Raw genomic sequence first — 57307 nt, forward strand, 5'->3', positions numbered from 1 at the left:
ACAGCGGCGAGATCACCGCCCATTCCGCATCGCTCACATCGTGTCTGCCCGTCATGCTCACCTCCGTTTCCGAAAGTGAATCATCACACCGCCAAAAACGGAATCCCGTTTATGAGTTCACGACCTAATTCGCCCCTCGCCGCGCAACGGCAGACATTCGGAAAAAGCCGCTCCCTCGGGAGCGGCTTTTTTCTGTTTGCGCTCCCATCCCGCGCCTGCCCGGCGGCGCTCACCCAGCTGGACCGTCCGCCCCTCCCGGCGCGGGGGCACTCGCGACGGCCAGGCGAGGCCGGCGCCCAACCCACCCCATGCCACCCCATGCCGCCCGATCAGGCCAACTGCCCGGATTGGCACATGAAAAGACCCGGAAATGGCGCGAAACTTCCTGAAAAGACCGCGACCCTGCCCAATTTGCGCCCCAGACAGCCGCCATAACGATTTCATACCGAGACGGACAGCGGATCACAGAGGCCGATCCGAGGCAAAGTCCAAATCGGTGAGAAATGAGCGAACCTAAATTCTGATCCTTGGAGTGACTAAAATGATCATCAAGCTTTTCAACAAATTCGCCAAAGACGAATCCGGCGCCGTGACCGTTGACTGGGTTGTGCTGACCGCCGCCCTGGTTGGCCTGGCCATCGCCGTTCTGTCCACCGTCGCCACCGGCGTCGACAACGTGAACGACGACCTGACCGCGTCCTTCACCTCCGGCCAGACCTTCTCCACGCAAGGCGACGGCGTGACCGGCGCGACGATCGGCGACTGATACGCCCCTCGCCGCACAACGGCATGATCCAGGAAAAGCCGCCCAAGGGGCGGCTTTTTCGCTTTTGCCAATGACCAAGGGTCAAGAGGATATCTTGTTGATTTGCCAAATATTGGCCGCATTCCTGTGATCAACAGATATTGTGACGGGAGGCCAAAATGGCCACCCGCTGTTTTGGTACCTGGTGGCATGTTGAGGAGAGAGAAATGCTGCGACACCGAATCCTGAAGACGTTCAAGAAGGACGAAGACGGCGCCGTGACGGTGGACTGGGTCGTTCTGACGGCAGCCCTCGTGGCTCTGACCATCGCCATCCTCCCGGCACTGTGGCTCGGCGTCGATGGCGCCGTGGACGACATGTCCGCCTCCTTCACGAGCAGCGACAGCTTCTCGTCCCAGGGCAACAACGTAACCGCGACGACAGTCGATTGACACGGGATGGTCGGCGCTTCGAAACGATTGTTCTCACATTCGAGCTAAAAATGCCCGCAAGCGCTATTTGATCATCTTTTTGCCCAATTCGGGAATTAACCTCTCGGCAAAGGGCATTCGTGCGCGCCTGAATCGCCGCGGCTGCCGATGAAACCGGAAGGACTTAGTCATGCGTTTGGTATTTGTGTTGGTGTTGATGCTGGGTGTCGGCCTGGCCGGATTCGCCGTTTACATGGCCAAGGATTACGTCGGTGCCTACGAACGCGCGCTCCAGGCCGAAAGGGCGCTGACCGCGCAGATGGTGCCGACGGTGGAAGTCATCACCCTGAAACACCCGATGAAATACGGCGAACGGATCCGCCCGGATGACATCCAGAAGGTCCGCTGGCCGGAAAACGCAATTCCCGAGGGCGCCTTCCTGAGCGAGGAAGCGCTGTTTCCGAAAGGCCCGGAAGAGCTGCGCACGGTCCTGCGCGCAATGGAGAAGGACGAGGCCATCCTCGCCGTCAAGGTCACCGAGCCGGGTGAAGACGCCGGGCTGACCTCGCGCCTCGGCAAGGGCATGCGCGCCTTCGCGATCAAGGTGGACGTGGCTTCCGGCGTGTCCGGCTTCCTGCGCCCCGGCGACCGCGTGGACATCTACTGGACGGGCACCAGCCGCGACAAGGAAGTCACCAAGCTGATCGAGGCCGGCGTCGAGCTCATTGCGATCGACCAGATCGCCGATGGCGACCGCAACGAAGCCCGCATCGCCCGCACTGTGACGGTGGAAGTTACCCCGCAGCAGGTCGCCGCGCTGGCGCAGGCGCAATCCACCGGCAACCTTTCGCTGTCCCTCGTGGGCGCCGAGGACGACACCGTCGCCGAGGCCATCGAAGTGGACCAGCGCCAGCTGCTGGGCATCGAAGATGAGAAAGTCGTTGAAAAGGAAAGGGAAAAGGTCTGCACCATCCGGACCCGCCGCGGCAACGACGTGGTGGAAATCCCGATCCCCTGCACCAACTGATCCGGTGACACTGGTCCGGTGAACGAGGGCTGCGGCGATCCGCGGCCCTTTTCGCATTTTTACATGTGTTGCCACTTCTCCACATCAGGTCAGGGCCGCAACACATTGATTCTTGCAAAAAAACAACACGGCAGGCATGGTTGACAGGTAATGGGCGACAGACCCGTAAAACACGTGATCAAAGAGGCAGGGTCACTCGATGCTTAAGAAATGGATCTCGGCGGCCCTATGTGGAGCCGCTCTCTTCGTAGCAAGTGCACCAACCGGCGCGTATGCCGAAACCCTTCGCGTGCTGCGGGGCTCCGTCACCAGCGCGCTGGCCGTTCCGATGAACCGGGCCGTCGTCGTTGAGAGCGAAGTCCCCTTCGCGGAACTCTCGATCGCGAACCCCAACATCGCCGATCTATCCACGCTTTCGGATCGCACGATCTACGTGCTCGGCAAGATCCCGGGCCGCACCACCCTCACGCTTCTGGGCGTGGACGGCGGGCTGATCGCCAACGTGGAAGTGCAGGTCACCCCGGACGTGGCCGAGTTCAAGGAACGCCTGCGGCAGATCCTGCCGGGCGAGAACATCGAAGTGCGCACCGCAAACGACGGCATCGTGCTGTCGGGCACGGTGTCCAGCGCCGCGCGGCTCGATCGCGCCCTTGATCTCGCCGAACGCTACGCGCCCGAGCGCGTGTCCAACCTTCTCGTGGTCGGCGGCACCCAGCAGGTGATGCTGAAGGTGCGCTTCGCGGAAATGCAGCGCTCCGTCGCCAAGAGCCTGAACCTCAGCGCGGCCGCCAGCGGCACGCTCTTCTCCGGCGATGCCACCATCGACGCCGGCAACAACGCCTTCAGCGACGGTGGCCCCTTCAACGGCAACACCGTCACCTCCCCCAACGAGGCGGCCGGCCGGATGCTGCTGGGCTTCAACGCCGGCAGCGTCGAATTTGCCGTTCTTCTGGAAGCCCTTGAATCCAAAGGGGTTGTTCGCACCCTGGCCGAGCCCAACCTCACCGCCCTCTCCGGGCAGGAGGCCAAGTTCCTCGCCGGCGGCGAATACCCTGTCCCCGTCGCCCAGGACAACGGCACCACCTCGGTGGAGTTCAAACCCTTCGGCGTGGAGCTCAACTTCACCCCGCGCGTCGTGGACGGCGACCTGATCAACCTCTCCATGGTGGCCGCCGTCAGCTCGCTCGACCCCACCAGCGGCATCGTCGCCGACGGCTTCCAGATCAACGCCTTCAAGCGCCGCGAAACCTCCACCACCGTGGAAATGCGCGACGGCGAGAGCTTCGCGATCGCCGGGCTGCTTCTGGACGACTTCCAGGACAACGTGTCCCAGATCCCGTGGATCGGTGACATCCCGGTGCTCGGCACCCTGTTCCGCTCCACCGACTTCCAGCGTGACCAGAGCGAACTGGTGATCATCATCACCCCGCATCTCGTCACCCCCACCCGCGGCGAGGCCCTCGCCCTGCCGACGGATCGCATCAAGCCGCCCTCGGAGGCCGATCTCTTCCTGAACGGCAGCCTCGTGGGCAACGCCAATGTGTCCGGCGCCGCCGGAGAAGTGGCCCGGCAGGATTTCTCCGGTTCCTACGGCTACGTGATGGAGTAAGCAGATGACCAAGCACCTCATTGCCCTCCTCGCCCTGGCCGGGCTTGCCGCCCTGCCCGCCTGCAGCAACAGCGATTTCTACGGCGAAGCCGGCCAGTCCATCGATGAAGGGGGCTTCGGCAACCCGACGATGAACAACGTCCAGCTCCAGACCGGCCAGAAGAGCTACACCGAAAGCCTCGCGCGCCGGTTCGCCGAAGAGGTGCCCTCCACGGTGAACTTCGCCTTCGACAGCGCGGTTCTGGACCAGAGCGCGAAGCTGACCCTGCGCAAACAGGCCGACTGGATCCGCCAGTTCCCGGAAGTGCGCTTCCGCGTCTACGGCCATACCGACGCCGTGGGCTCCGCCGGATACAACAAGAGCCTCGGCAAGCGCCGCGCCGACGCGGTGGTGCGCTACCTGTCGAGCCTCGGGATTTCGACCTCCCGCCTGGAGGCCGTCGTTTCCTTCGGCGAAACCCAGCCGCTGATCGTGTCGGAAGGCCGCGAGCGCCGCAACCGCCGCACGGTGACGGAGGTTTCGGGCTTCGTGGACAGCCACCCGGCGGTCCTGAACGGCAAATATGCCGAGGTGATCTGGCGCGAATACGTCCAGAGCGCGACCGAAGTCTCCACGGTGACGGAAGCCACCGAATAGGCGAAACAAGCTGACGGGCCGCGAGGCCCGGCCTTTGGGGCCGCTCCCGGAAACGGTGGCGGCCCTTTTCTTTGATCGTCGCAAGATACCGAATAATTACGGTCTTTTGGCCGCAATCTTGCCCAGATTGTTCACCATCTTCCTTGACTGACGAGTAAAGCGACGCATTGCGAGTCGCGAGTCGGACGGGCCGTACATGCCGTATGGCCTCGGTGACAGACGGAAGGACGTGAGGAAATGAGTAGTGGCGCGACAATGCTGAAGCCTGAGCCGGCCCCGCTCCTGGCGTGCACGATTTCCCGTGATGTGCAGAATTTCGATCTTCTGATCGAGGACATGGAAGCGGAACTCGGTGAAAGCTGGGGCGACCTCGGCTTCGAGGATGCGCTGATCTTCCTGAAGCAGGATGACGCCCTGACCCTCGAATTCGTGGCGATCGCGGTGGACGAGGAAGACGAGTCCGACATCGATCTCGTCGGCCGCCTCGTGAGCACCGCCAAGGAGCGCGGGATCAACGTGATCCTGATCGCCGACAACGTGAGCCCCAACACGCTGCACCGCCTGATGCGGATGGGGGCGCAGGATTTCATCCCCTACCCGCTGCCCGAGAACGAGCTGCACGATGCCATCGAGCGGATCCGCCGGAAGGGCATCGAGGCGGCGGTGAGCCCGCCCGAAGACGACGGCCCCACCGCCAGGGGCAAGGCCCGCGGCGACCGCAGCGCCGTGATCCTGCCCGTGCACGGGCTGGCCGGCGGCACCGGCGCCTCCACCCTTGCGGTGAACCTCGCCTGGGAGCTGGCCACGATCGACAAGAAGGATCCGCCGCGCGTCTGCCTGATCGATTTCGACCTGCAGTTCGGCAGCCTCTCCACCTATCTCGATCTGCCCCGGCGCGAGATCGTCTATGAGCTGCTCTCCGATACCGAACACATGGACGGCGACAGCTTCATGCAGGCGCTGCTGACCTACAACGACAAGCTGCACGTTCTGACGGCCCTCCCCCGAGATGCTGCCGCTCGATATCGTCGGTCCCGAGGACGTGGACGCCATCATCGAGATCGCGCGCACCAATTTCGACTACGTCGTCATCGACATGCCGTCCACCCTGATAAGCTGGACGGAGGCCGTGCTGGCCCAGGCGCATATCTACTTCGCCACCATGGAGCTGGACATGCGCTCGGCGCAGAACGCGCTGCGCATGATCAAGGCGCTCAAGGCCGAACAGCTGCCGGTGGAGAAGCTGCGCTACGTGCTGAACCGTGCGCCGAAATTCACCGATCTCTCCGGCAAGAGCCGCGTGAAGCGGCTTGCCGAAAGCCTCGACATCAAGATCGAACTGCTGCTTCCCGACGGCAGCAAGCAGGTCAGCCAGTCGGCGGATCATGGGCTGCCGCTGGCCGAAAACGCCGCGAAGAACCCGCTGCGCAAGGAAATCGCCAAGCTCGCGAAATCCATCCACGAACGCAACCTTTCCTCTGCCGAAACGGCCTGACCATAGGAGGCGACCGTGTTTTCCCGATACAGCAAGACATCCAAGACCGCCGCCAAGAAATCCAAACCGGCTGAACCCGCGCCCGAACTGGCCCCGGTGCCCAGCGCCGAGAAACCGGCCCCGCGCCTGCGCAAGGAGCTGAAGGCCCCGGCGCGCGCCACGCCGGACGACAAGGAGAAGAAGCGCAAGGAACGGCTCGGGGAAATCAAGGTCGAGCTGCACAAGCGCCTGCTCGACAACCTCAACCTGTCCGCGCTCGAAACCGCCTCCGAGGCGGATCTGCGTGCCGAGATCATCGACATCGCGTCGGAATCCCTCAACGAGATGAGCGTCGTGCTCAACCGCGAGGAACGCGCGCAGCTCAACCAGGAGCTTTTCGACGAGGTGACCGGCCTCGGCCCGCTGGAGCCGCTGCTGAAGGACGAAAACGTCAGCGATATCCTGGTGAACGGCCCGCACCAGATCTTCGTGGAGAAGAACGGCAAGCTCCAGCTGAGCGACGTCACCTTCAAGGACGAACGCCACCTGATGCGCATCATCGACAAGATCGTCTCCGCCGTCGGGCGACGCGTCGATGAATCCAACCCCTACGTGGACGCCCGCCTCGCCGATGGCTCCCGCTTCAACGCCATGGTCCCGCCGATCGCGGTGGATGGCTCGCTGGTTTCCATCCGGAAGTTCAAAAAAGACAAGCTCAGCATCGACGATCTGGTGAAATTCGGCGCCTTCACAGAGGAAATGGCTGCATATCTGCAAGCCGCCGTCGCCACGCGCCTCAACATCATCGTGTCAGGCGGCACCGGCTCGGGCAAGACGACGACCCTCAACGCCCTGTCGAGCTTCATCGACGACAGCGAGCGCATCCTCACCATCGAGGACACGGCCGAACTCCAGCTGCAGCAGACGCACGTGGGCCGGATGGAGAGCCGCCCGCCCAACGTGGAAGGCAAGGGCGCCGTCACCCCGCGCGACTGTCTGAAGAACGCCCTGCGGATGCGCCCGGACCGCATCATCGTGGGCGAGACCCGCGGCGAGGAGGTGATCGACATGCTCCAGGCCATGAACACCGGCCACGACGGCTCGATGACCACGATCCACGCCAACTCCGCCCGCGACGGCGTGAGCCGGCTTGAGAACATGATCGCCATGGCCGGCATCGAGATGCCGATCAAGGCGGTGCGCAGCCAGATCGCTTCGGCCGTGAACCTCATCGTGCAGGCCAGCCGCCTTCAGGACGGCTCCCGCCGCATGACCTCGATCACCGAAATCACCGGCATGGAGGGAGACGTGATCTCCATGCAGGAGGTCTTCCGCTACCAGCGCGTCGGCCTCACCCCCGACAACAAGATCATCGGGCATTTCACCGCCACCGGCGTGCGTTCGCACTATTCCGAACGCTTCCGCATGTGGGGCTACGATCTGCCGCCCTCGATCTTCGAGCCCATGGCCGCGGAGTAAAGCCCATGCCGATCAATATGGAACTCATCATCTACGGCGTGATCTTCGTCGCCGTTCTGCTGCTGGTCGAAGGGATCTACCTGACCGTCTTCGGCAAGTCGATCAGCCTCAACAGCCGGGTGAACCGCCGGCTGGAGATGTTGGAAAAGGGCATCGGCCGCGAACAGGTGCTGGAGCAGCTGCGCAAGGAGATGGGGCAGCACATGCGCTCCCGCTCCTTCCCGCTCTATTCCATCCTCGCCGAGAAAGCGCAGAAGGCCAACATCGCCTTCTCGCCGAGCCAGATCATCATGGTGATGATGCTTCTTTCGGTGGTGGCCTTCTTCGGGCTCACCATCGGCACCAGCGCGGCCCTGCCCGTCCGCCTGCTCGTCTCGCTCTGCATGGGCGTGGGCGGCGTGTATTTCTGGATCAACGGCAAGGCCAAGAAGCGCCTCGCCCTGATCGAGGAGCAGCTTCCGGATGCGGTGGACCTGATGGTGCGCTCGCTGCGCGTGGGGCACCCGTTCTCCTCCGCCATCCAGATCGTGGCCCGCGAAGTGCCCGATCCTCTGGGCTCGGAAATGGGCGTGATCTCAGACGAAGCCGCCTACGGGCGCGACGTGGGCGAAGCGCTCAAGAGCATGGCCGAACGGCTGGACATGCAGGACATGCGCTTCCTCGCCGTGGCGGTGACGATCCAGCAGCAATCCGGCGGCAACCTCGCCGAGATCCTGGCCGGCCTGTCCGCCGTGATCCGCGCCCGCTTCCGCCTGTTCCGCCGCGTCAAGGCCATCACCGCGGAGGCGAAATGGTCGGGCATGTTCCTTTCGGGCTTCCCCTTCGCCGCCCTGGCGATGATCAACATCATCCAGCCCAACTACTACGACGACGTTAAGGAAACCGCCGTGTTCATCCCGGCCTGCCTGGTGGTGGCCGGCTTCCTCTTCGCCAACGTCATCGTCATGCGCCGCCTCGTGGACATCAAGGTATAGGAGGGCGAGATGGAATTTCTGAATACATTCAACGCGATGCTGAAGGAAAACTTCGGCGAACTGGGGCCCTTCGTCGTGGTCGGCGTGCTGGGCATCCTTCTGATCGCGCTCACCCTGCCCTTCCTGCTCAACCGCAAGGAAGATCCGCTGGACAAGCTGAAGAAGGCGCAGCGGCAGGGCGGCACCTCCGTCGAGAAGACGGCCCTGCGCTTCGACACCAAGGACGACAAGCTCGAGAAATACGCAAACTTCCTCGAACCCCAGGATGAGGAAGAGTATTCGGCGGCGCGGCTTCAACTGCTGCGGGCGGGCTATCGCTCCAAGAACGCGGTGCGCATGTTCCACTTCGCGCAGTTCGCGCTCGGCCTCGGCCTCCTCGGTGCCGGCGCCATTTTCGCCGTGATCACCAGCCAGACGAACCCCGACACCTCGATGCAGAAGACGCTGATGATGGTGCTCCTTCCGGGCGTGCTGGGCTACTACCTGCCCCGCTACTGGGTGAACAAACGCGTGGCCCAGCGGCAGGAAGAGATGGTCAACGGCTTCCCCGACGCGCTGGACATGATGCTCGTCTGCGTCGAGGCCGGCCAATCCATGGACCAGGCGATCATCCGCGTCAGCCGCGAGTTGCAGGCCGGCTTCCCGGCGCTGGCCGAGGAATTCGCCACCGTCGCCTACGAGCTGAAGGCCGGCAAGGATCGCCCCTCCGTTCTGAAGGACATGTCCGAACGCGCCGGCGCGCCGGACATCGCGAGTTTCGTGACCGTGCTGATCCAGTCGGCGACCTTCGGCACTTCGATCGCGGATGCGCTGCGGGTCTTCGCCGGCGAAATGCGCGACAAGCGGGTGATGCGGGCCGAGGAAAAGGCCAACACCCTGCCCACCAAGATGACGCTGGCCACAATGATGTTGACCGTGCCGCCGCTGCTGATCATCCTGATCGGGCCGTCGGTCTACGGGATTGCAACCCTGCTCGGCGGAGGCGCGGCAACGAGCATCGGGAACTAGTCCAAGGTGACATCAAGACATCTGCTGATCTCCATCCTGCTGGGATCTCTCGCCGCCTGTGCACCCACGGGCGGCGAAAACGATTCCGCGCCCGGCCCCTACGCGCCCCCGGTGGACCGCGCGGCCGACTCCGTGGACGGGCTGATCGTGGGGCACCGGCTGATGGAAGCCGGCGAATACGAGCTTGCGCTGAAATCCTACTACCGCGCGGCGGCCGAAACCGGCGTCACCCCCGATCTGCTGTCCGCGCTCGGCTCGGCCAACCTGCGCCTGGGGCGCCTCGGGCAGGCGGAGCGCCTGCTGCGGCAGGCCGTGGAGCGCGATCCCTCCTTCGTGCCGGCGTGGAACAACCTGGGCGTCACGCTGATGGAAATGGGCCAGTTCGGCGAAGCGAAGGAGATGTTCCGCCGCGCCTATGCGCTGGATAGTGGCGAAAGTGACGCCATCCGGGAGAATTTTCGGATTTCTGCTGAAAAAGTGAAAAAACCCGGCTATGGTGCCGAGAACAATAATGAATTCGCGTTGATGAGGCGGGGTAGCAACGAATACCTGATCCTCCACGCACCTTGAGGAAACGAGCAGTAAGGGACGCAGGAAAATGCGCCACAGGTTTCTTGTATCGATCTGCCTTGTGAGCAGTGTTGCTCTGGCGGCATGCGAAAAGAACGTCAACGCGGACGCCGAAGTCGAGCGGGCCGTGAAGGATCTGAACGTCATCGACGAGACGAACCTCAACGACATCATGCTGACGGTGGCTGACCCCGACGAAGCCGTCGCCTACTTCAAGAAGGCCGCGCTTGCCAATCCCGACCGGCTCGACATGAAGCGCGGCCTGGCCGTGTCCTACATCCGGGCGAAGAGGCCGCGCGAGGCGGTCACCGCCTGGCAGGCCGTGGTGGATCATCCGGACTCCACCCACGACGACAAGGTCGAACTGGCCGGCGCGCAGATCCGCAACGGCGACTGGTCCGCCGCCGAGGCCACGCTGAACTCGGTGCCGCCCACCGTGGAGACCTACAAGCGCTACCGGCTGGAAGCGATGGTGGCGGACTCCAAGAAACAGTGGAAGAAGGCCGACAGCTTCTACGAAACCGCGCTCGGCCTCACCACCAAGCCCGCCGGCGTGCTCAACAACTGGGGCTATTCCAAGCTCACGCGCGGCGATTTCAGCGGCGCCGAGAAGCTCTTCGCCGATGCGATCAGCTATGATCCCAAGCTGTTCACCGCCAAGAACAACCTCGTTCTGGCACGCGGGGCGCAGCGCAAATACGATCTGCCGATCCTCGATGTGACGCAGGACGAGCAGGCCGAACTGCTCTACACGCTGGCGCTTTCCGCCATCAAGCAGGGCGACGTGAAGACGGGCCAGGGCCTTCTGAAGGAAGCGATCGAAACGCATCCGCAGCATTTCGAAGCCGCCGCACGCGCGCTGCGTGCGCTGGAAACGGGCTGATCCGATGCTCGAAATCAGCAGCTTCTCCGCGTGGTGCTTTCTGCCGCTTGCCACGCCCATCGGCGTCTGGGTGGCCTACAACGACATGAAATTCATGAAGATTCCCAATGTCGCCGTGCTGGCGCTGCTGGGCGTTTTCATCGTGGTCGGGCTTTTTGCCCTGCCCTTCGATCAATATCTCACCCGCCTGCTCCAGGGCGTGGTCATCCTGATCCTGGGCTTCATCGTGAACATGGTCGGCCTCGTCGGGGCGGGAGATGCGAAATTCGCCGCCGCCATGGCGCCTTTCATCGCCCTGGGCGATGCCACGCGGTTCCTGATCCTCTTCGCCGCAGTTCTGCTGGCCGCCTTCGCGACCCATCGGATCCTGCGCGGCATCGGTGCCGTGCGGCGCCTCGCCGATGGCTGGGCCTCCTGGGAGACACGCGATTTCCCGATGGGGCTGGCCCTTGGCAGCTCGCTCATCTTCTACCTGCTTCTCGGGGCGCTCCACGGCGCCTGACGCGCTGATTTTCCCCAGCTTATGCCCGAATTTCGTCAGGATTTCCTGATTGAATGGCCCGGACAACCGGCGCCTGCACGCGCCGCATGAACGATGAGGGCACGAAGATGAACATGGAAACCGGCTCGGTCATGGCCCCACCGGCTCCGCGCTCGCTGGAGGGGATGCAGCTTCCGATCGTGATGATGCGGGACATTCTGCTGAAGACGATCTTCCGCAAGAACGTGACACTGGCGACCGAAATCGCACGCGCAATCTGCCTGCCCGTCCCGGTGACGCAGGAGTTGATCGACATCGCCCGCGATCAGCGCCTGCTGGAGGCCACCGGCACGCTGCACGCCAACTCCGGCGGCGAAATGGGCTACCAGCTCACCGATGCCGGCAAGGCACGCGCGCTGGATGCGCTTTCACAATCCGAATATTACGGCGCCATGCCCGTTCCGCTGGATGTCTATCGCGAACAGGTCAAGCGCCAGTCCATCCGCAACATCCAGATCACCCGTGACCAGCTGACCGGCGCGATGGGCCACCTCGTGCTGCCCGACAACCTGCTCGGCCAGCTCGGCCCCGCCGTCAGCTCGGGCCGTTCGATCCTGATGTATGGCCCGCCGGGCAACGGGAAATCCTCCATTTCCAACGGCATACGCGACGCGCTCGGGGACAAGATCTACGTCCCCCGCGCCATCGAGTATTCCGGCCAGGTGATCACCGTCTACGACCCGATCGTGCACTCCGCCGCCGAGGAGCAGGTCGATGATCCGAACTCCCTGCGCCGCACGTCGGGCCGCTTCGACACGCGCTACGTGCGCTGCGAGCGCCCCACGGTGATCACCGGGGGTGAACTTTCACTTTCCATGCTTGATCTCGTCTACAACCCGGTGGCCCGCACCTACCAGGCGCCGCTGCAGCTGAAATCCACCGGCGGCGTCTTCATCGTGGACGACCTCGGCCGCCAGGCCGAACCGCCGCAGGCGCTGGTGAACCGCTGGATCGTGCCGCTGGAGGAAAGCAAGGACATCCTCGCGCTGCAGTCGGGCGAGAAGTTCGAAGTGCCCTTCGACACGCTGGTGATCTTCTCCACCAACTTCCACCCCAACGAGATCTTCGACAAGGCGGCCCTGCGCCGGATCTTCTTCAAGATCAAGATCGACGGCCCCAGCCAGGAGGATTTCCTGAAGATCTTCGCCCTGGTGGCCCGCAAGAAGAAGATGCCCCTGAACGAAAAGGCGCTCGTGCACCTGCTGCAGAAGCGCTACCCCGAGATCGGAAACGTCTACGCGAACTACCAGCCCGTCTTCCTGATCGACCAGATGATCGCCATCTGCGAGTTCGAAGGCATCCCCTACCAGATGACACCCGAGTTGATCGACCGCGCCTGGGCCAACATGTTCGTCAAGGACGAGGTGATCGTGAAATAGGCCCGCACAAGGGCCTCTTTCCTTTTGCGCATGCGCCCCTATTCTTGCGCGCATGCGTGATCTGCCCCCCGTATTCCAAGAGTGGTTTGCCCGCCGCGGCTGGGCCCTGCACCCGCATCAATCCGAGATGCTGGCACGCGCGGAGTCGCCCTGCCAGCTTCTGATCGCTCCCACCGGCGGCGGCAAGACGCTTGCAGGATTCCTGCCAACGCTGGCCGAACTCGGGCAAAATCCCGCGCCCGGCTTGCACACCCTCTACATTTCCCCCCTCAAGGCCCTGGCCGCCGACATCAAGCGCAACCTGCGCACGCCGGTCGAGGAAATGGGCCTCGCGATCCGCATCGAGGACCGCACCGGCGACACCCCCCAGACCCGGCGCAAGCGCCAGCGCGCCGATCCGCCCCACATCCTGCTCACCACGCCCGAAAGCCTTGCCCTGCTGCTCTCCTACGAGGATTGCGCCCGCACCTTCGCCGGGCTGCAGCGCGTGGTGGTGGACGAGATCCATGCCCTCGCCGAAAGCAAGCGCGGCGATCAGTTGATGCTCTGCCTCTCGCGGCTTCAGGCGCTCTGCCCCGGCCTGCGGCGGGTGGGCCTGTCGGCGACGGTGGAGGATCCCTCGGCCATCGCCACCTACCTGGCGCGCAATCCCGACCCCTGCGACATCCTGCAGGCCGATCCCGGCCCCGAGCCCGATATCGCGATGCTCCATACCGAGGAGGCACCGCCCTGGGCGGGGGGCGGCGCGGCCCATGCGATCCCGGCGGTGCTGGAGCAGATCAAGGCCCATCGCACCACGCTGATCTTCCACAACACGCGCGCCCAGGCCGAGCTGTTCTTCCACAACCTCTGGCTTGCCAACGCCGAGGGCCTGCCGATCGGCATCCATCACGGCTCCCTAGCCCGCGAGCAGCGCGCGAAGGTGGAAGCCGCCATGGTGCGCGGCGATCTGCGCGCCATCGTCTGCACCGGTTCGCTGGATCTGGGCATCGACTGGGGCGACGTGGATCTCGTGATCCAGATCGGCGCGCCGAAGAACGTGAAGCGGCTGGTGCAGCGGATCGGCCGCGCCAACCACCGCTACAACGCCCCCTCCAAGGCCCTGTTGGTGCCGGCCAACCGGTTCGAGGTTGTCGAATGCCTTGCGGCGCTTGAAGCCGTGAAAGCCCGTGATCTGGACGGCGAGCCCCGCGGCCCCGGCCCACGCGACGTGCTCTGCCAGCACATCCTGATCCGCGCCTGCGCCGGGCCTTTCTCCGCGGAGGATCTCTATGACGAGGTGCGCAGCGTCGGGGCGTTCCGCGACCTGTCGCGCGCCGCCTTCGACGCCTGCCTCGACTACTGCGCCACCGGCGGCTACGCGCTGCGCCGCTACGATCAATGGCAGCGGCTGATGCAACAGCCCGACGGCACCTGGCGCCTGCGCGATCCGCGCTCCGCCGCCCGGATCCGCATGAACATCGGCACCATCCAGGACACCGACAGGCTGAAGGTCCGGCTTCGGGGGCGCCGCGGCGGCAAGCCGCTGGGCGAAGTCGAAGAGGCTTTCGCCGCAACGCTCACCCCGGGCGACACCTTCCTGATCGGCGGTGAAATCGTGCGCTACGAGGGCCTGCGGGAGATGGTCGTTGAGGTGACGCGGCGGGCCGACAGGAAGCCGAAGATCGCCACCTTCATGGGCACGAAATTCGCCACCTCCACCCAGCTTACCCACAGGATGCTCGCGTTGCTGAACGCGCCCGACTGGCCGCAGCTGCCGGCCCATACGGCCGATTGGCTGGCGCTCCAGCGCGAGGTCTCGCGCATGCCGCGCGCCGACAGGCTGCTGTGCGAAAGCTTCCCCCACCAGGGGCGCGCGCATTTCTGCGTCTACGGCTTTGCCGGGCGCAACGCCATGCAGACGCTTGGGCTCTTGCTGACCCAGCGCATGGAGCAGGAAGGGCTGGCGCCGCTTGGCTTCGTCGCCACCGATTACGCGACCCTGATCTGGGGTCTGGACCCGGTGGAGGATCCCGCCCCGCTCTTCACGGCCGACGGCCTGCGCGACGGGCTGGAGACCTGGCTCGCCGGCAACGCCGTGATGAAGCGCACCTTCCGCGCCTCCGCCATCATCGCCGGGCTGATCGAGCGCAACAGCACCGGCGCGCGCAAATCCGGCCGGCAGACGGCCTTCTCCTCCGACATCCTCTACGACACGCTGCGCAAATACGATCCCGATCACCTGCTCCTCCAGATCACCCGCGAAGAGGCCCTGCGCGGGCTGGTGGATTTCGGCCGCATCGAGGAGATGCTCGCCCGCATCCGAGGCCGGATCGATCACCTGCGCTGCCCCCATGTCACGCCGCTCGCCGCGCCGCTGCTGCTGGAAGTCGGCAAGGTGCCGGTGAAAGGCGCCGCCGAGGAGCGGCTTCTGCGCGAAGCCGAGGAGGCGCTGCTGGCGGAGGCCGGGATCGGCTGACGCTTTGCGCTTGCACAAGAGCCGCCCGCACTCCATGAACGAAGCATGAACGCCCACGCCTTCACCTTCGCCGGCCACGACCTGCAGGCCCTTGCCTGCGGCGCCCTGTTCTGGCCCGAGCAGGAGTTGCTTTGCGTCTCGGATCTGCACCTGGGCAAATCGGGCCGCATCGCCCGCCGCGCCGGCCTGCTGGTGCCGCCCTATGAAACCCTCGATACCCTCGCCCGGCTCGATGCGGCTCTTGCCGAAACGCGGGCGCGCACCGTCGTCTGCCTCGGCGACAGTTTCGACGATCTCGCCGCGGCGGGCGGGCTCTCCGAGGAGGAGTCGCTCTGGATCGCCCGGCTGCAGGCGGGGCGCCGTTGGATCTGGATCGAGGGCAACCACGATCCCGGCCCGGTGGACGTGGGCGGCCAGCACCGCGAAAGCCTGTCGCTCGGCGGGATCGTGTTCCGCCACATTGCGGATGAGACGGCCAGCGGCGAGATTTCGGGCCATTACCACCCCAAGGCCCGCATTGCGCTGCGCGGCAGAAGCCTTGCGCGCCCGTGCTTTCTCGTCTCCGCGCAGAGGATCATTCTGCCCGCCTTCGGCACCTATACCGGCGGGCTCGACTGCCGCGACGCCGCCTTTGCGCCGCTTCTGAAACCACCCGTCTTCGCCGTCCTCACGGGCACGCGTGCCACGCCCTTCAAGTTGAAACAACCCACCAAAACGACCCCATTGCGGTAGCCCCTCAAAGTTGCAATAGTTCTGGTTGGGACACGTAGAAAGTACGGCCTGTGCAGGCCCGGCGCAGGCATGCCGTTCAGGTTGGGGAGAACGACGGCGAATGATAAGGGTTGACGGTGAAGACGGCCGGCATGTTCTGTCGGCTTTGGAACGGATGAACGTGGGGCTCATCCTCATCCCCCCTGCGGGCTCCAACAGGGAAACCCGCCTCAACGAGCCAGCCGCCCGCTTTCTGGCCGCGGCCGGCCAGACAACGGCACAGATCTTCTGCCAAGACAGGATCGCGGACATCCTTCAGGATCTGTTGCGGGAAATGGTCTCCCGGGAAGCGCCGGATTGGCTGAATTTTCTGCACGACCTGCGCAACGGCCGGAACTACGCGCGCTGCGAGGTAACCCCCTCACCGGACCGCGAAACACTTTTGACCTTCCAGCGAATGCCCGATGGCATGGCCGCACTTTTCTTCAGCGACATCAGCGACGTCAGCCAGCACAGGATCCGCCGCCACCGCACCGACAAGCTGGCCACGCTGGGCCGGCTGGCCGCGAACTACGCGCATGATTTCAACAACTACCTCGCCGTGATCGACAGGCAGCTGGAGCTCATGGCCGTTCAGGATGGGCTCACGCCAGAGCTGGCCCGGCTTCTGGAGCGCGCCCAGTCCACGGCGCGGTCGGCCGCCGGGCGCTCGCTGGAACTGCTGACCTTTTCCAAACCCAAGCGCGCGGCGCAGAAATGGATCCGCGCCCGCGAGATCATCGGACGGCTGCGCGCATCGACGGCCTTCATGCAATCCGAAAACCTCTTGCTCAGCTTCGCGGCGGACACGCCGCTCGCGGTCAACTGCGACGCCATCTTCCTGCACTCCGCGCTGCTGAACCTCGTAATCAACGCCTGCGACGCCTGCGGCCGCAACGGCAGCGTGTCGATCTCCGCGCGCGAGGCCACCGGCGCCGACAAGCAGGGCCGTCTGCCTCCGGAAAGGCAGGGTGAGCGCTGGCTCAAATTCTCCGTGACCGACACGGGACCGGGCATCCCCGAGAACATCCGGGGCGAGATCTTCGATCCCTTCTTCACCACGAAATCAGAACAGGGCGGCAGCGGGCTGGGGCTCAGCATCGTGGACAGCTTCATCCGCTCGAGCCAGGGGATGACCTACATCGAGGACACCTCGCCGAACGGCACCACCATCTCGCTGATGCTGCCCGCGGATCTGCCCGAAGGCGGCGCCAGAAGGCCTGCGAAGCTGCAGGCCGAGGATGGCGCCGGGCTCCGCGTGCTGATGGTGGAAGACGAGTTCCACCTCGCGGAGTCGACGCGCATCCTGCTGGAGCGGCGCGGCTTCTCGGTCACGCTGGCCCATTCCCTGGAAGAGGCCATGCCGCACGTCCTGTGCGAGTGCGCGCAGTTCGACGTGGTGCTTTCCGACGTCATCCTGCCCGACGGCAACGGCCTGGAGCTTTGCCGCCGCAGCAAGGCGGTGGCCCCGGACAGGCCCGTCCTTCTCATCTCCGGCAACATCCCGGAAATTTTGGCCGACGGGCTCGGCGACTGCGGTGCCGACCAGGTTCTGATGAAGCCCATGCCGATCTCGGATCTGGCCGAGGCGCTGGTGGCCAGCGTCGCCCCCGTCGCCTCCGGCAAGAGCGGCTGACGCCTACCGAAGGCGCCCGCCTCCGCCGCCGCCACCGGGCCGCGAGGGCCGGGTCGGACGGCTCGGCGGTTTGGCGATCGGCGGCACGGGCCGCGCCGGGGGTTTGGCGATCGGCGGCACCGGCTTGGGCGGCTTGATGTCCGGCCGGTCCGGGCGGTCGGGCCGGTCCGGGCGATCGTGATCGTGCACGTAGATCGACGTGCGATAGGGGTAGTAGTCATAGCCGTAGCCGTAATAGGCCCCGACGCTGGCGTTCTCGCAGCCCGCAAGGCCGAGGCCGGCGAGCGCCAGCAGGGCGAGAGGGGCTTTGACGGATCGTTTCTTCATGGTGGACCTCCCCCTCACATCGGCCGGAACGAGCGCACGAGCGCATTGATTTCATCGCGGTAGAGGCCGCGCGCGCCCTCCTCGCCCACGATCAGGCCGATCACCATGCGCGGGCCGGGCATGTCGATCAGTGCGATGGTGAAGCTCACCGGCCGGCCATCACGGCTGCCGGTGCCGGTGTAGGTCCGGGTGCTGCGCCCGCCGATCGTGGTTTGCCGGGGTGGCCCGAGGCGCGGATCCTCCACCAGCCGAAGGTCGAGCGACCGGATGTAGGCCTCCGCCTGCGCCGTTGTGCTGACGCCATCGGGCGAGACGAAGCCGACCCAGACGCGCCGATCCGCCTCCGGCCGCAGGCCCAGCACGCGCGGCACGCGCGTCACCTCCTCCGGCGCCTGGCGTGCCTCGAAGCCACCGGCGCTGACGACCCAGTTGTCGGGCACGCGCAGCGAGAAGATGTCGCGCCCGCCGGTTTCGTAGCTGGCCATGATCTCGGCCGTGGCGGGCACCGCGCCCAAGGCCAAAACCGCCGCGCAGAGCAGGGAGCGCACTCCCGCCCCGCGGCTTTCCCGATTTGGTTTCAACATCACTCCTCCGCAATCGTCTTTGTGTTCTATCGAGATGACTAGATACCACCCGCCCCCACAAAACAAGGCTGCGCACCATTCCACCCCAAGGGCTCAAGATTCTGAAAAAATGGAGTTTCCCGGTTTCCTAAGCGTGGTTCCGGTGTATCCTTTCTTCCACATCTTCCGGCCTTGGGTGCGAGTTCAGTTTTTTTCAGAGGCCCAATATTCAGGGCGAATGCCCGGCAATCCAAGTTAGCGCGGGCCCGTTCGGGGCCCCGATATTCATTTCGGACAAGGGCGCGTGCCCCGACAGGGAGGAACAATGAACCCCTCGACAGACTTCACCCCTTCAGCTTCGATCCGCGCCGGGGCCATCGCCCTTGCCGCCGCGGTGGCGCTGACGGCCTTCCCGACGATGGCGCAGGAGGCTGAGAAACCGAACATCCTCGTCATCTGGGGCGATGACGTGGGCCAGTCCAACATCTCGGCCTACACGATGGGTCTGATGGGCTACAAAACCCCCAACATCGACCGCATCGCCCATGAAGGCATGATGTTCACCGATTACTACGGCGAGCAATCCTGCACCGCCGGGCGCTCCTCCTTCATCATGGGGCAGTCGGTGTTCCGCACCGGGCTTTCCAAAGTGGGCCTGCCCGGCGCCGAGGAAGGCATGCAGATCGAGGATCCCACGATCGCGGGCCTCTTGAAAGCGCAGGGCTATGCCACCGGCCAGTTCGGCAAGAACCACCTGGGCGACCGCGACGAGCACCTGCCCACCAACCACGGGTTCGACGAGTTCTTCGGCAACCTCTACCACCTCAACGCCGAGGAAGAGCCCGAGAACGAGGATTACCCGCAGAACCCCGAGTTCCGCGAGCGCTTCGGCCCGCGGGGCGTGATCAAATCCTCCGCCGACGGCCAGATCGAAGACACCGGCCCCCTGACCAAGAAGCGCATGGAAACGGTGGACGATGAAACCGTCGCCGCGGCCATCGATTTCATCAAGCGCCAGGAAGAGGCCGACAAGCCCTGGTTCGTGTGGTGGTCCGGCACGCGGATGCACTTCCGCACCCATGTGTCTGACGAGAAACGCAAACTGGCCAACGAAATCGCCGGCAAGAACGTCGACGAATACCAGGCTGGGATGATCGAGCACGATCTCCACATCGGAGAATTCCTCGACGTGCTGGACGAGCTTGGCATCGCCGATGACACGTTCGTCTTCTACTCCACCGACAACGGCCCACACATGAACTCCTGGCCGGATGCGGCGATGACACCCTTCTGGGGCGAGAAGAACACCAACTGGGAAGGCGCATGGCGCGTGCCCGCGATGGTGCGCTGGCCGGGTAAAGTTGCCCCGGATACCGTGTCCAACGAAATCGTCCACCACATGGACTGGCTGCCGACCTTCCTCGCCATGGCTGGCAACGAAACGGTGAAGGAAGATCTGCTCACCGGCATCACCGTGGCCGAAGTGGGCGGCGGGCGCGATTACAAGGTGCATCTGGACGGCTACAACATCCTGCCGATGCTGACCGGCGAAACCGACAAGAGCCCGCGCAACGAGATCTTCTATTTCTCCGACGACGGGGATCTGATGGCCCTGCGCTATCAGGATTGGAAGATCACCTTCATGGAGCAGAAGGAATGGGCCACACTCAGGGCCTGGATCGAGCCCCTGACGGTGCTGCGCACGCCGCTGATCTTCAACCTGCGCCGCGATCCCTACGAGCGCGGCTACCGCACCTCCAACACCTACTACGACTGGATGCTGGATCGCGCCTACATGCTGGTTCCGGCGCAGCAGTACGTGGCCCAGTTCCTTGAAACCTTCAAGGAATACCCGCCGCGTCAGGAAGCCGCCTCCTTCAGCCTCGACAAGGTGATGGAGAAGCTTTCGGAGCCCAGCTCGCAATAGGGTTCCAACTGCCGGGAATATGTTGGAAACTTCCCCGGCGGGGCCTGCTCTGCGGGCCCCGCCCTGTTATCTCGGAGGATGAAATGCGCCTTGCCCTGATCGCCGCCGGCCTGCTGGCCGCTGCCCCGGCCCTCGCCGACCCCCTGCCCTCGTGGAACGATACCGAAACCAAGAGCCGCATCATCGCCTTCGTGGAGAGCGTGACGGACCCTTCCGCCGATACCTTCGTGCCGGTGAAGGACAGGATCGCCACCTTCGACAATGACGGCAACCTCTGGGCGGAGCAGCCCGTCTACTTCCAGCTGATCTTCGCGATCGACCGGGTGGCCGAACTGGCCAAGGCCGATCCTTCCATCGCGCAGAGCGAGGCGATGAAGGCGGCGGCCGCGCAGGATTACAAGGCCGTGCTGGCCAGCGGCGAGGACGGGCTGATCGAAGTGCTCGCCGCCGCCCACACCGGCGTTGACACCGAGACCTTCATCGAATCCGCCGCCGACTGGCTGGCCACCGCGCGCCATCCGCAGACGGGGCTCCTCTACAAGGAGATGACCTACCAGCCGATGGTCGAACTGCTGCGCTACCTGCGCGACGAGGATTTCCAGACCTTCATCGTCTCCGGCGGCGGCATCCACTTCGTGCGCGCCTATGCCGAAGAGGCCTACGGTATCCCGCCGCAGAACGTCGTGGGCACGCAGACGGTCACCACCTACGAGACCGCCGAGGACGGCACACCCCGGATCATCAAGCAGCCCGAGATCTTCTTCATCGACGACAAGGCGGGCAAGCCGGTGGGCATCGACAACCACATCGGCAAGCGCCCGATCCTCGCCTCGGGGAACTCCGACGGCGATTTCGCCATGCTCGAATACACCACCGCCGGCGAAGGTCCGAGGCTCGGCATCCTGCTGCACCACACCGACGCCGAACGCGAATTCGCCTACGATCGCGAAGGCCACGTCGGCGTGCTGAACCGCGGGCTCGACGAGGCCGAGGCCCGCGGCTGGCTCGTGATCGACATGGCGCGGGACTGGGGCCGGATCTACACCGGGAAGCCGAAGGACGCAGAATGAGCGCGCGCGAACAGATCGAGGCCCTGAAGGGCCGCATGGGGCAATCCATCATCGGGCAGGAGGCGGTGATCGACCGCCTGCTGATCGGGCTTTTGGCCAACGGCAACCTGCTGGTCGAGGGCCTGCCGGGCCTTGCGAAAACCCGCGCCATCAAGGCGCTGGCCAGGAACCTCGAGGCCGATTTCAGCCGCATCCAGTTCACGCCCGATCTGCTGCCCGCCGACGTGACGGGCACCGAGGTCTACCACCAGGGGGCGAACGGCGCGGAGTTCCGGTTTGAAGCCGGGCCGATCTTCGCCAACATCGTGCTGGCCGACGAGATCAACCGCGCCCCGGCCAAGGTGCAATCCGCGCTCCTGGAAGCGATGGAGGAACGGCAGGTCACAGTGGCGGGCAAAACCCACAGGATGCCGCCGCTGTTCATGGTCATGGCCACGCAGAACCCGGTGGAGCAGGAAGGCACCTACGCGCTTCCGGAAGCGCAGATGGACCGCTTCCTCATGCATGTGCTCATCACCTACCCGCCCATCGAGGATGAGGTGGAGGTGATCCGCCTTGTGCGCGGCGAGGAACAGGCCGCCGTCGCGGCGGCAAACAACGCCGGAGACGGGGCCGCGCAGCAGGCTGCGCCGGCGGTCATCCCGCAGCAGGCCGTGTTCGAAGCCCGTCAGGAGATCGCCGCGCTGCATGTCTCCGATGCCATCGACCAGTATATCGCCGCCCTCGTCTACGCCACGCGCACGCCGGAAGCCTATTCCGAGGATCTGGCGCGCTGGATCGAGGTGGGGGGCAGCCCCCGCGCCTCCCTCGCGCTCGACAAATGCAGCAGCGCCCATGCCTGGATGGCCGGGCGTGACTACGTCGATCCGCAGGACGTGCAGGCCGTCGCGCCGGACGTGTTCCGCCACCGGCTCGCGCTCAGCTTCGAGGCGCAGGGCGAAGGGATCTCCCCCGACGACGTGACGGCCGAGATCCTCAAGCTGGTCGCCCTGGGCTAGGCGATGCGGGATCGGGCGGCCAGAACGCGTGCCGGGCTCGACAAGGCCCAGCCTCCGGCGGCGGCGCCCCGGGATCGGCGCCTCTACACCGATCTCGACCACCTGCGCGGGCTCGAAGCCAAGGCACGCAGCCTCACCTTCCTGCCGCGCCAACCCGCCGGCAGCGTGCTCAATGGCCGCCATGCCTCCCGTCTGCGCGGACGCGGGCTCAATTTCGAGGAACTGCGCGACTACCTTCCCAGCGACGACGTGCGCTCGATCGACTGGAAGGTCACGGCCCGCACCGGCACGCCCTACGTGCGCGTCTACACGGAAGAGCGCGACCGCCCCGCGCTGATCGTCGTGGATCAGCGGATGAGCATGTTCTTCGGCACGGTGCACAACCTGAAAAGCGTGACCGCCGCCGAGGCCGCCGCGCTGGCCGCGCACCGGATCCTCGATCAGGGCGATCGCGTCGGCGGCATCGTCTTCGGCGACGGGGCCGATCCGGTGGAATTTCGCCCCAAGCGCAGCCGCGCCGCGGTCTCGGGTTTCCTCACGGCGCTCGCCCGCGCCAACCTCGCGCTGCACGCCGCCGCGCCGCCGCAGGCTCCGCTGGCGCTCAACACCGTGCTCAAGGCCGTCTCCCGCATCGCCACGCGCGACCATCTCGTGCTGCTCATCAGCGATTTCGACGGGATCGACGCGCGCACCGAGATCCTGATGAAGGGGATTGCCCGCCACAACGATCTGATCCTGCTGCCGGTCTGGGATCCCAGCGCGCGCGAGATGCCCTTCCGGGAGCGGGTCGTGATATCCGATGGCCGGATGCAGGCCGAGATCGACATGGGCCGCGCCGCCACCACCGAGGCGCTGGAGGCCACGGGCAGCGCCCGGCTGGATCGCATTCTCGGCTGGCAGAACACCGCCGACGCGCCCGTTCTGCCGCTTTCCACCGCGGAAGACACGCTGCCGCAGATCCGCCGCCTGATGGGGCTGGGCCCGGGGAGGCGCGCATGGCGGAAGAGGTGACATCGCTGGCCGGGATGATCGACACGCTCAACGATGTCGCCCCGCCCGCGCCGATCTCGATGCTGCCGCAGACCGGCGGCTGGATCGTGGCCGCCGTAGCCGCCGCCGCGCTTCTGGCCTGGCTCGCGCTGCGCCTGCGCCGCCGCCGCCGGGCCGAAGCCTACCGTCGTGCCGCCCGGGCCGAGTTCGCGGCCCTTGCGCCCGCCGATCTGGCGGGGGCCGAGGTCCTCTTGCGCCGCACCGCCATCGCCGCCTATGGCCGGGCAAGGGTGGCAGGGTTGCAGGGCGAGGCCTGGCTCGCCTTCCTCGAAGAGACCTGCCCCGGCGCAGGCTTCCGCTCCGAGGCAGGGCGGGCGCTCGCCGCCGCCCCCTACGCCCCGGACGCCACAGGCCATGCCGATGCCGCCCGCGCCCTCGCCGGCCACTGGATCACGGGCCACCGCCGGGAGGCCGCGCCATGATCGAGCTGCTCTTTCCCTGGGCGCTCATCGCGCTTCCGCTGCCGTGGTTCTGGCGCCGGTTCATGCCGCCCCACCGCGAGCAGGTGCCCGCCATCCGCGTGCCCTTCTTCGGAGACCTGGCCGAGGCCGCGGGCGCGAAGGTGGGCGAAGGCTCGGTGGTTCTGCAACACCGCCGCTGGCAACTCGCCGCCACCTGGATCGCCTGGGTGCTGATCGTCCTCGCCCTCGCCCGTCCGGTGCAGCTGGGCGAGGCCATCGAGGAGACACGCGCCGCGCGGGACGTGATCCTCGCCATCGACATCTCCGGCTCGATGGATGAGCGCGACATGCCCGATGCCCAGGGAAACCCGCAGCAGCGGCTCCAGACCGTGAAGGACGTGGTGGGCGAATTCATCACCGCCCGCGAAGGCGACCGCGTGGCGCTGATCGTCTTCGGCACCAAGGCTTTCCTGCAGGCCCCGCTCACCGAGGATCTGCAAACCCTGCGCGACCTGCTCGATCAGACGACCGTCGGCATGGCGGGGCCGCACACCGCCATCGGCGATGCCATCGGCCTGTCGATCCGGACCTTCGAGAACTCCGAAATCGAGCAACGCCTGCTCATCCTGCTGTCCGACGGCTCCGATACCGCCAGCCGCATGAGCCCGATCAACGCCGCCGAAATCGCCGCCGGCGAAGGGGTGACGATCCACACGGTCGCCGTGGGCGATCCGGACGGCGAAGGCGAAAACCGGGTGGATCTCGCCACGCTGGAAGACATCGCCCGGCGCAGCGGCGGGCAGACCTTTTTTGCGGGCGATGCCGAGACTCTGGCCAATATCTACGCCGAGATCGACGCCCTCACCCCCCGCGAAACCGAGACCCTCTCCTACCGCCCGCGCACGCCACTGGCGCATCTCTTCCTCGAGGCCGCCCTGCTGGTGGGGCTTGCCGGCCTTGCCGGGATGCTGGCCGGGCAGCGGCGGCGGGCGCGGCGCGCCGCCGAGCCTGCCACTCCGCCGGATGCCGAAGGGAGGCCCGCCGCATGACAGCCCTTGCCGCGAGCCTCGAAGCCTTCCACTTCCTGCGCCCCTACTGGCTGCTGGGCCTGCCGCCCGTGCTGTGGCTCTGGTGGCGCGCCCGGCGCAGCAACCGCCCCGACATGCGCGCGATCGCCCGGCTGCCCGCGCATATCGCCGAAGCCCTGACGCTGGGCGCGAAGACCACCCGCGCGCTCACGCCGGTGGACGGCATCGCGCTGGCGCTGATCTGCGCCGCCCTCGGCGCGGCCGGCCCCACCTGGAGCCGCGTGCCCAATCCCTTCGTCTCGCAGCTGGCGCCTGTCGTCATCGTCATGGAGGCCAGCGAGGAGATGCGCGAAACCGATGTGGCGCCGGACAGGATGGAGCGCGCCAAGCAGAAGGTGCGCGATCTGCTCCGCCTGCGTGCCGGAGGCCGCAACGCGCTGATAACCTATGCCGGCAGCGCCCATCGCGTCGTGCCCTTCACCGAGGATCCCGAGGTCATCACCCCCTATCTCGAAGGCCTCGGCCCCGAGATCATGCCCGAGCCCGGCCGCAACGCCACGGCGGCACTGGCGCTGGCGCAGGCGGTCGCCGAGGCGGAAGAGGGCGCAGCGGCGCTGCTGTTCGTTCTGTCCACGCTGGATCAGGCCGATGCCGCCGCCTTCGCCGCCGTGTCGCCCCAGATCGCCTTCCTCGTTGTCGCCCCGGAAGGCCGCAGCGCCGGGGCTCTGGACGGCATGGCCACCCTCACCACCCAGCGCGTCACCCCCGATGGCAGCGACGTGGCGGCCATAGACCGGCAGCTCAACGCCGCCTATCGCGCCGCGCTGTTGCAGGACGAGCGCCAGCAATGGGACGATCGCGGCTGGATCCTGGCCTGGCCGGCCGCGCTCCTGCTGCTGCTGTCGTTCCGGCGCGGCTGGGTCATGCGGTGGGCGATGATCGCCGCGCTGGCCTTCATGGTGCTGCCAGCCGCCCCGGCGCGTGCCGACGGGCTCGCAGATTGGTTCCTGACGCCCGATCAGCAGGGGCAGATCGCCTTCAACCGCAAGGACTACGCCCGCGCGGCCGAGCTTTTCACGGATCCGGAGTGGCAGGCCTACAGCCTCTACAAGAGCGGGCAATATGCCGAGGCCGCCGAAGCCTACGCACGGCTGGAAAGCTCCAACGCCGCGATGGGCGAAGGCATGGCCCACATCAAGAACCGCGCCTATCGCGACGGGGTGCGGGCCTTCGAGAAAGCGGTGGAGCGGGATCCGGAGAATGCCGCCGCCGCCGAAAACCTCGAAATCTCGAAGGAGATCGTGGAATACGTCGAGAGCACGCGGGAGCAGAGCGATACCGGCGAGGAGCAGGGCATCGGCGCCGACGACGTGGTGTTCGACAACGAGTCCGCGCGCGGCACGGAAACCCAGATCGACGCCACCGAAAGCGGCCCCGAGATCCTGACCGCCGAGCAATGGATGAACACCGTGGACACGCGCACGGGCGATTTCCTGCGCCAGCGTTTCGTGCAGGAGAACGCGACGCAGCAGGCTGGGGGGGATCAATGATGTTGCGCTTGCTCCCGCCCCTGCTCGGCCTCATGGCCTGCCTGCTGCTGCCGCTTGCCGCCTTTGCCCAGACGGGCGCGCCCGCGCCGCAGCTCACCGTCGAGGTGCCGGAAGAGCCGGTGATCCCCGGCCAGCCGGTGGTGATCCGCATGAAGGTTCTGGTGCCCACGTGGCTCTCCAAGCCGATCGCCTTTCCGCCGCTCGAACTGCCCAACGTGATCACCCGGCTCACGGAACGTTCGACCACGCCCGTCAGCGAGACGATCGAAGGGGAAACCTGGTCCGGCGTGAGCCGCAGCTACCGGCTCTACCCGATGATCCCCGGCGCATTCACCATCCCGCCGCAGGAGCTTCAGGTGCTCTATGCCGAGCCGGGCAAGACGGAGCCGCTGGTGGCCACGCTCCGGACGCCGCCGATCAGCTTCTCCGCCGAGGTGCCGGCCGGGGCGGAGGGGCTGGACCCCTTCATCGCCGCCGAAGGGCTGGAGATCACCGAAACCATCGAGGGCACGCCTGATGCACTGGTGCCCGGCGCGAGCTTCACGCGCACGATCACCGCGAAGATCACCGGCACCACCCCGATCCTCCTGCCCCAACTGGCCGCCGGCGACAGCCCCGCCGGCATCGCGGCCTACCCATCGGAGCCGGTGATCGAGGAAAGCGAGAACCGGGGCACGCTTTCGGGCACCCGGAGCGAGAAGATCACCTACGTGGCCGAGGCCGGGGCCGAAGGCAGCCTGCCCGGCGTCACCCTCCGATACTGGGATCTGAAGGCCGGCGCGGTGAAGGAAACCGGCATCGACCCCGTGACCATCTTTTCCGACGGCCCGCCCCCGGCCGCGCCGCAGGCACCGCCGGAAAGCCGCCTGCGGCTCATTCTCGGCGCGGCGGCGGCGCTGCTGCTGTTCGGGGTGGCCTTCCTCGCGGCGCGCTGGCTGGCCCCGCGCCTGCGGGCGCGTCGGGCCGCGCGGCGGGCCGCCTATCTTGCCTCGGAAGCCCATGCCCATGAGCGCCTGCTCAAGGCAATCGCCGCGCAGGACTACGGCGCAAGCCTTGCCGCCCTGCCTCTCTGGGAGCGCCGCCTCGACCTCGGTACGGCACAGGACGTTCGTGCGGCCCTGCGCCGGGCCGCCGCCGGCGCCTATGGCGGCGAGCCGGACCCCGCCGCCTGGCGCGATGTGCGCGCCGCCGTCGAAGCCACCCGAAAACGGGCACACGCCCACCGATCCCGCGCCGAAGGCGCAGCCCTGCCCTCCTTGAATCCCGGAACCCCTGCATGACACTTCCCGCCTTCCTGCGCCGCTTCTGCCTCGTAGCCGTTTCGGCCTGCGCCGGTTGGGCCGCCCCGCTCGCGGCACAAACCCCGCAGGGCAAGGGCACGGCCACGCCGGGAATCCCGGCCTACCTCGGCTCGGAAAGCTGCGCCGAGTGCCATGCGGAGGAAACGGAGGCCTGGGCGGGGTCGCATCACGCCAAGGCATGGCTTCCGCCCACCCCCGGCAACGTGCTGGGAGATTTCGACAACGCCACCTTCACGCAGGGCGGGCTGACCGCCCGCTTCTACCGCGAAGACGGCGCCTACATGGTCGAGGTCAGCGAACCGGACGGCAGCACTGCGCGTTATCCAGTCCATTCGGCCGCTGGCATCGCCCCGCTCCAGCAATACCTGCTGGAAACCGAACCGGGCCGCCTTCAATCCTTCGACGTCGCCTGGGACGTGGAGCGCGAACGCTGGTATCACCTCTATCCCGACACCGATCTCGCCCCCACCGACGGGCTCCACTGGAGCGGCCCCTACAAGAACTGGAACGCCCGCTGCGCGGAATGCCACGCCACGGGATTCGAGAAGAACTACGATCCGGCGAACCGCCGCTACCAAAGCACGCAGGCCGAGATCGGCGTGGGCTGCGAGGCATGCCACGGCCCCGGTCAGGCCCACGTGGAATGGGCGCGGCTCGGCGTGATCAACCGGGCCTTCGCCGACAGTACCGATGACGCCGGTTTCACCATCACCTTCTCCGCCGATGACCCCTACACCGAGCGCGAGCAATGCGCCGGCTGCCACTCCCGGCGGGAAGCCTTCGGCGACGGCAACCCCCTGCCCGGCACCGCCTTCGACGACGCCTACCGGCTGGCGCTGCTGCGCCCCGGTCTCTACCACGATGACGGCTCCATCCTCGAAGAGGTCTACGTCTACGGCTCCTTCCTGCAATCGAAGATGGCCGCGAAGGGCGTGCGCTGCTCCAACTGCCACGAGGTGCACTCGGGCACGCTGAAGGCGGAAGGCAATGCCACCTGCACCCAGTGCCACTCGCCCGCCGGAAACCCGGATTTCCCGAGCCTGCCGCTGGCCGACTACGACACCCCCGATCACCATTTCCACCCGGAAGGCACCGAGGGCGCGCAGTGCAAATCCTGCCACATGATCGAGCGCACCTACATGGGCATCGACGGCCGGCGGGATCACTCCTTCCGCGTGCCGCGCCCCGATCTCGCCGCCGCCACCAACGCGCCGGACGCCTGCACCGATTGCCACACGGATCAAACGGCCGCATGGGCGGCGGCCGAACTGGAAACCCGCTTTCCCGACAGCCGCCACCGGGGGCCCCATTTCGCCACCACCTTCGCCAATGCGCGGGCCAACCCGGCGCGGCAGGTCAATGCGCTGGCCCGGATCGCCCTCGCCGAGGATCAGCCCGCGATCATCCGCGCCAGCGCGATGGAGCTGCTGCGCGGCGCCGAAAGCCCCGAGGCCGCCGCCGCGCTGGCCGGGCTCATCGACGATCCCGATCCCCTCGTGCGGGCGGCGGCGGTGGGGCTGCAGCGCTTTGCACCCGACATCGACAAGGTTCAGCGCCTGCTGCCGGCCCTGAAGGACGAAACCCGCCTCGTGCGCCTTGCCGCCGTGCTCGATCTCTTCGCCGCCCCCATCGCGCGGCTGCCGCAGGCCTCGGCGCAGGCCTTCTCGGCCGCCGCCGCGGAATGGCGCGAGGTGATGGCCCTGCGCGCCGATTTCCCCGAGGGTCACCTCGTGATGGGCGGCGCTGCGCTGACGATGCGCAACATCCCCGTGGCCACCGAGGCGTTCGGCGAGGCCGTGCGCCTCGATCCGCAACTCGTGCAGGCGTGGTCGATGCTGGCGAGGATCAAGGCCGCCGTCGGCGATCTGGACGGCGCCCGGCAGACGATCGCGGAGGGGCTGGCGGCCAACCCCTCCGATCCGCTGCTGCTGCAGACGGTGGATCAGTTCTGATCCGCCCGCCGGGCAGGCAACGCGCCCGGATGCCGGCCAGCGCGTACGACGGTCCCGCACCGCAGGCACCCGCAGCCTTGCGCCTGCCGCAGGCTTCGGTGTCTGCTGCAGGCAACCCGTTCGACAGGAGCCACCGATGACCCCGACGACCGTCACTCTCGTTCAGGACAGCTTCTCCGAGGTGGCACCGATCGCCGATGCCGCCGCCGAAATCTTCTACGACCACCTGTTCGACACACAGCCGCAACTGCGCCCGATGTTCCCGCAGGACATGGCCGGGCAGAAATCCAAGCTGATGAAAACCCTCGCCTTCGCCGTGGCCAGCCTGGGCGATGCGGACACCCTGCTGCCGGCCCTGCGGGACCTCGGCGCGCGCCACGGCGGCTACGGCGTGGCGCCGGAGCATTATGCGGCGGTGGGCGCGAGCCTGATCCACACGCTGAGGCAGGGGCTCGGCCCGGCCTTCACCGAGGAGGTGCGCGAAGCCTGGCTCGAGGTCTACGCCACCGTCGCCGCCGCGATGCAGGAAGGCGCCGCGGCCTGAGCGCCCGGCCGCGCGGCCGTCCGTTCACCGCCCTGCCGCGCCCCTGGTGACGGGAAACCCCATCGCCGGTATGGGCGTTGACACCGGCCGCCCCATCGCGTTCCCTCCCCGGTGAGAGCGATTGCAAAACCGGGAGAGTGAGCATGTTCAAGGCATTGCTGGTGGACAAGGCGGAGGACGGAACCGTCAGCCAGACGATCGAGGAAATCGGGGAGGACCGCCTGCCCGAAGGCGACGTGACGGTGGCGGTGGCCTATTCCACGCTGAACTACAAGGACGGGCTCTGCGTGAACGCGACAGGCGGCCTCGTGCGCAACTTCCCCCATGTGCCGGGGATCGATTTCGCCGGCACCGTCGAAGACAGCAGCGATCCGCGGTACAAGCCCGGTGACAAGGTGGTGCTGACCGGGTGGCGCGTGGGCGAAGCCCATTGGGGCGGCTACGCGCAGAAGGCCCGCGTGAAGGCCGATTGGCTGGTGCCGCTGCCGCCGGGTCTCAGCATGAAACAGGCCATGGCCGTGGGCACCGCCGGGTTCACCTCGATGCTGGCCGTGATGGCGCTGGAAGATCACGGGCTGCGGCCGGAGAACGGCCCGGTTCTCGTCACCGGCGCCGCCGGCGGTGTTGGCTCCGTCGCCACCGCGATCCTCGCCAACCGGGGCTACGAGGTGGCCGGCGTCACCGGGCGGGCCGATCAGGCGGACTACCTGAAGGATCTCGGCGCCAGCACGATCATCCCGCGCGCGGAACTGGCCGAGCCTTCCGGCAAGCCGCTGGAGCGCGAAACATGGGCCGGCTGCGTGGACGCCGTGGGCGGCGCCATGCTCTCGAAAGTGCTGACCCAGATGAAATACGGCTCGTCCGTCGCCGCGGTGGGGCTTGCCGGCGGCGCGGCCATGACGGGCGCCACCGTGGTGCCCTTCCTTCTGCGCGGCGTGAACCTGCTGGGCATCGACAGCGTGATGCAGCCCTTCGAGAACCGCCAGCGCGCCTGGCAGCGGATCGTGGAGGATCTGCCGATGGCCAAGCTGGAGGCGATGGTCCGCCCGGCCACGCTTTCGGAACTGCCGAAGCTGGGCCGCGACATCCTCAAGGGCCAGGTGAAGGGCCGCGTGGTGGTGGACGTGAACGCCTGATCCAGCGCCCCGCACCTGCCGGAACAAAAAGAAAGGCGCCCCGCAAGGGCGCCTTTTTCCATTCGGGGGATGCCGCCCGTCAGATGGCGGCGTAATGGGTGGCGATCCGCTCGGCGAGGAGCTTTGCATCCGTCGGTCGGCCCATCGTCTTCTGCGCCTCCTCCACCTGCTCGGGCTTCAGGACCGTGCCCTTGCGGCTGTCCAGCAGCGCGCTTGCGTAAGGCGCGCGGAACTCCGGGTGGCCTTGGAAGGTGATCGCGAAGCCGGGATACCACAGCCCGGCGATGGGGCAGAAATCGCTCTGCGCGATGACCCGGCTGCCCTCGGGCGCGGCGTCCACCTGATCCTGGTGGTAGGCCTGAAGGCAGACGCGCTCCGGCGCTTCGCCCAGCGCCTCGGGCCAGCTTGTGACGGAATATTCCTGCACCCCGAGCGACCAGCCCTTGCGGGATTTGCTCACCTTGCCGCCCAGCGCCTGGGCGATGATCTGGTGGCCGAAGCAGATGCCCACCATCTTGCGCCCCGCGTCCCGGCAGGCGCGGATGAAGGCCTCCAGCGGTTTAATCCACGGATGATCCTCGTAGACGCCAAACTTGGAGCCGGTGATGACCCAGAGATCGCAGGCGGTCGGATCTTCGGGAATTACGCCATCGAGCACGGCATAGGTGGTGAACTCCGCCGCGAGCGGTGAAAGCCACTCTGCCACCATGCGCGGATAATCCGCGAAACGCGCCGTCAGCTCGTCCGGCATCCGCCCGGTCTCAAGGATTCCGACGCGCAAGGCTGCCTTTTCCATCACGATCTCCGATCTTTCCATCCGTAGGCCAGGTAGGCCGCGTGCAGCAACAGGCGGCGGGCCCGCCCGAGCGGGTAGCGCCGCAGCGGGCGCCGCATGATATCGGGCAGCGGCGCCTGCGTTTCAACCCCGGCCACGATCTCGGCCAGCCGGGCCCCTGCGTAGGAACCCATGGCGACCCCGTTTCCGTGGTAGGCCAGCGCCGTATAGGCGCCGTCCATTCCGGGCACCGGGCCGACGTAGGGCGTCAGATCGCGGCTGACGCAGAGCAGCCCGGACCAGAAATGCGGCGTCTCCACATGGGCCCAGCCCGGAAACATCGCCTCGAAATCGGCCCGGATCCGCGCCTTGCGCCGCGCCATCTCGGCCGGCTTCGCCGTCACCCCGCCGCGCATCCCGAAGAGGAAACGCCCGTCGGGCATCAGGCGGAAGTAATGCAGCAGGTGGCGGCTGTCATAGGCCATGTGCTCCGAGGTCCAGCCCTGCGCTTCCCGCTCCGGAGCCGTGAGCGGCCGGGTGACGATCACGTTGGACTGCACCGGCAGGTAGCGCGAGGCATACCAGCCCGGCAAATCCTCCCGCGAGTAGCCGTTCGTGGCAAAGATCACCTTGCGCGCCCGGACCTCCCCCGCCCCGGCCCGCAGGCGAAACCCGCCGGCGGCCGCATCGACGGAGGTGACCGGGCTGCGGGTAAATATCCGCACACCGGCCACCTGTGCGGCCTGCGCGAGCCCAATCGCGTATTTGCGCGGGTTCAAGGCAAAGCCGACAGGCACGTGCAATGCGCCGTGGGTGCCGGCTGCAGCAATGCCTTCCGCTCGCTGCGCCTCGGGTGTCAGAACCCGGCACGAAAGCCCCAGCATCTCGCGGTAGAACGCCGCCTCCTCCGCGAAATGGCCGAAGGCCGCCGGGCTGTGGGCGAGCTGCACCTCGCCATCCGAATGGCGATCGGCCTCGATGCCCAGCGCATCGAGCAACCCGGCGACGTGGTCCACCGCCGCGCGCTCCGCCTGAAGAAAGGCGCGCGTGGCGGCACGCCCGTGAAGCTTCACGAGTTGGCTGCCCTCCAGCGCGGCGCCGCCAAGGCAGCAGAAGCCGCCGTTGCGCCCCGAAGCGCCCCAGCCGGGGGTGTTCTCTTCGAGCACCACCACCTCCGCCCCGGCCCGCGCCAGCCCGTGGGCGGCGTTCAGGCCGGTGTAGCCCGCCCCGATCACCGCGACATCGCAGGACACATCCGCCTCGAGCGCCCCGTTGCAGGGCTCATCGGCGATCGTCTCGCGCCAGTAGCAGCCCGCGTCGGACTTCGGGCCGTAGGCAAGATCTTCGTAGAGGCGGACCATCTCAGAGGCGCGACAGGTAGGTCCGGTATTCCGCCGGGGTGATCTCCGTCATCATGCGGGCGATCTCGTCGCGCCGCACCGCCACGTAGACGTCGCGGTAGGCCGCGGTGTAGATGTCGGCGGCGGCCTCGGAGGCGGCGAAACGCTCGACCGCCTGGCGCCAGTCATGGGTGAGGCGCTGCGCCGGTTTCGCGTTCGGATCATCCAGCGGCAGCGGAAGCGGTGGATCGTTTTCCAGCCCGTAGAGCACGCCGCCGAGAATCCCGGCGAGCGCGAGATAGGGGTTGACGTCCGCCCCGCAGATCCGGTGCTCCAGCCGCGCGCCCGGGCCGGAGACCTCGGGGATGCGCACCGCCGCGCCGCGGTGATCGCGGCCCCAGTCCGGCGCGCAGGGCGCGAAGCTTTCGGGCAGGAAGCGGCGGTAGGAATTCATGTGCGGCGCGAAGACGGCCTGAAGATCGCGCATCGTCGCCAGCACGCCGGCCACGGCCTGTTTCAGCAGCGGCGAAGGCGCGTCCGTGCCTGCGTCGAACAGGTTCTTCCCGGCGCCATCGACGAGGCTCATGTGCGCGTGCATCCCGTTGCCGGGATAATCGGCATAGGGCTTGGCCATGAAGGTGGCCTCGTAGTCGTGGCTGTCGGCGATCTCGGAGACGAGGCGCTTGAAGTGCAGCGCCGTCTCGGCGGCGGCAAGCACGTCCTGCGTGTGGTGGAAGTTGATCTCGAACTGGCCGGGGCCGTATTCGGCGATCAGCGTATCGGTGGCGAGCCCCTGCGTGGCGCAGGCGTCGGTGATGTCCTTCAGCACGTGCTCAAGGCGCCGCAGCACATCCAGATCGTAGTTCTGGGCCGTGGGCGAGCCGGTGGGCGGCACCGGCGGCGCCTCGGGGCTGTCGCGCTTCTGGAGCAGGTAGAATTCCAGCTCCGTCGCCACCACCGGGTGCGCACCGCGGGCGGTGAAGCGATCAAGCACCGCCTGAAGCCGGGCCTGCGGGCAGAGGTAGCTGACCTCGCCGCTGTCGTCAGTCATCACCACCTGCACCTGCGCGACGTTGCCGCCGACCCAGGGCACCCGCTGCAGCGAGCCCGGAATCGGGCGGATTTCGCCGTCTGGATCCCCCACGACGATGCCCAGCCCCGTGGCCGGCACCTCTTCACCGAAGATGTTGGGCGCGTAGGTCGAGAGCGGCAGGCGCACGCCGCCCTTGGCCAGCTTCGCGGCGCCCTCCCCCGGCAGCCACTTGCCCCGAAGAACCCCGTTGAGATCGCAGAGCATCAGCTCGATCCGGTCGGGTTTGCCGTGCTCCGCCACGTAGGCTTTGAATTCGTCGAGAAAGCTGGTCATTGCTGGAAGGCTCTTTGTTCGTCGCGCTGGCGTTTCACCAGCGCCCGTTTGGACATCAGCGAGGCGGTGATCACGCCCACCGTCACGATGGCGATCATGATCGTGGACAAGGCGTTGATTTCCGGGCTGACGCCGAGGCGCACCGCCGAGAAGATCTTGATCGGCAGCGTGGTGGAACTCGGCCCGGATGTGAAGGAGGCGATCACCAGATCATCGAGCGAAAGCGTGAAGGCCAGCAGCCAGCCCGAGATCACGGCCGGCGCGATGACGGGCAGCGTCACCGAGCGGAAGGCGTCGAATGGGGTGCAGCCCAGGTCCAGCGCCGCCTCTTCGAGCGAGCGGTCAAAGCTCGCCAACCGGGAGGAGACCACCACGGAGACGTAGCACATCGAGAAGGTGGTATGCGCCAGCACGATGGTGAACACCCCGCGCGGGATGTTGAGCGAGATGAACAGCAGGAGCAGCGACAGGCCGGTGATCACCTCGGGCATCACCAGCGGGGCATAGATCATCCCCGAAAACAGCGTGCGCCCGTGGAACCGCCCGGCCCGCACCAGCACGTAGGCCGCCATGGTGCCGAGCACCGTGGCCAGCGTCGAGGACATCACCGCCACCTTGAGCGTGACCCAGGCGGCATCGAGGAAGGCCTGGTTGCGGAACAGCTCGCCATACCACTTGGTGGAGAAGCCGGCCCAGACGGTGACGAGCTTGCTTTCGTTGAAGGAGTAGACGACCAGCACGATCATCGGGATGTAGAGGAAGGCAAAGCCCAGCGTCAGCGCCGTGGCGTTGAACCATGTGAACTTGCGGCTCATTGCTCCGCCTCCCGTTGCTTCTGCTCGTTGCGCTGGAACAGCACGATCGGGATCACGAGGATCAGCAGCAGCACCACCGCCACCGCCGAGGCCACCGGCCAGTCGCGGTTGGAGAAGAACTCCTCCCACAGCACCTTGCCGATCATCAGCGTGCGCGAGCCGCCCAGCAGCGAGGGGATCACGAATTCGCCGATGGTGGGAATGAACACGAGGAAGGAGCCTGCGATCACGCCGGGCCTGGCCAGCGGCACCGTGATCAGCCAGAAGGCCTGAAGCCGCGAGCAGCCCAGATCCTCGGCGGCTTCCAGCAGGCTTCCGTCGATGCGTTCGAGCGAAGCGTAGATCGGCAGGATCATGAACGGCAGGTAGGTGTAGATGATCCCGATGTAGACGGCCTTGTTGGTGTTCAGGATTTGCAGCGGTTCGGAGATGATGCCGATGGTCATCAGGAACTGGTTGAGCAGCCCCTCCGTGGACAGGATGCCGATCCAGGCGTAGACGCGGATCAGGAAGGAGGTCCAGAACGGCAGGATCACCAGCATCATCAGCGTCGGGCGCCAGCTTTCACTGGCGTTGGCCATGCCGTAGGCGATGGGAAAGCCCACAAGAAGGCAGCCCAGCGTGGAAAACAGCGCGATCTGCAACGAGGACAGGTAGGCCCTCCAATAGAGATCGTCCTGCGTGAGCCAGACGAAATTATCGAAATCCAGCTCCGCGAAGAGCGCCTTGATGCCGGCCCAGCCCTCCGACAGGTCGAGCGTGGGCGTGTAGGGCGGAATGGCCAGCGCGGCATCGGAGAGCGAAATCTTGAAGACGATCCCGAAGGGCACCAGGAACAGCGCCAGCAGCCAGAGGTAGGGAACGGCGATGAGGGTGAAACGGCGCATCGCTTGCCCTCAGTTCGCCAGCAGGACGCCGGCCGTCGCCGTCCAGGACAGCCACACGCTGTCTTCCCAGGTGAAGCTGCGGCGGGAGATGCGGCGATCGTTCGCCGTCTGCGCCTTGATGATCACGCCGCCGGGCAGCTCCACGTGGTAGGTGGAGATGTTGCCGAGGTAGGCGATGTCGAGGATCTTGCCCTGCACCGCGTTGGGCCTGTCGGCGGGCTTCTCCGCCGAAATGGCCACCTTCTCGGGGCGGATGGCAAAGAAGCATCGGTCCCCGGCGCCCAGTTCGGTGGCCGATTGCACGGAGAGCGCCGGCTGCCCTTCCGCCCAGGCCACCGTATAGGCGCCCTCGCCGGCGGGCTGGGCCGTGCCTTCGATGATGTTCACGTCGCCGATGAAATCGGCAACGTAGGTGGAATTCGGGGTTTCGTAGATGCGGCCGGGGGTATCGACCTGCACGAGCAGACCGTCGTTCATCACTGCGATGCGGCTGGCCACGGTCATGGCTTCTTCCTGGTCGTGGGTCACGATCACGAAGGTGGTGCCGGTGCGCTCCTGGATGTCCATCAGTTCGAACTGGGTCTCGGTGCGCAGCTTCTTGTCGAGCGCGCCCAGCGGTTCATCGAGCAGCAGCAGCTTGGGCGCCTTGGCGAGTGCGCGCGCCAGAGCCACGCGCTGGCGCTGGCCGCCGGAAATCTGGTGCGGCTTGCGCCCCGCGAACTTGCCCAGCCGCGTGAGCTTGAGCATCTCTTCCACCCGGCCCGCGATCTCGGATTTCGGCATGTCCGAACGCTTCAGGCCGAAGGCGATGTTGTCGTAGACGGTGAGGTGCGGAAACAGCGCGTAGGACTGGAACATCATGTTCACCGGGCGCTTGTTCGGCGGCACGGGCGCGATGTCCTGCCCGCCAAGGAGGATCTTGCCCTCGGTCGGCGTCTCGAAACCGCCGAGCATCCGCATCATCGTCGTCTTGCCGCAGCCCGAGGGGCCGAGCAGCGCGAAGAACTCGCGCTCGTAGATGTCCAGCGAGAGGTTGTCGATCGCGGTGAACTCGCCGAAGCGTTTCGTCACGTTCTGAAACTGGATCAGGGGTTTAGCGGCCGGCTCGTTCCAGGGTTCGAACACCGGGCGGGGTGCGACTTGCGCCATGTCTGCCTCGAAAATTGAAACGGCCCCGCCCCTTTCCCGGGGCGGGGCCGCATGTTTGGGTCAGGAACCGGATTTCACCTTCGTCCAGAGGCGCGTCACCACGCGCTGGACCTTCGGCCCGTAGGGCGAGGTGGTGTAGAGGTTCTTCAGCGTCTCCTCGTCCGGGTAGATCGCGACGTCACCGATCACATCCTCTTCGAGGAACTCCTGCGACGCCTTGTTGCCGTTGGCGTAGTAGACGTAGTTGGAGGCGGCCGCCATGTTCTCGGCGTCCATGATGAAGTTGAGGAACTTGTGGGCGCCGTCCGGGTTCGGCGCATCGGCCGGAATGGCCATCTGGTCGAACCACATCAGCGCGCCTTCCTTCGGCGCGTAGTATTCGATGGTCACGCCGTTGTCGGCCTCGTCAGCGCGATCCCGGGCCTGCAGGATGTCACCGGACCACCCAAAGGCGACGCAGATGTCACCGTTGGCGAGTGCGGAGATATACTCGGAAGAGTGGAACTTCAGCACGTTCGGCGCCATCGCGGTGAGCACGGGCTCCGTCTTGGCGATCACGTCCGGGTCCTGGCTGTCGGGATCCTCGCCGAGGTAGGCGAGCGCGGCCGGGATGACTTCCACCGGCGCATCCAGAATGTGCACGCCGCAGGACTTCAGCTTCTCCATGTTGGCCGGATCGAAGATCAGCGCCAGCGAATCCACCGGGGCGTCCTCGCCCAGCACTTCGGCCACCTTCTCGGCATTGATGCCGAGGCCCGTGGTGCCCCACATGTAATTGATGGAGTACTTGTTGCCCGGGTCGTATTTGGCGGTGCGTTCCTTGATCACGTCCCAGAGGTTCACGGCGTTGGGCAGCTTGGAGAAATCCAGCGGCTGGAACACGCCGGCGGTGATCTGGCGCTGCAGGAAGGTGCCGGAGGGCACCACCACGTCGTAACCGGTGGAGCCGGCGAGCAGCTTGGTTTCCAGCACCTCGTTGGAGTCGAAGACGTCGTAGATCAGCTTGATCCCGGTCTCCTTCTCGAACTTCGTCAGCAGGGATTCGTCGATGTAGTCCGACCAGTTGTAGACACGGACCTCTTCGGCGAAGGCCGCGCCCGCGCCGACGGCAAGGGCCAGAGCGGCTGGGACGAGTGTTTTCTTCATGTTCATCTCCCGATGTTGAACTCAGGGGCTTGGTTGCCCCTTTCCTTTTTTCGCATTTTGATCAAAAATCAGATCACAAGGCAATATGATATTTGCAGGCGGGCCAGCGCGATGCAAACATGTGCCAAGAAACGGATTTCGGATCGATACGGGACAGCATGTTAAAAGAGATGGCCGAAACGACAAGAAAAATCCCGGCGCACGAGATCGTCTACCGGCAGATCCGGGAGATGATTCTCTTCGGCGATCTCGCCCCCGCGCAGCCCGTCACCATCCAGGGCCTCGCCGAAGCGCTTTCGGCGGGAATGACGCCGATCCGCGAAGCCCTGCGCCGCCTGACGGCCGAAGGCGCCCTTCTGCCGCTTGGGAACCGCCGCATCAGCGTGCCCGAACTGACGCTCGAAGACCTTGAGCAACTGGCCTTCCTGCGCCTGCACGTCGAGCCGGAACTGGCGCGCCAAGCGGCTACAAACATTGACGCAGAGGGTGTTTCCGCCCTGCGCGCCATCGACGACCGACTCAACGATGCCATCGATGCGGGCGACGTGGGCGGCCACCTGCGCCACAACCACGCCTTCCACATGCACCTCTACGGCTTCGCGCAGGCACCGATCCTGCTTTCCGCCGCCGAGGCGCTCTGGCTGCGCGCAGGCCCGTCGCTGCGGGTGGTCTGCGGCCGCCACGGCACAGCCAACCTGCCCGACAAGCACGACGAGGCCCTGCTGGCACTGGCCGAAGGCGATCCGGCGACGGTCTGCGCCGCGATCCGGCAGGACATCCGCCAGGGGCTCGAACAGATCCGGCAGACTTTGAGTGCCGAGATTTGATCAAAACCGTTTGACAGGATTTTTTTTGATCATATTCTGACGGCAAGCTGAGGCTCCGGCTCAAAAACCGGGCGAAATGAAAAGCGCCCGCACGGCCGGCCGACGAATCAGCACACGCAACCCGCAACCAACAGGTGCCTTGTGACCACTGACTGGACACAATCGCTTCCCGAGGCGTTCCGCGCCTATCAGGGGGAAAGCCGGATCGAAGAGGTGGAATGCATCATTCCCGATCTCACCGGCATGTCGCGCGGCAAATCCATGCCGTTCTACAAGTTCTCCCCGGACAGCACGTTCTTCCTGCCCATCTCCCTCTTCTACCAGACGATCACCGGCGAATACGTGGACATCGCCGAGATCCCGAACCAGTGGACGGAGATCGACATCCGCCTCAAGCCCGACATGGCCACCGCCTCCGCCGTGCCCTGGGCCGATGACGTCACGCTGCAGGTGATCAACGATCTGGAGATGCGCGACGGCACCCCGCTGGCCATCGCGCCCCGCAACGTGCTCAAGCGCGTGCTGGCGCTCTACCGCGCGAGGGGGTGGGAGCCCGTGGTGGCCCCGGAGCTGGAGTTCTATCTCACCAAGCCCAACGTCGATCCGAACGAGCCGATCGAACCCCCGGTGGGGCGCACCGGGCGCAAGGGCGCCGGGCGGCAGGCCTACTCCATGGTCGCGGTGGACGAATACGGCCCGGTGATCGACACGATCTACGATTTCGCCGAGGCGCAGGGGCTGGAGCTGGACACGCTGATCCAGGAAGGCGGCGCGGGCCAGATCGAGATCAACCTGCTGCACGGCGATCCGCTGACGCTGGCGGACCAGGTGTTCTACTGCAAGCGCGCGATCCGCGAGGCGGCCCTGAAGAACGGCACCTTCGCCACCTTCATGGCCAAACCCATGCGCGACGAGCCCGGCAGCGCGATGCACATCCACCAGAGCGTCGTGGACGCGAATACCGGGCGCAACATCTTTTCCAACGCCGACGGCAGCCCGACCGAGGCCTTCTTCCACTTCATCGGTGGCAGCCAGAAATACCTGATGCACGTGATGCCCCTGCTGGCGCCCTACGTGAACAGCTACCGCCGCTTCACCGCCGGCCAGAGCGCCCCGACCAACCTCGAATGGGGCGCCGACAACCGCACCACCGGCCTGCGCATCCCCACCTCGGGGCCCGAGGCGCGCCGGGTGGAGAACCGCGTGATCGGCATCGACTGCAACCCCTACCTCGCCATCGCCGCCTCACTGGCCTGTGGCTACCTCGGCATGGAGCAGGCCGTCGCCCCGCGCCCCGAGGTGAGCGGCGAAGTCTATGCCGGCGAAGCCGAACTGCCCGACAACCTCGGCGACGCGCTCGACCTCTTCGAGGAGGAAGCGGCCGTCAAGGAAGTGCTGGGGCGCGAGTTCTGCGCCCTCTTCGACGCGATCAAACGCGCCGAACTCGAGGAATTCAAACGCGAAATCTCCCCCTGGGAGCGCGAACACCTTCTGCTGAACGTCTGATCATCCACAGGCCGGAGACCACCAAGATGAACATGATCTCGAACCACCTTCCCACCGAGGAACTGCAGGCACTGGACGCCGCCCACCACATGCACCCCTTCACCGCCGGTGCCGATCTTGCCAGGAAAGGCGCCCGGGTCATCACCCGCGCCAAGGGCGTGACGCTGACCGACAGCAACGGCGTAGACATCCTCGACGGCATGGCCGGGCTTTGGTGCGTGAACATCGGCTACGGCCGCGACAGCATCGCCGAGGTGGCCGCGCGCCAGCTCAAGGAACTGCCCTACTACAACACTTTCTTCCAGACGACCCACGTTCCGGCCATCGCGCTGGCCCAGAAGCTGGCCGAGATGGCGCCGGGCGATCTGAACCACGTGTTCTACGCCTCCGGCGGCTCCGACGCCAACGACACCAACGTCCGCCTCGTGCGCCACTACTGGGCGGCCAAGGGCAAGCCCGAGAAGAAGGTGATCATCAGCCGCAGGAACGCCTACCACGGCTCCACCATGGCCGGCGCAAGCCTCGGCGGGATGCAGCCGATGCACGCCCAGGGCGGCCTGCCCATCGCCGACATCGTGCACATCGGCCAGCCCAACTGGTGGGCCGAGGGCGGCGACATGAGCCCCGAGGAATTCGGCCTCGCCCGCGCGCGCGAACTGGAAGCGAAGATCGCCGAGCTGGGCGAGGACAAGGTTGCCGCCTTCATCGCCGAGCCGATCCAGGGTGCGGGCGGCGTGATCATCCCGCCCTCCACCTACTGGCCCGAGATCCAGCGCATCTGCGACGCCCACGAGATCCTGCTGATCGCCGACGAGGTGATCTGCGGCTTCGGGCGCACCGGCAACATGTTCGGCTCCCAGACCTACGACATCCGCCCCGACATCATGACGATCGCCAAGGGCCTCTCCTCCGGCTATGCGCCCATCGGCGGCTCGCTGGTGAGCGACGAGGTGGCCAACACGGTCGCCGAGGCCGGCGATTTCAACCACGGCTACACCTACTCCGGCCACCCGGTCTCCTGCGCGGTGGCGCTGGAGAACCTGCGCATCATCGAGGATGAGAAGCTGGTCGAAAACGTCTCCACCCACACCGGCCCCTACCTCGCCGAGAAATGGGCGCAGCTGGCGGATCACCCGCTCGTGGGCGAAGCCAAGATCGTGGGCTTCATGGGCTCGCTCGCGATGACCCCCGACAAGGCCTCCCGCGCCGCTTTCGCCGCCGGCGCCGGCACTGCCGGCCTGATCTGCCGCGATCACTGCTTCGCCAACCAGCTGGTGATGCGCCATGTGGGCGACCGCATGATCATCGCCCCGCCGCTGATCCTGCAGAAGAGCGACGTGGACACGCTGATCGAACGCGCCGTGAAATCGCTGGACCAGACCCACGCCAAGCTGAAGGCCGAGGGCCTGATGGTGGCCGCATAAGCACGGGGGGCAGCACCTGCCGGGGGCAGGCAGGCGCTGCCCGGCATGCCACCGGGCAGACTGAAAGATACAGAGGCACGCAATGCTCGACATCCTGACCGCCAACGACAAGCCCGGCAGCTACCCCAAGAGCTGGTATGCCGACAGCGCCCGGCACCTGCCACCATTCGATCCCGCCCGCGGCGAACTCTCCTGCGACGTCTGCGTGGTCGGCGCCGGGTTCACCGGGCTTTCCGCCGCGCTGCATCTTGCGAAAGCCGGCTACGACGTGATCCTGCTCGACGCCCAGCGCGTGGGCTTCGGCGCCTCGGGGCGCAACGGCGGACAGGTCGGCACCGGGCAGCGCGTGGAACAGGACGAACTGGAGGCCATGGTCGGCAAGGCCCATGCCCGCACCCTCTGGGATCTCTCGCTGGAAAGCGTCGACCTCGTGAAGGCGCTGATCGCCGAGGGAGACATGGACACGGAATTCGTGCCCGGCATCCTCCACGCCGACCACCGCGCCCGCTACGTGCCCCACAGCAGGGCCTACGCGGAGAAGCTGCAGGCGGAATACGGCTACGACAAGATCCGCGCCATCGGCCCCGACGAGATCCGCGCGCTGGTGGACAGCCCCGCCTACCACGGCGGCACCCTCGACATGGGCGGCGGCCACATCCACCCCCTGCGCTACGCCTTCGGGCTGGCCCGGATGGCGCAGGCCGCCGGGGTGCGCATCTTCGAAGGCAGCAAGGTGGACGGCATCGACATGGGCGAGCCCGCGCGGGTCTCGACGCGCGAAGCCCGGATCACCGCCCGTTACGTCGTGCTGGGCTGCAACGGCTATCTCGGCGATCTGGACGGCCAGGTGGCCGCGCGGGTCATGCCGATCAACAACTACATCATCGCCACCGAGCCGATGAGCCCGGAAGCGGCGGAAAAGCTGATCGCGGGCAACCACGCGGTGGCCGACAGCAAGTTCGTCATCAACTACTTCCGCTTCTCCGAGGATCGCTGCCTGCTCTTCGGCGGCACCGAAAGCTACGGCTACCGCTTCCCAACCGACATCGCCGCGAAGGTGCGCCGGCCGATGCTGGAGATCTTCCCGCAGCTCGAGCAGACCCGGATCGACTACGCCTGGGGCGGCACGCTGGGAATCACCATGAACCGCATGCCCCACTTCGCCCGCCTGCGCGGGCACGTGCTCTCGGCCAGCGGCTATTCCGGCCACGGCGTCGCCATGGCGACGCTGGGAGGCAAGCTTGCGGCGGAAACGATACAGGGGCAGGCCGAGCGCTTCGATATCATGGCGCAGGTGCCAACCCGGCGCTTCCCCGGCGGCGTCGCCATGCGGCACCCGCTGCTGGTGCTGGCGATGGTCTACTACGCGCTGCGCGACAAACTCTGAACTCACCCAAACCGACAAACAAGGGAGGGTTGCATGGCAATCCTGGACAGACGCAAGTTCTACATCAACGGCGCATGGGTCGATCCGGCCACGCCCAACGATCTCGGGGTGATCAACCCGGCCACCGAGGAGGTTTTCGCAACCATCTCCATGGGCAGCGAGGCCGATGTGGACGCAGCCGTGGCCGCCGCCCGCGCCGCTTTTGCCAGCTACAGCCGCACCAGCGTCGATGACCGCATCGCCCTGCTGGAAAGCATCCTCGCCGTCTACAAGCGCCGCTACGACGAATTCGCCACCACGATCACGCAGGAGATGGGCGCGCCGGCCACGCTGTCGAAGAACGCGCAGGCCGCCGTGGGCGTGGGCCACCTCGAAGGCTTCCTGAAGGGGCTGAAGGAAATCCAGTTCCGCTCCACCAATTTCAACGGCGATACGATCCTGCGCGAGCCGATCGGCGTCTGCGGGCTCATCACCCCGTGGAACTGGCCGATGAACCAGATCGTGCTGAAGGTTCTGCCCGCGCTGGCCGCCGGCTGCACCATGGTGCTGAAGCCGTCCGAACTGACCCCGATCGACGCCATGCTCTACGCGGAAGTTCTCCACGAGGCGGGCGTTCCGGCAGGCGTGTTCAACCTGGTGAACGGCGAAGGCCCGGTGGTGGGCGCGGCGCTCTCGCGCCATCCGCAGGTGGACATGATGTCCTTCACCGGCTCCACCCGCGGCGGCACCGCCGTGGCCCGCGACGGGGCCGCCACGGTGAAGCGCGTGACGCTGGAACTGGGCGGCAAGAGCCCGAACCTCGTCTTTGCCGATACCGACGTGGAAGCCGCCGTGAAGCGCGGCGTGCGCCATTGCTTCCAGAACACCGGCCAGTCCTGCAACGCGCCGACGCGGATGCTGGTGGAACGCAGCGCCTACGATCAGGCCGTGGAGGTGGCGAAGGCCACGGCGGAGGCCACCGAGGTGGGCGATCCCGCCCTTGAAGGCAGCCACATCGGGCCGCTGGTGAGCCAGTTGCAGTTCGACCGCGTGCAGACGCTGATCCAGGCCGCCATCGACGAAGGCGCCCGACTCGTGGCCGGCGGCCCCGGCAAGCCCGATGGGCGCAACGTGGGCTACTTCGTGAAGCCCACCGTCTTCGCCGACGTGCGCAACGACATGCGCATCGCGCAGGAGGAAGTCTTCGGCCCGGTGCTGGCGATGATCCCGTTCGACACCGAGGAAGAGGCCATCGAGATCGCCAACGACACGCCCTACGGGCTGGCCGCCTACATCCAGACCGGTGATCCGGAGCGCGCCGGGCGCGTCTCCACCCAGTTGCGCGCCGGGATGGTGCACATCAACGGCGAGGACATGGGCTACGGCAGCCCCTTCGGCGGCTACAAGATGAGCGGGCTGGGCCGGGAAGGCGGCCATTTCGGGATCGAGGATTTCCTCGAGGTGAAAGTGGTCAGCCGCCCGAAGTAACCGGGTGGCCCTAAAATGAACAGCAAGCCCGCGCCGGTCTGGCGCGGGCTTTTTCGTAGGTTTCTCGTCCAGAGGGCGGCCCCAGCCCGTAGGTGGGGGCGGGCGGGAGCTGCCCGGCGTGCCGCCGGGCGTTGATCCGTTACACCTGCCCGCGGCTCACGCGGGAGATGTCCTGTGCGATCTGGCCCGCAAGCTGGGCGATGGCGCGCGACTGCGCATCCGCGAGGCTTGTCAGCCCCTCGCCGTTGACCGGCACCACGATGTTGAACCGCCGCGCGCGCTCCAGCGATCCACCGGCCGGAGACGTCAGGAAGTACTGCCCCGCGAAGGTCAGGCTGCCGCCCAGCGTGCCGTGGGATTTCGATACGTTCACCACCACCAGCACATCGGCCGGCGTCAGGAACGGCCAGGGCGAAGGCGCCACCTGCGCCGACAGGGCGGCATCGAGGTTGCCTGCCAGAACCAGCGTCATCGCCCGATCCGGCGAATCCGCCCACTCCACACCCTCCTGCGCGCGCAGGATGCCGTTGTCCGTCAACACCGCGATGCCCACGTCCTTGGCGTAGTCCGGCAGGTTGATCGTCTCCACCTCGACCGTCCGGGCGGCGGTGCCCAGTTGCTGGGCCACCGGCTGCTCGGGCAGCAGGTATAGATCCGAAGGGCCGCTGCAGGCCGCCAGCCCGAGGGCCAGAGCGAGGGCCGCGAGGCCCCTTGCCATGAAGTTCATTCCTATCTCCCCGTCAGAAGCGCGTTGGGTTTGCGCTGGATCGTCTTGGCCAGCGAGCTGGCATCTTCCGCGGCCTGCCGCACCGCGCGCACCGCCAGAACGGCCTCGCGGTTGATCGGCGAGCCATTGCCGTAGGCGGCGAGCGTGGCCTCCGCCGTGCTGGCGAGGCGATCGAGCCGCTCCACCAGTTCGGGCAGGCTCTGGGCCGCCTTGGCCACCTCGTCGGCGGCGTTCTCGGCCGAGGCCAGCGTGCGGTTGAGGTTCTCCACCGCCCCGCCCTGCTGCAACTCGTCCAGAACCGCGCGCACCTGGTCCAGCGCCGCCGACAGCGAGGCCGGCAGCGCCTGCATGCCCTCGGAGGCGATGAGGTCGTCGGCGCTTTGCAGCACGTCGTTGGCCGAGGCCGCCAGCTCCTCCAGCGGCAGGCTTTCCGCCTTCTGCACGAGGGCGTCGATGTCGGCCATCAGCTGCGGCAGCCCCTCGGAGGCGCTGCTGATGTTCCGGGCGGCGGCGCTCACGTCGGCCAGCGCGGTGTTGAGGTTCTCCACCGCACCGCCCTCCTGGATCTCGGCCAGGATGCCGCGCAGCTCGGTGAGCGTTCCCGAAAGCTCCGCCGGCAGCGCCTGCATGCCCTCGGAACGGATGAAGCCGTCGATGCTTTCGATCATGGCGTTGGCCGAGTCAGCCACCTCGCCCATCGGCAGCTGCTCCAGCTTGGCCACGACGGCGTTGATGTTCTCGAGCAGGGCCGGGAAATCTTCGCTCGCGGTCGCGACGTTGGCCGCGGCGACATTGGCATTGTCCAGCACCTCGGTCAGCTTGGCGATCGTCTGACCGCCCTCCAGCTGTTCGAGGATGCGCCGCACCTCGGCCACCGAGGCCGCCAGATCATCGGGCAGCCCCTGCAAAGCCTCGGACGAAACGATCTGATCGGCGCTCGCCAGGATCTCGCTCGCGGAGGTGGCGATGTCGCCCAGCGGCAGCGCGTTGACGGTCTGCATCAGCGTTTCGATCTCCTGCACGAGGCCCGGCAGCGTCTCGCTCGCGGCGGCGACCTGCTTGGCGGCCACGTCCGCGCTCTCCAGAACCGAAGTCAGGCTGGCCACGGCGTTGCCTTCCTCCAGCTTGTCGAGAATGGCGCGCAGATCGGCGATGGCCCCGCTCAGATCGTCGGGGATCGTCTGGAGCTTCTCGTTGGCCACGATGCCCTCCACGCTTTGCAGCACGTTGGCCACCGAGCCCGGAATCTCGCGGATGCGCTCGTCCCCGGCCACGGCGCGGATGCTCGCAAGCGTCTGGATGGCTTCGTCCAGCAGCTCCTCGATCGGCAGGTTCGAGACCCGCTCAAGCACGCCTTCGGCGGCGGAGGCCAGCGTGTCCGGCGCGGCCGGTATCGTCGGGAAGGTCGGATAGGGCGTGGCGAAGAGATCGATCTGGGCCGGGTCGGCCTCCGGCGCCTCCACCAGCGCGATGAAGAGGCTGGAGGCCAGAAGCCCCTGCGAAGAGATCTGCGCCCGCAGGCCCCGTTTCACCAGTTCGTTCAGGAAGGCCAGCGTCGTCTCGTTTTCCTCGTCGGTGCCGAGGCCGAGGCGGTTGGGCTGAACCGCGAAATTGGCCACCAGCCGCACGCTCTCCTCGCCGTTCTCGTCGGTATGGACGCGGGCCGACATCTCCGTCACCTCGCCCACCTTCAGCCCCTTGTAGGAGACATCCGCCCCCACCTTGAGCCCGCGCAGGTTGCCTTCGAATTCACTCGACAGGTAGACGAGGCTGTCGAGGCTGTCGTCGAACAGGCTGTTCCGGGCCTCGTCCTCGTTGCGGTAGAGATCGAACACCGCGTTCTCCCCCACCGGCTCTCCGCCCGAGAAGAGCGTGTCGAACACGATCCCGCCCTGGACGATGGAGGTCAGGCTGTCCACGTTGAGGTTGATGCCGCCCGTCCCCAGCGAGACGTTGATGCCCGAGGAGTTCCAGAAACGGGTGCCGGTGGTGATGAAATCATCGTAGGGCGCATCAACGAAGGCCGAAAAAAGCACGGAATCCCCGGCATCGGAAAGCTCGACCGTCTCCACCTTGCCCACGCCGATACCCCGCAGCAGCAGCGGCGCGCCGACCGAGACGGAGCCGGTATCCTGCGAGCGCAGGGTGATGCGCGTGCCGGGCTTCTTGAGATCCACCACCGGGGCGGTATCGCGGCCGGTGAAGCGGCGCGCGGGTTGTCCCGGCACGTTGTCCCAGCTGGCGGCGATGTAGGCGCCGGAGAGCACCGTATCCAGCCCCCGGATCCCCTGCGCAGACACCTCGGCGCTGACCACCCAGAACTCCGTCGATTCATCGAGGAAATGCACCATCTCGGGGTGGATCGCCGCGTGCACGAGCACCTTGCTGAGATCCTCGGAGAAGGTCACGTCCTCGACGCTGCCGATCTCCACGTCGCGGTATTTTATCACCGTGCCGTGCGCCTTGATGCCGTTGGCCTCGGAAAACTCGATGATGATCGGCACGTCCTGGTCGCGGTAGGCCGTGTAGGCGTAGTAGAGCGCCCCGGCCAGCGAGATCAGCGGGATCAGCCAGACGAGCGAGATCCGGCTCAGGAGCGAACCTTTGGGCGGTTCAACCACCAGCGTGGTGGAGTCGGGAGGCGTATCGGTCACGTTTGATCCTGTTCTTCAATGCGATCCCAGATCGCGCGGGTGTCGAAACTCTGGGCCGAAAGCATCGTGAAGGCAACGGAGAGTGCAAAACACACGGCCCCGAGCCCGGGCACGATGCTGATCACGAACCCCAATTGCACGAGCGCGGCGGTGAGCGCCACGACGAAAACATCGACCATCGACCAGCGCCCGATGAACTCCACCACCTCGAACAGCACGTGGCGCCGGTGCTTGCGGATCTTCAGGCCGAACTGCACGCTGAGCGCGAGGTAGGCCACGGCGATGAACTTGCCCACCGGGATGGCCACCGAGGCCAGCAGCACCACGATCCCCACGAAGTAGTCGCCGTGGGCGATGAATTCGATCACCCCGCCGATGATGGTGCTGTCCACCGTGCGCCCGAGGATCTCGGTGCGCAGCATCGGCAGAAGGTTGGCCGGAATGTAGACGAAGAGCCCGGCGAACCACCAGGCCCAGACATGCTGCAGGCTCATCCGGTCGCGCGAATGCAGCCGGGCACCGCAGGTGCGGCACTCCTTCGTGCCGCGCCGGTGGACCGTGCCGCAGCGGACGCAGCCCACGAGGCCGGCCTGGCGCGCCGTCAGGCCGCGGCGGATTGGTTCAGAAGTTTCCATGTCGACCATTTGCAGACGGAGGCGTCCTTGAAGGCCACGACGACCACGAGGATGCAGTAGAGCCAGAAGGCGGGCCCGAAGGAGACCGAGGCCAGCCCCATCAGTTTCACGAGGGCCACCATCGTTCCGACGATGAAGATCTCGGTCATCGCCCAGGGCAGCAGCCACTGGGCGAAGAGAAACACGCGCTTCGCACCCGGCGCGGGTTTGCGCCCGAGGCGCAGCGGCAGCAGCGTGTAGATCAGCGCAAGCGCCCGCACCAGCGGCAGCGCGATCACCATCATGGCCACGAAAGCCCCCGCGACGATCATCAGCCCGTGATCGAAGATCGCCACCATGCCGAGGATGGAGGTGGATTTCTGGAGGCCGGACTGGCTCATCGACAGGAAGGGAAAGCTCACGGCGCCGATCATGAGCACGGTCGTCGTCACCGCGAGCGCGATGGCCACGTCCATCGATTGGCGCCGCGGGGCGATCAGCACCGTGTGGCAGCGCCGGCAGCGCGCCTTGTAGCCCGGTTCGACCGGCGCGACCTCATGCAGGAGGTCGCAGGTCGGGCAGGCGATCAGCCGATCAAGATCCGTGTCCGTCATGTTCACTCGGAAAGCTAACGCGTCAACGCCCGCAGACAAAGGGTGTTTCGGTGCTTTGTTCAACTGTTTTCTTCGCGCCCGCCGCGATGCCGCACCCGCGCCTGCCCCCGTTCCGGCACCCACGGAAACACGGCCTCGGAGGCGGATCACCAATTTTATCTATAAAATTTCCCGATTGACCTTCGCGGCGCTTTGAACAATCTACAAAAAACCGCAGCCATCGCCAGGAGCCCTACTGTGCTGGACAACATCGACACGAGCGTGCGCACCGACTGGACGCGCGAAGAAGCCGAAGCCATCTACAACCAGCCCTTCAACGATCTTCTCTTCCAGGCCCAGACCGTGCACCGGGCGCATTTCGATCCGAACAAGGTGCAGATGTCCAAGCTCCTGTCGATCAAGACGGGCGGCTGCCCCGAGGATTGCGCCTATTGTTCACAGTCGGCCCGCAACGGCGCCAAGCTCTCGGCCTCCAAGCTGATCGAGGTGGAGCGCGTGCTTGCCGAAGCCCGCAAGGCCAAGGAAGCCGGCGCGACGCGCTACTGCATGGGCGCGGCCTGGCGCTCGCCCAAGGATCGCGACATGGATCAGCTCGTGGCCATGGTCGAGGGCGTGAAGGCGATGGGCATGGAAACCTGCATGACCCTGGGCATGCTCGACGACGATCAGGTCATCAAGCTCAAGGGTGCGGGGCTCGACTACTACAACCACAACATCGACACCTCGGAACGCTACTACGAGGAAATCATCACCACCCGCACCTTTGCCGACCGGATCGACACGCTGAACCGCGTGCGCGAGGCGGGCATCAAGGTCTGCGCCGGCGGGATCATCGGCATGGGCGAGGAGAAGATGGACCGCATCGACATGCTGCTGGCGCTGGCCACCCTGCCCGCACATCCCGACAGCGTGCCGATCAACCAGCTGATCGCCATCCCCGACACCCCGCTGGCCGACGTGGCGCCGCTGGACCCGCTGGAATTCGTGCGCACCATCGCTCTGGCGCGTATCCTGATGCCGAAATCCCACGTGCGCCTCTCCGCCGGCCGGACCGAGATGAGCGACGAGATGCAGGCGATGTGCTTCTTCGCCGGCGCCAACTCCATCTTCGTCGGCGATACTCTTCTGACCGCGGACAACCCGGAAGAGGATCACGACGTGGCGCTCTTCGACCGCCTCGGCATTCAGGCGATGGCGCCCGGCTGCGACGGCGCGAAGAAATAGGCTGCCGCCCGTGAGCCTGCTCACCCGCCACGCAGAGGCGCTGGCTTCCCTGGAGGCCCGCGGCCGCCGCCGTTCGCTGATCCCGGCGGGCGGGCACGATTTCGCCTCCAACGATTACCTCGGCCTCGCGCAGTCCCCCGAGCTTTTGCAAGCCGCGCAAGAGGCTCTGGCGCGCGGGGTGCCCGTCGGCGCCGGGGCCTCGCGGCTGCTGCGCGGCAACCACCCGGAGCACGAGGCGCTCGAAGCCGAGGCCGCGGCCTTCTTCGGCACGCAGGCCGCGCTGTTCATGCAGGGCGGTTTCGTCGCCAACACGGCGATCCTTTCGGCCCTGCCCCGGCAGGGCGATCTGATCCTGCATGACGCGCTGATCCACGCCTCCAGCCACGACGGCATGCGGCTGGGCCGCGCCGAAACGCAGGCCTTCGCCCACAACGACGTGCAGGACGCCGAAGACAAGCTGCGCGCCTGGCGCGAGGCCGGCAACACGGGGCTGGCGTGGCTCTGCTTCGAAAGCCTCTACAGCATGGACGGCGATCTGGCCCCGATCGACGATCTGGTGGCCCTGGCCGACCGCTTCGGCGCGATCTGCGTGGTGGACGAGGCCCATGCCACCGGTGTCTTCGGCGATATGGGGCGCGGGCTGTCCCACCCTTTCGCGGATCGGGAGAACGTGCTGACGCTGCACACGGGCGGCAAGGGGCTGGGGGCCTCCGGTGCGCTGGTCTGCGGCGATGCGCGCCTGATCGACACGCTGATCAACCGCGCGCGCGGCTTCATCTTCGCCACCGCGCCCGCGCCGCTCACCGCCGCCATCCTGCGCGCCTCGCTTGCGCTCCTGCAAAGCCAGCCCGAACGGCAGGCCCGCCTGCAAGCCCGCATCGCGAAGGTGCGCGCGCTCTGTGCCGGGCGCATCCCCCTGCCCGCGCAGGCCACCCAGATCCTGCCGGTGATCATCGGCGGCGATCACGCCACGATGGAGGCCGCCGCCGCGCTGCAGGCGCAGGGCTTCGACATCCGCGGCATCCGCCCCCCCACCGTGCCGCGCGGCACCTCGCGCCTGCGCATCTCGCTCACGCTCAACCCGTCCGATGACGCCGTGGCCGAGATGGTCGCGGCGCTCTGCACCGTTCTGGAGCCCGCATGAAACCCATTGTCGTCACAGGCACCGATACAGGCATCGGCAAGACGGTCTTTTCCGCCGGCCTCACGCAGGCGCTTGCCGCGACCTATTGGAAGCCCGTGCAATCCGGGCTGGAGGAGGAGACCGACAGCCAGATCGTCGGCCGGCTCTCGGGCCGGCCGGTGCTGCCCGAGGTCTACCGCCTGCAACTGCCCGCCTCGCCGCATCTCTCCGCCGAGGCGGAAGGCACGGAGATCGACGACGCCCGCCTCACCCTGCCCGCCCATGAGGGCGCACTGGTGGTGGAAGGCGCGGGCGGCCTCCTGGTGCCGCTCAACCGCCGCACGCTCTACCTGGACGTGATCGCCCGTTGGCAGGCCCCCGTGGTGCTCTGCGCGCGCACCCGGCTTGGCACGATCAACCACACGCTGCTTTCCTTGCGCGCCCTGCGCGCGGCCGGCTGCCCGGTGCTGGGCGTGGCCTTCATCGGCGAGGCGGAGGATGCCGTTGAGGAAACGATCGTTCAGTTCAGCGGCATCCCGCGCCTCGGCCGCCTGCCCTTCCTGGCCGATCTCACGCCTGCCACCCTGCGCAGCGCCTTCGCCGAAGCCTTCGACCTGTCCGCCTTCTCGGGGGCCGCATGACACCGCTCGAATTCGACGCCCACCACCTCTGGCACCCCTACACCTCCGTCACCGAACCGGGGCCGACGCATATGGCCGTGCGCACCGAGGGCGTGCGGATACACCTCGAAGACGGCACCGCGATGATCGACGGCATGTCCAGCTGGTGGAGCGCCATTCACGGCTACAACCACCCCGCCATCATCGGCGCGGTGAAAGCCCAGCTGGATCAGATGCCCCACGTGATGTTCGGCGGGCTCACCCACCAGCCCGCCGTGGATCTGGGCCAGCGCCTGCTGGCGATGCTGCCCGAGGGCCTCACCCGCATCTTCTACTGCGACAGCGGCTCGGTGGCGGTCGAAGTGGCGATGAAGATGGCGGTGCAATACCAGCACTCCATCGGCCAGACACGCCGCAGCCGCTTCGCCTCGATCCGCTCGGGCTACCACGGCGATACCTGGAAGGCGATGAGCGTCTGCGATCCGGTGACGGGGATGCACCACATCTTCAAGGGCGCGCTCTCGGTGCAGCATTTCGTGGACACGCCGCCCATCGCCTTCGGGCAGGAGTGGGTGGAGGATCCCGCCGCCAACGGGCTGGCGAGCCTCGCTGCCTGCCTCGAGGCCCACGGAGACGAGATCGCCGCGCTGATCCTTGAACCCATCGTGCAGGGCGCGGGCGGGATGTATTTCTACCACCCCGAATACCTCAACGCCGCGCGCGCGCTCTGCGACGCCCACGGCGTGCTGCTGATCTTCGACGAGATCGCCACCGGCTTCGGCCGCACCGGCAAGGCCTTCGCCACCGATCACACCGAGATCACGCCCGACATCATCTGCCTCGGCAAGGCGATCACCGGCGGCACCATGTCCTTCGCGGCCACCGTGGCCTCCGACAAAGTGGCCGAGGGCATCGGCGGGGCCGAGCCGGGCGTGTTCATGCATGGGCCGACCTTCATGGGCAACCCGCTGGCCTGCGCCGCCGCCGGGGCCAGCCTCGCGCTGCTTCAGGAGGGCGACTGGCAGGCGCGGGTGGCCCGGATCGAGGCGCAGATGGCGGCGGAGCTTGCCCCGGCGCGCAAGCTGCCGGGCGTGGCCGACGTGCGCGTGCTGGGCGCGATCGGCGTGATCGAGATGGACCACGTGGTGAGCGCGGCGCAGGCGCACCCGATCAGCAAGGAACTCGGCGTCTGGCTGCGCCCCTTCGGCCGCAACATCTACGCCATGCCGCCCTTCGTGACGGAACCCGAGGATCTCTCGCGCATCACCGGCGCGATGGTGCATCTGGCCGGAGTGCTCTGATGGAGGGCACGTGGATCAGGCAGGGCGGCGCGGAGCGCGTGATCTGCGTCTTCGGCGGCTGGGGGTTGGGGCCCGAGGCCGCCGGCGGCCTGCCCTGCGATGCCGATCTCTACTGGCTGCGCGATTACCGAACACTTGACGCAGCCCTGCCCGATTTTTCCCGCTATTCTTCCCGCGTGCTGGTGGCATGGTCCTTCGGCGTGGCCGCCTACGGCCATTGGCAGGAAGGGCGCGCGGACGGGTTCGACACCCGCGTCGCGCTCTGCGGCAGCCCCGCCCCTGTGGACCGCCGCCTCGGCATCCCGCCACGCACCTACGAGGCCACCCAAGGCGGGCTGTCGCCGGAGAGCTTCGCCGCCTTCGCCGGCCTCTGCCATGGCAAGCCCGTCACGCCGGGCGAAGTGGACATTGCAGCGCTTGGCGAGGAACTGGCCGCGGTGAAGGCACGTGGGGCGGCGCCTGCCGTGGCATGGGATCTGGCCGTGATCGCCCTGCAGGATCGCATCTTCCCGCCGGGCAACCTGCGCCGGGCCTTCGCCGGCACGCCGATCCGCGAACTGGACGCCCCCCACGTGCCTTTCGCCGCACTGTCGCGCTGGGAGGATCTGCTGCCATGAAGGATTGCTGCCGGCGCGCGCCCGACCAGACCCGCGTGGCCCGCAGTTTCGCCCGCGGGATGGCGAGCTATTCCCGATCCGCCGTGGCGCAGGCACAGGCGGCTGACCACCTGTTCACCCTCGCGCAGGCACGGGGGCTGAGCACCGCCGGGAACATCTTCGAATTCGGCGCGGGCACCGGCTTTCTGACCCGACACCTCGCGACGCTCGCCCCGAGCGCATTCACCGCCAACGATCTCGTGCCCGACTGCGCCGACGGGCTGCGCGCGCTGGTGCCCGGGGCCGCCTTCCGATTCCTTCCCGGCCCCGTGGAAAACCTGCCGTTTGACGGGCCGTTTGACGTGATCGCCTCGGCCTCCACCCTGCAATGGCTGTTTGACCCGGCCCCGCTGCTCGCGCGGCTCTACGATGCGCTTGCACCCGGCGGCTGGCTGCTGCTGTCGGCCTATGGCCCCACCCATTTTCCCGAATTGCGCGCGCTCGGCCTGCCCGAAGGCGCGCCGGGGTATCGCGACGCTGCGGGGATGGCGGCGCTATTGCCTGCGGGCATGGAGATCGCCTGCGCGCAGGATCAGGAGATCACCCTGCGATTTGACAGCGCCCGCGCCGTGCTGCGCCACCTGCGCGACACCGGGGTGAACGGCGGCACCGGCCAGCGCTGGGGGCGCGCGGACCTGGCCGCCTTCTGTGCGGCCTACGAGGCGCGGTTCGGCGATGAGGGCGGCGTGCGCCTGACCTATGCGCCGAGCTATCTGGTGGCGCGGAAATAATGATAAGATTGGTGAGCCGGGCGGCGCCCGCACCGGGGCGGAAGCGAAGCGCCCGCCCATGGGGCGGGGCGGGCGCTGCCCGGCGGTGCCCGCCGGGCCAAGGCCTCTAACCCAGCCGCTTCAAATGCCGCTGCAGAATGGCCACGGCGCTTTCCGCGTTCTTCTGCGAGATCGCCACCATGATCGCGCGGTGATCGCGATCGCTGCGCTCCTCCCAGTGGCTGCGGTAGGTGGCCAGAAGGTGGCGCGCGCCGAGCCGTTGCAGATCGTCGATCTGCGCCAGCATCCGCGGCATGCCGCAGGCCGCGAGGATGGCGCGGTGGAAGCGCCGGTTGCCCTCTTCCCACGTCACGATGTCGGCTGCTTCGTCGCAGGCCACGCGGGCGGCCTCGGCCTCCTGCACCTGCGCGGGGGTGAGCCGCGGCACGGAATGGCGCAGGGCCACCGGCTCCAGCGCCAGGCGCATCTCGCGGATTTCGCGGATGTCGGCCGGATCGAAGGGCGCCACGCGCATCCCGCGGCGCGGCAGCGAAACCGCCAGCCCGCGCGCCTGGAGCCGCAGGAAGGCTTCGCGCACGGGGACGTGGCTCGTCTCGAAGGCGCGGGCGATGTGATCCTGCCGCAGCTTCTCGTCCGGCGCCAGTTCGCCCCGGATGATCTGATCGCTCAGGGCCTCGGTGATGCGGTCGGAAATGGTGGATTTCGCTGCGGTTTCCATGGGCATTCTGATAGGGTGGCGCTGGCCCCGTTGCAACGGAAATGGGCAGGCGCATTCGCGCCCGCCCGGTCGGGCATCGCCCGGCTACTTCCTTCGCATCGCGTCCAGCAGCGCCGCGCCCAGCGCGCCGTTTCCAGCCTCCTTCGGCCCGGCTCCGCCCTTGCGCGGCGGCTGCTTGCCACGTGAGCCGCCTGCGGACTTCTGCGCGGCCCCGCGCTCCGCGCGGGCCTCTTTGGCCGAAGCGCCGCCGTCCTTGCGCATGGACAGCCCGATGCGCTTGCGCGGGACGTCCACCTCCGTCACCCGGACGCGCACCACGTCCCCCGCCTTCACCACCTCGTGGGGGTCCTTCACGAAGCGGTCGGCAAGCTGGCTGACGTGCACGAGCCCGTCCTGGTGGACGCCGATGTCCACGAAGGCTCCGAAGGCCGCCACGTTGGTGACGGTTCCTTCCAGAACCATGCCGGGTTTCAGATCGGTGATCTCCTCCACCCCGTCGGTGAAGGTGGCGGTCTTGAAGCTGGGGCGCGGATCGCGGCCCGGCTTCTCGAGTTCGGCGAGAATGTCACGCACCGTGGGCAGGCCGAAGGTCTCGTCCACGAAATCCTCGGGCCTGAGAGCCTTGAGCGTGGCGGAATCGCCCATCAGGCTGCGCAGATCGCGCCCGCAGGCCGCCACGATCCTGCGCGCAACGCTGTAGGCCTCGGGGTGCACGGCGGATGCGTCCAGCGGCTCTTCGCCGCCGTTGATGCGCAGGAACCCCGCGCATTGCTCGAAGGCGTGCGGCC

At 66.8% G+C, this 57307-nt stretch carries 52 protein-coding genes and 1 pseudogene (1 of these 53 cut by a window edge); 38 read left to right on the forward strand and 15 right to left on the reverse strand.

Features of this window, described 5'->3' with window-relative positions:
• Positions 1-541: 541 nt before the first annotated feature.
• From PSA7680_RS08930 to PSA7680_RS09005, 16 genes and pseudogenes are all read left to right on the forward strand, one after another.
• Entirely contained in the window at positions 542-766 is a 225-nt protein-coding gene (locus PSA7680_RS08930; RefSeq protein ID WP_245824545.1) for a Flp family type IVb pilin, read from the forward strand.
• A gap of 206 nt (positions 767-972) precedes the next feature.
• Positions 973-1197, forward strand: coding sequence for a Flp family type IVb pilin (locus PSA7680_RS08935; RefSeq protein WP_085868370.1), 225 nt, complete (start codon positions 973-975; stop codon positions 1195-1197).
• A 169-nt stretch (positions 1198-1366) separates the two neighbouring features.
• The gene (cpaB, locus tag PSA7680_RS08940) at positions 1367-2203 is read left to right on the forward strand and encodes a Flp pilus assembly protein CpaB (RefSeq protein ID WP_085868371.1); all 837 of its coding nucleotides are present in this window, start codon (positions 1367-1369) and stop codon (positions 2201-2203) included.
• A gap of 199 nt (positions 2204-2402) precedes the next feature.
• Positions 2403-3812: a type II and III secretion system protein family protein gene (locus PSA7680_RS08945; RefSeq protein ID WP_085868372.1), complete on the forward strand. Its 1410-nt coding sequence runs from the start codon at positions 2403-2405 to the stop codon at positions 3810-3812.
• A gap of 4 nt (positions 3813-3816) precedes the next feature.
• On the forward strand, positions 3817-4449 hold the full coding sequence (locus tag PSA7680_RS08950; protein ID WP_085868373.1) for an OmpA family protein: 633 nt from the start codon (positions 3817-3819) through the stop codon (positions 4447-4449).
• 237 nt (positions 4450-4686) lie between these two features.
• Positions 4687-5944, forward strand: a pseudogene (locus PSA7680_RS08955) (CpaE/TadZ family protein).
• 15 nt (positions 5945-5959) lie between these two features.
• Positions 5960-7402: a TadA family conjugal transfer-associated ATPase gene (locus PSA7680_RS08960; protein ID WP_085868374.1), complete on the forward strand. Its 1443-nt coding sequence runs from the start codon at positions 5960-5962 to the stop codon at positions 7400-7402.
• Between the two features lie 5 nt (positions 7403-7407).
• Positions 7408-8376: a type II secretion system F family protein gene (locus PSA7680_RS08965; protein ID WP_085868375.1), complete on the forward strand. Its 969-nt coding sequence runs from the start codon at positions 7408-7410 to the stop codon at positions 8374-8376.
• A gap of 9 nt (positions 8377-8385) precedes the next feature.
• Positions 8386-9384: a type II secretion system F family protein gene (locus tag PSA7680_RS08970; RefSeq protein WP_085868376.1), complete on the forward strand. Its 999-nt coding sequence runs from the start codon at positions 8386-8388 to the stop codon at positions 9382-9384.
• Positions 9385-9390: 6 nt separating this feature from the next.
• Positions 9391-9954, forward strand: coding sequence for a tetratricopeptide repeat protein (locus tag PSA7680_RS08975; protein ID WP_085868377.1), 564 nt, complete (start codon positions 9391-9393; stop codon positions 9952-9954).
• 28 nt (positions 9955-9982) lie between these two features.
• Complete coding sequence (locus PSA7680_RS08980) at positions 9983-10837, forward strand: tetratricopeptide repeat protein (RefSeq protein ID WP_085868378.1); 855 nt, start codon at positions 9983-9985, stop codon at positions 10835-10837.
• A gap of 4 nt (positions 10838-10841) precedes the next feature.
• Entirely contained in the window at positions 10842-11339 is a 498-nt protein-coding gene (locus PSA7680_RS08985; protein ID WP_085868379.1) for a prepilin peptidase, read from the forward strand.
• Positions 11340-11446: 107 nt separating this feature from the next.
• A complete protein-coding gene (locus tag PSA7680_RS08990; RefSeq protein ID WP_085868480.1) occupies positions 11447-12757 on the forward strand; it encodes a DUF8689 domain-containing protein in 1311 nt (436 codons plus the stop codon).
• Positions 12758-12809: 52 nt separating this feature from the next.
• Positions 12810-15215, forward strand: a complete 2406-nt coding sequence (locus PSA7680_RS08995) for a ligase-associated DNA damage response DEXH box helicase (RefSeq protein WP_085868380.1) — start codon at positions 12810-12812, stop codon at positions 15213-15215.
• A 45-nt stretch (positions 15216-15260) separates the two neighbouring features.
• A complete protein-coding gene (gene pdeM / locus PSA7680_RS09000) occupies positions 15261-15947 on the forward strand; it encodes a ligase-associated DNA damage response endonuclease PdeM (RefSeq protein ID WP_085868381.1) in 687 nt (228 codons plus the stop codon).
• 100 nt (positions 15948-16047) lie between these two features.
• Positions 16048-17601 (forward strand): ATP-binding protein, encoded by a 1554-nt coding sequence (locus PSA7680_RS09005; protein ID WP_085868382.1) that lies wholly within the window; start codon positions 16048-16050, stop codon positions 17599-17601.
• A gap of 3 nt (positions 17602-17604) precedes the next feature.
• Here PSA7680_RS09005 and PSA7680_RS09010 read toward each other — a convergent pair whose 3' ends face one another.
• Together PSA7680_RS09010 and PSA7680_RS09015 are read right to left on the reverse strand one after the other, a co-directional pair.
• Complete coding sequence (locus PSA7680_RS09010; RefSeq protein ID WP_085868383.1) at positions 17605-17928, reverse strand: hypothetical protein; 324 nt, start codon at positions 17926-17928, stop codon at positions 17605-17607.
• Between the two features lie 14 nt (positions 17929-17942).
• Entirely contained in the window at positions 17943-18512 is a 570-nt protein-coding gene (locus PSA7680_RS09015; protein ID WP_139838596.1) for a hypothetical protein, read from the reverse strand.
• Positions 18513-18909: 397 nt separating this feature from the next.
• On the opposite strand from PSA7680_RS09015, the gene PSA7680_RS09020 reads away from it, so the two are divergent.
• From PSA7680_RS09020 to PSA7680_RS09070, 11 genes are all read left to right on the forward strand, one after another.
• Positions 18910-20418 (forward strand): arylsulfatase, encoded by a 1509-nt coding sequence (locus PSA7680_RS09020; protein WP_245824559.1) that lies wholly within the window; start codon positions 18910-18912, stop codon positions 20416-20418.
• Between the two features lie 83 nt (positions 20419-20501).
• Positions 20502-21488: an HAD family hydrolase gene (locus tag PSA7680_RS09025; RefSeq protein WP_085868386.1), complete on the forward strand. Its 987-nt coding sequence runs from the start codon at positions 20502-20504 to the stop codon at positions 21486-21488.
• Positions 21485-22486: an AAA family ATPase gene (locus tag PSA7680_RS09030; RefSeq protein ID WP_085868387.1), complete on the forward strand. Its 1002-nt coding sequence runs from the start codon at positions 21485-21487 to the stop codon at positions 22484-22486. Before PSA7680_RS09025 ends, PSA7680_RS09030 begins: the two co-directional genes overlap by 4 nt.
• Positions 22487-22489: 3 nt before the next feature.
• Positions 22490-23497, forward strand: coding sequence for a DUF58 domain-containing protein (locus tag PSA7680_RS09035; RefSeq protein WP_085868388.1), 1008 nt, complete (start codon positions 22490-22492; stop codon positions 23495-23497).
• On the forward strand, positions 23482-23958 hold the full coding sequence (locus tag PSA7680_RS09040; RefSeq protein ID WP_085868389.1) for a DUF4381 domain-containing protein: 477 nt from the start codon (positions 23482-23484) through the stop codon (positions 23956-23958). The genes PSA7680_RS09035 and PSA7680_RS09040 overlap by 16 nt, the downstream gene beginning before the upstream one ends.
• Positions 23955-24986 (forward strand): vWA domain-containing protein, encoded by a 1032-nt coding sequence (locus PSA7680_RS09045; protein WP_085868390.1) that lies wholly within the window; start codon positions 23955-23957, stop codon positions 24984-24986. Before PSA7680_RS09040 ends, PSA7680_RS09045 begins: the two co-directional genes overlap by 4 nt.
• Complete coding sequence (locus PSA7680_RS09050) at positions 24983-26515, forward strand: vWA domain-containing protein (RefSeq protein WP_085868391.1); 1533 nt, start codon at positions 24983-24985, stop codon at positions 26513-26515. The genes PSA7680_RS09045 and PSA7680_RS09050 overlap by 4 nt, the downstream gene beginning before the upstream one ends.
• Positions 26515-27795, forward strand: a complete 1281-nt coding sequence (locus tag PSA7680_RS09055) for a BatD family protein (protein ID WP_176244106.1) — start codon at positions 26515-26517, stop codon at positions 27793-27795. Before PSA7680_RS09050 ends, PSA7680_RS09055 begins: the two co-directional genes overlap by 1 nt.
• The gene (locus tag PSA7680_RS09060; RefSeq protein WP_085868393.1) at positions 27792-29768 is read left to right on the forward strand and encodes a multiheme c-type cytochrome; all 1977 of its coding nucleotides are present in this window, start codon (positions 27792-27794) and stop codon (positions 29766-29768) included. Before PSA7680_RS09055 ends, PSA7680_RS09060 begins: the two co-directional genes overlap by 4 nt.
• A gap of 136 nt (positions 29769-29904) precedes the next feature.
• On the forward strand, positions 29905-30312 hold the full coding sequence (locus PSA7680_RS09065) for a globin family protein (RefSeq protein ID WP_085868394.1): 408 nt from the start codon (positions 29905-29907) through the stop codon (positions 30310-30312).
• A 143-nt stretch (positions 30313-30455) separates the two neighbouring features.
• Complete coding sequence (locus PSA7680_RS09070; RefSeq protein WP_085868395.1) at positions 30456-31448, forward strand: MDR family oxidoreductase; 993 nt, start codon at positions 30456-30458, stop codon at positions 31446-31448.
• Positions 31449-31527: 79 nt separating this feature from the next.
• On the opposite strand, the gene PSA7680_RS09075 is transcribed toward PSA7680_RS09070, so the two are convergent.
• From PSA7680_RS09075 to PSA7680_RS09105, 7 genes are read right to left on the reverse strand one after another with little or no spacing between them, the layout of a single operon-like run.
• Positions 31528-32244: a type 1 glutamine amidotransferase gene (locus tag PSA7680_RS09075; protein WP_245824547.1), complete on the reverse strand. Its 717-nt coding sequence runs from the start codon at positions 32242-32244 to the stop codon at positions 31528-31530.
• Positions 32244-33584 (reverse strand): NAD(P)/FAD-dependent oxidoreductase, encoded by a 1341-nt coding sequence (locus tag PSA7680_RS09080; protein ID WP_085868397.1) that lies wholly within the window; start codon positions 33582-33584, stop codon positions 32244-32246. The genes PSA7680_RS09075 and PSA7680_RS09080 overlap by 1 nt, the downstream gene beginning before the upstream one ends.
• Position 33585: 1 nt before the next feature.
• Positions 33586-34929, reverse strand: a complete 1344-nt coding sequence (locus PSA7680_RS09085) for a glutamine synthetase family protein (protein WP_085868398.1) — start codon at positions 34927-34929, stop codon at positions 33586-33588.
• Positions 34926-35744, reverse strand: a complete 819-nt coding sequence (locus PSA7680_RS09090) for an ABC transporter permease (RefSeq protein WP_085868399.1) — start codon at positions 35742-35744, stop codon at positions 34926-34928. Before PSA7680_RS09090 ends, PSA7680_RS09085 begins: the two co-directional genes overlap by 4 nt.
• Positions 35741-36631: an ABC transporter permease subunit gene (locus PSA7680_RS09095; protein ID WP_085868400.1), complete on the reverse strand. Its 891-nt coding sequence runs from the start codon at positions 36629-36631 to the stop codon at positions 35741-35743. The genes PSA7680_RS09090 and PSA7680_RS09095 overlap by 4 nt, the downstream gene beginning before the upstream one ends.
• Before the next feature lie 9 nt (positions 36632-36640).
• A complete protein-coding gene (locus PSA7680_RS09100) occupies positions 36641-37780 on the reverse strand; it encodes an ABC transporter ATP-binding protein (RefSeq protein WP_085868401.1) in 1140 nt (379 codons plus the stop codon).
• Positions 37781-37840: 60 nt separating this feature from the next.
• Positions 37841-38926, reverse strand: a complete 1086-nt coding sequence (locus PSA7680_RS09105) for a polyamine ABC transporter substrate-binding protein (RefSeq protein WP_085868481.1) — start codon at positions 38924-38926, stop codon at positions 37841-37843.
• 170 nt (positions 38927-39096) lie between these two features.
• On the opposite strand from PSA7680_RS09105, the gene PSA7680_RS09110 reads away from it, so the two are divergent.
• The 5 genes from PSA7680_RS09110 to PSA7680_RS09130 all read left to right on the forward strand — a co-directional run bounded on the left by PSA7680_RS09110 (position 39097) and on the right by PSA7680_RS09130 (position 45537).
• Complete coding sequence (locus tag PSA7680_RS09110; RefSeq protein WP_245824549.1) at positions 39097-39753, forward strand: GntR family transcriptional regulator; 657 nt, start codon at positions 39097-39099, stop codon at positions 39751-39753.
• 141 nt (positions 39754-39894) lie between these two features.
• Positions 39895-41259 (forward strand): glutamine synthetase family protein, encoded by a 1365-nt coding sequence (locus PSA7680_RS09115; protein WP_176244107.1) that lies wholly within the window; start codon positions 39895-39897, stop codon positions 41257-41259.
• Between the two features lie 26 nt (positions 41260-41285).
• Positions 41286-42683, forward strand: a complete 1398-nt coding sequence (locus tag PSA7680_RS09120; RefSeq protein WP_085868402.1) for an aspartate aminotransferase family protein — start codon at positions 41286-41288, stop codon at positions 42681-42683.
• An 82-nt stretch (positions 42684-42765) separates the two neighbouring features.
• The gene (locus PSA7680_RS09125) at positions 42766-44070 is read left to right on the forward strand and encodes an NAD(P)/FAD-dependent oxidoreductase (protein ID WP_085868403.1); all 1305 of its coding nucleotides are present in this window, start codon (positions 42766-42768) and stop codon (positions 44068-44070) included.
• Between the two features lie 33 nt (positions 44071-44103).
• The gene (locus PSA7680_RS09130; RefSeq protein ID WP_217808329.1) at positions 44104-45537 is read left to right on the forward strand and encodes an aldehyde dehydrogenase family protein; all 1434 of its coding nucleotides are present in this window, start codon (positions 44104-44106) and stop codon (positions 45535-45537) included.
• A gap of 139 nt (positions 45538-45676) precedes the next feature.
• Here PSA7680_RS09130 and PSA7680_RS09135 read toward each other — a convergent pair whose 3' ends face one another.
• From PSA7680_RS09135 to PSA7680_RS09150, 4 genes are read right to left on the reverse strand one after another with little or no spacing between them, the layout of a single operon-like run.
• Entirely contained in the window at positions 45677-46255 is a 579-nt protein-coding gene (locus PSA7680_RS09135) for a PqiC family protein (RefSeq protein WP_176244108.1), read from the reverse strand.
• 11 nt (positions 46256-46266) lie between these two features.
• On the reverse strand, positions 46267-48918 hold the full coding sequence (locus PSA7680_RS09140) for an MlaD family protein (RefSeq protein WP_085868405.1): 2652 nt from the start codon (positions 48916-48918) through the stop codon (positions 46267-46269).
• On the reverse strand, positions 48915-49553 hold the full coding sequence (locus tag PSA7680_RS09145) for a paraquat-inducible protein A (RefSeq protein WP_085868406.1): 639 nt from the start codon (positions 49551-49553) through the stop codon (positions 48915-48917). The genes PSA7680_RS09140 and PSA7680_RS09145 overlap by 4 nt, the downstream gene beginning before the upstream one ends.
• Positions 49520-50146, reverse strand: coding sequence for a paraquat-inducible protein A (locus PSA7680_RS09150; protein ID WP_085868407.1), 627 nt, complete (start codon positions 50144-50146; stop codon positions 49520-49522). Before PSA7680_RS09150 ends, PSA7680_RS09145 begins: the two co-directional genes overlap by 34 nt.
• Before the next feature lie 237 nt (positions 50147-50383).
• Between PSA7680_RS09150 and bioB the strand changes: the two genes are divergently transcribed.
• From bioB to PSA7680_RS09180, 6 genes are read left to right on the forward strand one after another with little or no spacing between them, the layout of a single operon-like run.
• Positions 50384-51370, forward strand: a complete 987-nt coding sequence (gene bioB / locus PSA7680_RS09155; protein WP_245824553.1) for a biotin synthase BioB — start codon at positions 50384-50386, stop codon at positions 51368-51370.
• A gap of 10 nt (positions 51371-51380) precedes the next feature.
• On the forward strand, positions 51381-52514 hold the full coding sequence (locus tag PSA7680_RS09160) for an 8-amino-7-oxononanoate synthase (protein ID WP_085868408.1): 1134 nt from the start codon (positions 51381-51383) through the stop codon (positions 52512-52514).
• Positions 52511-53134: a dethiobiotin synthase gene (gene bioD / locus PSA7680_RS09165; protein WP_085868409.1), complete on the forward strand. Its 624-nt coding sequence runs from the start codon at positions 52511-52513 to the stop codon at positions 53132-53134. Before PSA7680_RS09160 ends, bioD begins: the two co-directional genes overlap by 4 nt.
• Positions 53131-54414 carry an adenosylmethionine--8-amino-7-oxononanoate transaminase gene (gene bioA / locus PSA7680_RS09170; RefSeq protein WP_085868410.1) on the forward strand — a complete coding sequence of 428 codons (1284 nt, stop codon included), beginning with the start codon at positions 53131-53133 and terminating at the stop codon, positions 54412-54414. The genes bioD and bioA overlap by 4 nt, the downstream gene beginning before the upstream one ends.
• Positions 54414-55031 (forward strand): pimeloyl-ACP methyl esterase BioG family protein, encoded by a 618-nt coding sequence (locus PSA7680_RS09175; RefSeq protein ID WP_085868411.1) that lies wholly within the window; start codon positions 54414-54416, stop codon positions 55029-55031. Before bioA ends, PSA7680_RS09175 begins: the two co-directional genes overlap by 1 nt.
• Entirely contained in the window at positions 55028-55801 is a 774-nt protein-coding gene (locus PSA7680_RS09180; RefSeq protein WP_085868412.1) for a methyltransferase domain-containing protein, read from the forward strand. The genes PSA7680_RS09175 and PSA7680_RS09180 overlap by 4 nt, the downstream gene beginning before the upstream one ends.
• Before the next feature lie 106 nt (positions 55802-55907).
• On the opposite strand, the gene PSA7680_RS09185 is transcribed toward PSA7680_RS09180, so the two are convergent.
• Together PSA7680_RS09185 and PSA7680_RS09190 are read right to left on the reverse strand one after the other, a co-directional pair.
• A complete protein-coding gene (locus PSA7680_RS09185; RefSeq protein WP_085868413.1) occupies positions 55908-56519 on the reverse strand; it encodes a GntR family transcriptional regulator in 612 nt (203 codons plus the stop codon).
• A gap of 84 nt (positions 56520-56603) precedes the next feature.
• Positions 56604-57307 carry the end of a Tex family protein gene (locus tag PSA7680_RS09190; RefSeq protein ID WP_085868414.1) on the reverse strand. Its footprint extends 1651 nt past the window's final position, so only the last 704 of its 2355 coding nucleotides appear in the window; its start codon lies off the right edge, out of view — the gene reads right to left on this strand; it ends in the stop codon at positions 56604-56606.

This window comes from Pseudoruegeria aquimaris (genome assembly GCF_900172235.1).
In the GTDB taxonomy this organism is placed as follows: Bacteria; Pseudomonadota; Alphaproteobacteria; order Rhodobacterales; family Rhodobacteraceae; genus Pseudoruegeria; species Pseudoruegeria aquimaris.

Coding starts and splice junctions, on each gene's coding strand:
- PSA7680_RS09175 (WP_085868411.1), top strand. CDS start 54,414: ATGGAGGGCACGTGGATCAGGCAGGGCGGCGCGGAGCGCGTGATCTGC.
- PSA7680_RS09050 (WP_085868391.1), top strand. CDS start 24,983: ATGACAGCCCTTGCCGCGAGCCTCGAAGCCTTCCACTTCCTGCGCCCC.
- PSA7680_RS08950 (WP_085868373.1), top strand. CDS start 3,817: ATGACCAAGCACCTCATTGCCCTCCTCGCCCTGGCCGGGCTTGCCGCC.
- PSA7680_RS09040 (WP_085868389.1), top strand. CDS start 23,482: ATGGCGGAAGAGGTGACATCGCTGGCCGGGATGATCGACACGCTCAAC.
- PSA7680_RS09110 (WP_245824549.1), top strand. CDS start 39,097: ATGGCCGAAACGACAAGAAAAATCCCGGCGCACGAGATCGTCTACCGG.
- PSA7680_RS08965 (WP_085868375.1), top strand. CDS start 7,408: ATGCCGATCAATATGGAACTCATCATCTACGGCGTGATCTTCGTCGCC.
- pdeM (WP_085868381.1), top strand. CDS start 15,261: ATGAACGCCCACGCCTTCACCTTCGCCGGCCACGACCTGCAGGCCCTT.
- PSA7680_RS09075 (WP_245824547.1), bottom strand. CDS start 32,244: ATGGAAAAGGCAGCCTTGCGCGTCGGAATCCTTGAGACCGGGCGGATG.
- PSA7680_RS08945 (WP_085868372.1), top strand. CDS start 2,403: ATGCTTAAGAAATGGATCTCGGCGGCCCTATGTGGAGCCGCTCTCTTC.
- PSA7680_RS09125 (WP_085868403.1), top strand. CDS start 42,766: ATGCTCGACATCCTGACCGCCAACGACAAGCCCGGCAGCTACCCCAAG.
- PSA7680_RS09020 (WP_245824559.1), top strand. CDS start 18,910: ATGGCGCAGGAGGCTGAGAAACCGAACATCCTCGTCATCTGGGGCGAT.
- cpaB (WP_085868371.1), top strand. CDS start 1,367: ATGCGTTTGGTATTTGTGTTGGTGTTGATGCTGGGTGTCGGCCTGGCC.
- PSA7680_RS09180 (WP_085868412.1), top strand. CDS start 55,028: ATGAAGGATTGCTGCCGGCGCGCGCCCGACCAGACCCGCGTGGCCCGC.
- PSA7680_RS09090 (WP_085868399.1), bottom strand. CDS start 35,744: ATGAGCCGCAAGTTCACATGGTTCAACGCCACGGCGCTGACGCTGGGC.
- PSA7680_RS09035 (WP_085868388.1), top strand. CDS start 22,490: ATGCGGGATCGGGCGGCCAGAACGCGTGCCGGGCTCGACAAGGCCCAG.
- PSA7680_RS09150 (WP_085868407.1), bottom strand. CDS start 50,146: ATGACGGACACGGATCTTGATCGGCTGATCGCCTGCCCGACCTGCGAC.
- PSA7680_RS08995 (WP_085868380.1), top strand. CDS start 12,810: ATGCGTGATCTGCCCCCCGTATTCCAAGAGTGGTTTGCCCGCCGCGGC.
- PSA7680_RS08970 (WP_085868376.1), top strand. CDS start 8,386: ATGGAATTTCTGAATACATTCAACGCGATGCTGAAGGAAAACTTCGGC.
- PSA7680_RS09100 (WP_085868401.1), bottom strand. CDS start 37,780: ATGGCGCAAGTCGCACCCCGCCCGGTGTTCGAACCCTGGAACGAGCCG.
- PSA7680_RS09120 (WP_085868402.1), top strand. CDS start 41,286: ATGAACATGATCTCGAACCACCTTCCCACCGAGGAACTGCAGGCACTG.
- PSA7680_RS09135 (WP_176244108.1), bottom strand. CDS start 46,255: ATGGCAAGGGGCCTCGCGGCCCTCGCTCTGGCCCTCGGGCTGGCGGCC.
- PSA7680_RS09070 (WP_085868395.1), top strand. CDS start 30,456: ATGTTCAAGGCATTGCTGGTGGACAAGGCGGAGGACGGAACCGTCAGC.
- PSA7680_RS09010 (WP_085868383.1), bottom strand. CDS start 17,928: ATGAAGAAACGATCCGTCAAAGCCCCTCTCGCCCTGCTGGCGCTCGCC.
- PSA7680_RS09130 (WP_217808329.1), top strand. CDS start 44,104: ATGGCAATCCTGGACAGACGCAAGTTCTACATCAACGGCGCATGGGTC.
- PSA7680_RS09085 (WP_085868398.1), bottom strand. CDS start 34,929: ATGACCAGCTTTCTCGACGAATTCAAAGCCTACGTGGCGGAGCACGGC.
- PSA7680_RS09095 (WP_085868400.1), bottom strand. CDS start 36,631: ATGCGCCGTTTCACCCTCATCGCCGTTCCCTACCTCTGGCTGCTGGCG.
- PSA7680_RS09045 (WP_085868390.1), top strand. CDS start 23,955: ATGATCGAGCTGCTCTTTCCCTGGGCGCTCATCGCGCTTCCGCTGCCG.
- PSA7680_RS09065 (WP_085868394.1), top strand. CDS start 29,905: ATGACCCCGACGACCGTCACTCTCGTTCAGGACAGCTTCTCCGAGGTG.
- PSA7680_RS08980 (WP_085868378.1), top strand. CDS start 9,983: ATGCGCCACAGGTTTCTTGTATCGATCTGCCTTGTGAGCAGTGTTGCT.
- PSA7680_RS09060 (WP_085868393.1), top strand. CDS start 27,792: ATGACACTTCCCGCCTTCCTGCGCCGCTTCTGCCTCGTAGCCGTTTCG.
- PSA7680_RS09185 (WP_085868413.1), bottom strand. CDS start 56,519: ATGGAAACCGCAGCGAAATCCACCATTTCCGACCGCATCACCGAGGCC.
- PSA7680_RS09025 (WP_085868386.1), top strand. CDS start 20,502: ATGCGCCTTGCCCTGATCGCCGCCGGCCTGCTGGCCGCTGCCCCGGCC.
- PSA7680_RS08990 (WP_085868480.1), top strand. CDS start 11,447: ATGAACATGGAAACCGGCTCGGTCATGGCCCCACCGGCTCCGCGCTCG.
- PSA7680_RS09055 (WP_176244106.1), top strand. CDS start 26,515: ATGTTGCGCTTGCTCCCGCCCCTGCTCGGCCTCATGGCCTGCCTGCTG.
- bioD (WP_085868409.1), top strand. CDS start 52,511: ATGAAACCCATTGTCGTCACAGGCACCGATACAGGCATCGGCAAGACG.
- PSA7680_RS09145 (WP_085868406.1), bottom strand. CDS start 49,553: ATGGAAACTTCTGAACCAATCCGCCGCGGCCTGACGGCGCGCCAGGCC.
- PSA7680_RS09005 (WP_085868382.1), top strand. CDS start 16,048: ATGATAAGGGTTGACGGTGAAGACGGCCGGCATGTTCTGTCGGCTTTG.
- PSA7680_RS09030 (WP_085868387.1), top strand. CDS start 21,485: ATGAGCGCGCGCGAACAGATCGAGGCCCTGAAGGGCCGCATGGGGCAA.
- bioA (WP_085868410.1), top strand. CDS start 53,131: ATGACACCGCTCGAATTCGACGCCCACCACCTCTGGCACCCCTACACC.
- PSA7680_RS09080 (WP_085868397.1), bottom strand. CDS start 33,584: ATGGTCCGCCTCTACGAAGATCTTGCCTACGGCCCGAAGTCCGACGCG.
- PSA7680_RS09105 (WP_085868481.1), bottom strand. CDS start 38,926: ATGAAGAAAACACTCGTCCCAGCCGCTCTGGCCCTTGCCGTCGGCGCG.
- PSA7680_RS08985 (WP_085868379.1), top strand. CDS start 10,842: ATGCTCGAAATCAGCAGCTTCTCCGCGTGGTGCTTTCTGCCGCTTGCC.
- PSA7680_RS08930 (WP_245824545.1), top strand. CDS start 542: ATGATCATCAAGCTTTTCAACAAATTCGCCAAAGACGAATCCGGCGCC.
- PSA7680_RS09015 (WP_139838596.1), bottom strand. CDS start 18,512: ATGTTGAAACCAAATCGGGAAAGCCGCGGGGCGGGAGTGCGCTCCCTG.
- PSA7680_RS08935 (WP_085868370.1), top strand. CDS start 973: ATGCTGCGACACCGAATCCTGAAGACGTTCAAGAAGGACGAAGACGGC.